The organism is Pantoea sp. BL1, from assembly GCF_000963985.1.
Taxonomy (GTDB): Bacteria; Pseudomonadota; Gammaproteobacteria; order Enterobacterales; family Enterobacteriaceae; genus Pantoea; species Pantoea rwandensis_B.
The window spans coordinates 57,672-115,342 of sequence record NZ_JZRH01000003.1 but is presented as its reverse complement, the minus strand read 5'-3'; the positions used below and the strand labels follow the sequence as shown (position 1 = coordinate 115,342).

Annotated in this window: 53 protein-coding genes and 1 other RNA gene (2 of these 54 cut by a window edge); 44 read left to right on the top strand and 10 right to left on the bottom strand. The window is 54.7% G+C overall.

Going from position 1 to position 57,671, the window contains the following annotated elements; all coding sequences use genetic code 11:
* From VH86_RS02075 to VH86_RS02025, 11 genes are all read left to right on the top strand, one after another.
* Positions 1-490, top strand: the 3' portion of a protein-coding gene (locus VH86_RS02075; protein WP_045831724.1) for a glycosyltransferase family 2 protein. The gene continues 422 nt to the left of window position 1, outside the view; 490 of the gene's 912 nt are visible here — the last part of the coding sequence; its start codon lies off the left edge, out of view; it ends in the stop codon at positions 488-490.
* 77 nt (positions 491-567) lie between these two features.
* Complete coding sequence (locus tag VH86_RS02070) at positions 568-2,580, top strand: glycosyltransferase (protein WP_045831723.1); 2,013 nt, start codon at positions 568-570, stop codon at positions 2,578-2,580.
* Entirely contained in the window at positions 2,568-3,575 is a 1,008-nt protein-coding gene (locus VH86_RS02065; RefSeq protein WP_045831722.1) for a glycosyl transferase group 1 family protein, read from the top strand. The genes VH86_RS02070 and VH86_RS02065 overlap by 13 nt, the downstream gene beginning before the upstream one ends.
* 144 nt (positions 3,576-3,719) lie before the next feature.
* Positions 3,720-4,805 (top strand): dTDP-glucose 4,6-dehydratase, encoded by a 1,086-nt coding sequence (gene rfbB / locus VH86_RS02060; protein ID WP_045831721.1) that lies wholly within the window; start codon positions 3,720-3,722, stop codon positions 4,803-4,805.
* Complete coding sequence (gene rfbD, locus VH86_RS02055) at positions 4,805-5,692, top strand: dTDP-4-dehydrorhamnose reductase (RefSeq protein WP_045831720.1); 888 nt, start codon at positions 4,805-4,807, stop codon at positions 5,690-5,692. Before rfbB ends, rfbD begins: the two co-directional genes overlap by 1 nt.
* Positions 5,693-5,799: 107 nt before the next feature.
* The gene (gene rfbA, locus VH86_RS02050) at positions 5,800-6,672 is read left to right on the top strand and encodes a glucose-1-phosphate thymidylyltransferase RfbA (protein WP_045831719.1); all 873 of its coding nucleotides are present in this window, start codon (positions 5,800-5,802) and stop codon (positions 6,670-6,672) included.
* A gap of 49 nt (positions 6,673-6,721) precedes the next feature.
* Positions 6,722-7,273: a dTDP-4-dehydrorhamnose 3,5-epimerase gene (rfbC, locus tag VH86_RS02045; protein ID WP_038644959.1), complete on the top strand. Its 552-nt coding sequence runs from the start codon at positions 6,722-6,724 to the stop codon at positions 7,271-7,273.
* Between the two features lie 50 nt (positions 7,274-7,323).
* Positions 7,324-9,327 (top strand): capsular polysaccharide biosynthesis protein, encoded by a 2,004-nt coding sequence (locus tag VH86_RS02040; RefSeq protein WP_045831718.1) that lies wholly within the window; start codon positions 7,324-7,326, stop codon positions 9,325-9,327.
* Positions 9,328-9,416: 89 nt separating this feature from the next.
* Positions 9,417-10,658, top strand: a complete 1,242-nt coding sequence (locus tag VH86_RS02035) for a capsule biosynthesis protein (protein WP_045831717.1) — start codon at positions 9,417-9,419, stop codon at positions 10,656-10,658.
* A 221-nt stretch (positions 10,659-10,879) separates the two neighbouring features.
* Positions 10,880-11,800: an agmatinase gene (gene speB / locus VH86_RS02030; RefSeq protein ID WP_034823229.1), complete on the top strand. Its 921-nt coding sequence runs from the start codon at positions 10,880-10,882 to the stop codon at positions 11,798-11,800.
* Between the two features lie 447 nt (positions 11,801-12,247).
* Positions 12,248-12,658, top strand: coding sequence for a YidB family protein (locus VH86_RS02025; protein ID WP_045831716.1), 411 nt, complete (start codon positions 12,248-12,250; stop codon positions 12,656-12,658).
* 49 nt (positions 12,659-12,707) lie between these two features.
* Here VH86_RS02025 and VH86_RS02020 read toward each other — a convergent pair whose 3' ends face one another.
* The gene (locus tag VH86_RS02020; RefSeq protein WP_038644966.1) at positions 12,708-13,463 is read right to left on the bottom strand and encodes a M48 family metallopeptidase; all 756 of its coding nucleotides are present in this window, start codon (positions 13,461-13,463) and stop codon (positions 12,708-12,710) included.
* Between the two features lie 273 nt (positions 13,464-13,736).
* Between VH86_RS02020 and tkt the strand changes: the two genes are divergently transcribed.
* The 6 genes from tkt to argO all read left to right on the top strand — a co-directional run bounded on the left by tkt (position 13,737) and on the right by argO (position 21,404).
* Positions 13,737-15,728, top strand: a complete 1,992-nt coding sequence (gene tkt / locus VH86_RS02015) for a transketolase (protein ID WP_045831715.1) — start codon at positions 13,737-13,739, stop codon at positions 15,726-15,728.
* Between the two features lie 352 nt (positions 15,729-16,080).
* The gene (gene epd, locus VH86_RS02010; RefSeq protein WP_034823224.1) at positions 16,081-17,100 is read left to right on the top strand and encodes an erythrose-4-phosphate dehydrogenase; all 1,020 of its coding nucleotides are present in this window, start codon (positions 16,081-16,083) and stop codon (positions 17,098-17,100) included.
* Between the two features lie 51 nt (positions 17,101-17,151).
* A complete protein-coding gene (gene pgk / locus VH86_RS02005) occupies positions 17,152-18,315 on the top strand; it encodes a phosphoglycerate kinase (protein ID WP_038644972.1) in 1,164 nt (387 codons plus the stop codon).
* Between the two features lie 102 nt (positions 18,316-18,417).
* Positions 18,418-19,497: a class II fructose-bisphosphate aldolase gene (gene fbaA / locus VH86_RS02000; protein ID WP_034823221.1), complete on the top strand. Its 1,080-nt coding sequence runs from the start codon at positions 18,418-18,420 to the stop codon at positions 19,495-19,497.
* Positions 19,498-19,685: 188 nt separating this feature from the next.
* Positions 19,686-20,558 carry a small-conductance mechanosensitive channel MscS gene (gene mscS / locus VH86_RS01995; RefSeq protein ID WP_038644974.1) on the top strand — a complete coding sequence of 291 codons (873 nt, stop codon included), beginning with the start codon at positions 19,686-19,688 and terminating at the stop codon, positions 20,556-20,558.
* Positions 20,559-20,780: 222 nt separating this feature from the next.
* The gene (gene argO, locus VH86_RS01990; RefSeq protein ID WP_045831714.1) at positions 20,781-21,404 is read left to right on the top strand and encodes an arginine exporter ArgO; all 624 of its coding nucleotides are present in this window, start codon (positions 20,781-20,783) and stop codon (positions 21,402-21,404) included.
* Here the strand turns inward: argO and VH86_RS01985 are convergent.
* Complete coding sequence (locus tag VH86_RS01985; protein ID WP_045831854.1) at positions 21,383-23,659, bottom strand: FAD-dependent oxidoreductase; 2,277 nt, start codon at positions 23,657-23,659, stop codon at positions 21,383-21,385. The genes argO and VH86_RS01985 overlap by 22 nt on opposite strands.
* Before the next feature lie 59 nt (positions 23,660-23,718).
* Between VH86_RS01985 and VH86_RS01980 the strand changes: the two genes are divergently transcribed.
* The gene (locus VH86_RS01980; protein WP_045814673.1) at positions 23,719-24,417 is read left to right on the top strand and encodes a global regulatory protein; all 699 of its coding nucleotides are present in this window, start codon (positions 23,719-23,721) and stop codon (positions 24,415-24,417) included.
* Here VH86_RS01980 and VH86_RS01975 read toward each other — a convergent pair.
* A complete protein-coding gene (locus VH86_RS01975) occupies positions 24,404-25,711 on the bottom strand; it encodes an MFS transporter (RefSeq protein WP_045831713.1) in 1,308 nt (435 codons plus the stop codon). The two genes, VH86_RS01980 and VH86_RS01975, sit on opposite strands and share 14 nt — an antisense overlap.
* A gap of 218 nt (positions 25,712-25,929) precedes the next feature.
* Between VH86_RS01975 and VH86_RS01970 the strand changes: the two genes are divergently transcribed.
* On the top strand, positions 25,930-26,661 hold the full coding sequence (locus VH86_RS01970; protein ID WP_045831712.1) for an oxidative stress defense protein: 732 nt from the start codon (positions 25,930-25,932) through the stop codon (positions 26,659-26,661).
* A gap of 106 nt (positions 26,662-26,767) precedes the next feature.
* On the opposite strand, the gene VH86_RS01965 is transcribed toward VH86_RS01970, so the two are convergent.
* Entirely contained in the window at positions 26,768-27,673 is a 906-nt protein-coding gene (locus VH86_RS01965; RefSeq protein ID WP_038644982.1) for a LysR family transcriptional regulator ArgP, read from the bottom strand.
* A 181-nt stretch (positions 27,674-27,854) separates the two neighbouring features.
* On the opposite strand from VH86_RS01965, the gene rpiA reads away from it, so the two are divergent.
* A complete protein-coding gene (gene rpiA / locus VH86_RS01960; protein WP_038644984.1) occupies positions 27,855-28,514 on the top strand; it encodes a ribose-5-phosphate isomerase RpiA in 660 nt (219 codons plus the stop codon).
* Positions 28,515-28,804: 290 nt separating this feature from the next.
* Positions 28,805-30,043 carry a phosphoglycerate dehydrogenase gene (gene serA / locus VH86_RS01955; RefSeq protein ID WP_038644986.1) on the top strand — a complete coding sequence of 413 codons (1,239 nt, stop codon included), beginning with the start codon at positions 28,805-28,807 and terminating at the stop codon, positions 30,041-30,043.
* Positions 30,044-30,117: 74 nt separating this feature from the next.
* On the opposite strand, the gene VH86_RS01950 is transcribed toward serA, so the two are convergent.
* The 3 genes from VH86_RS01950 to zapA all read right to left on the bottom strand — a co-directional run bounded on the left by VH86_RS01950 (position 30,118) and on the right by zapA (position 31,463).
* Complete coding sequence (locus VH86_RS01950) at positions 30,118-30,723, bottom strand: 5-formyltetrahydrofolate cyclo-ligase (protein ID WP_045831711.1); 606 nt, start codon at positions 30,721-30,723, stop codon at positions 30,118-30,120.
* Between the two features lie 187 nt (positions 30,724-30,910).
* A non-coding RNA gene (gene ssrS, locus VH86_RS24795) (6S RNA) lies at positions 30,911-31,094 on the bottom strand.
* A gap of 39 nt (positions 31,095-31,133) precedes the next feature.
* Positions 31,134-31,463, bottom strand: a complete 330-nt coding sequence (gene zapA / locus VH86_RS01940) for a cell division protein ZapA (protein WP_034823204.1) — start codon at positions 31,461-31,463, stop codon at positions 31,134-31,136.
* A 170-nt stretch (positions 31,464-31,633) separates the two neighbouring features.
* On the opposite strand from zapA, the gene VH86_RS01935 reads away from it, so the two are divergent.
* The 9 genes from VH86_RS01935 (at position 31,634) to VH86_RS01895 (ending at position 42,757) form a co-directional block, all read left to right on the top strand.
* Complete coding sequence (locus tag VH86_RS01935) at positions 31,634-32,215, top strand: YecA family protein (RefSeq protein WP_045831710.1); 582 nt, start codon at positions 31,634-31,636, stop codon at positions 32,213-32,215.
* 48 nt (positions 32,216-32,263) lie between these two features.
* Positions 32,264-33,586, top strand: coding sequence for a Xaa-Pro aminopeptidase (pepP, locus tag VH86_RS01930; protein ID WP_045831709.1), 1,323 nt, complete (start codon positions 32,264-32,266; stop codon positions 33,584-33,586).
* A complete protein-coding gene (gene ubiH / locus VH86_RS01925; RefSeq protein WP_045831708.1) occupies positions 33,583-34,761 on the top strand; it encodes a 2-octaprenyl-6-methoxyphenyl hydroxylase in 1,179 nt (392 codons plus the stop codon). The genes pepP and ubiH overlap by 4 nt, the downstream gene beginning before the upstream one ends.
* A 20-nt stretch (positions 34,762-34,781) precedes the next feature.
* Complete coding sequence (gene ubiI / locus VH86_RS01920; protein WP_045831707.1) at positions 34,782-35,984, top strand: FAD-dependent 2-octaprenylphenol hydroxylase; 1,203 nt, start codon at positions 34,782-34,784, stop codon at positions 35,982-35,984.
* Between the two features lie 533 nt (positions 35,985-36,517).
* Positions 36,518-37,615 (top strand): glycine cleavage system aminomethyltransferase GcvT, encoded by a 1,098-nt coding sequence (gcvT, locus tag VH86_RS01915; RefSeq protein ID WP_045831706.1) that lies wholly within the window; start codon positions 36,518-36,520, stop codon positions 37,613-37,615.
* Positions 37,616-37,634: 19 nt separating this feature from the next.
* A complete protein-coding gene (gcvH, locus tag VH86_RS01910) occupies positions 37,635-38,021 on the top strand; it encodes a glycine cleavage system protein GcvH (RefSeq protein WP_038645001.1) in 387 nt (128 codons plus the stop codon).
* 99 nt (positions 38,022-38,120) lie between these two features.
* A complete protein-coding gene (gcvP, locus tag VH86_RS01905; RefSeq protein ID WP_045831705.1) occupies positions 38,121-40,994 on the top strand; it encodes an aminomethyl-transferring glycine dehydrogenase in 2,874 nt (957 codons plus the stop codon).
* Positions 40,995-41,182: 188 nt separating this feature from the next.
* Positions 41,183-41,926, top strand: a complete 744-nt coding sequence (locus VH86_RS01900) for an SDR family oxidoreductase (RefSeq protein ID WP_045831704.1) — start codon at positions 41,183-41,185, stop codon at positions 41,924-41,926.
* A 177-nt stretch (positions 41,927-42,103) separates the two neighbouring features.
* A complete protein-coding gene (locus tag VH86_RS01895) occupies positions 42,104-42,757 on the top strand; it encodes a hemolysin III family protein (protein WP_045831703.1) in 654 nt (217 codons plus the stop codon).
* A 291-nt stretch (positions 42,758-43,048) separates the two neighbouring features.
* Here VH86_RS01895 and ygfZ read toward each other — a convergent pair whose 3' ends face one another.
* Positions 43,049-44,032 carry a tRNA-modifying protein YgfZ gene (gene ygfZ / locus VH86_RS01890; RefSeq protein ID WP_038645009.1) on the bottom strand — a complete coding sequence of 328 codons (984 nt, stop codon included), beginning with the start codon at positions 44,030-44,032 and terminating at the stop codon, positions 43,049-43,051.
* A gap of 218 nt (positions 44,033-44,250) precedes the next feature.
* On the opposite strand from ygfZ, the gene sdhE reads away from it, so the two are divergent.
* Positions 44,251-44,517, top strand: coding sequence for an FAD assembly factor SdhE (sdhE, locus tag VH86_RS01885; RefSeq protein ID WP_038645011.1), 267 nt, complete (start codon positions 44,251-44,253; stop codon positions 44,515-44,517).
* Positions 44,492-44,893 (top strand): protein YgfX, encoded by a 402-nt coding sequence (locus VH86_RS01880; protein ID WP_045831702.1) that lies wholly within the window; start codon positions 44,492-44,494, stop codon positions 44,891-44,893. The genes sdhE and VH86_RS01880 overlap by 26 nt, the downstream gene beginning before the upstream one ends.
* Before the next feature lie 15 nt (positions 44,894-44,908).
* Here VH86_RS01880 and fldB read toward each other — a convergent pair whose 3' ends face one another.
* The gene (gene fldB, locus VH86_RS01875; protein ID WP_038645015.1) at positions 44,909-45,427 is read right to left on the bottom strand and encodes a flavodoxin FldB; all 519 of its coding nucleotides are present in this window, start codon (positions 45,425-45,427) and stop codon (positions 44,909-44,911) included.
* Between the two features lie 102 nt (positions 45,428-45,529).
* On the opposite strand from fldB, the gene xerD reads away from it, so the two are divergent.
* The 12 genes from xerD (at position 45,530) to VH86_RS01815 (ending at position 57,114) form a co-directional block, all read left to right on the top strand.
* Entirely contained in the window at positions 45,530-46,423 is an 894-nt protein-coding gene (xerD, locus tag VH86_RS01870) for a site-specific tyrosine recombinase XerD (RefSeq protein WP_045831701.1), read from the top strand.
* 22 nt (positions 46,424-46,445) lie between these two features.
* Positions 46,446-47,159 carry a bifunctional protein-disulfide isomerase/oxidoreductase DsbC gene (gene dsbC / locus VH86_RS01865; RefSeq protein WP_045814659.1) on the top strand — a complete coding sequence of 238 codons (714 nt, stop codon included), beginning with the start codon at positions 46,446-46,448 and terminating at the stop codon, positions 47,157-47,159.
* A 9-nt stretch (positions 47,160-47,168) separates the two neighbouring features.
* The gene (recJ, locus tag VH86_RS01860; RefSeq protein ID WP_045831700.1) at positions 47,169-48,893 is read left to right on the top strand and encodes a single-stranded-DNA-specific exonuclease RecJ; all 1,725 of its coding nucleotides are present in this window, start codon (positions 47,169-47,171) and stop codon (positions 48,891-48,893) included.
* Positions 48,894-49,116: 223 nt separating this feature from the next.
* Positions 49,117-50,215 (top strand): peptide chain release factor 2 gene (prfB, locus tag VH86_RS01855; protein ID WP_097118019.1). Its coding sequence is split into 2 segments (ribosomal slippage): positions 49,117-49,191 and positions 49,193-50,215, totalling 1,098 coding nucleotides; the frame shifts between segments, so codons are not numbered across the junction.
* Positions 50,216-50,224: 9 nt separating this feature from the next.
* Complete coding sequence (gene lysS, locus VH86_RS01850) at positions 50,225-51,745, top strand: lysine--tRNA ligase (protein ID WP_045831699.1); 1,521 nt, start codon at positions 50,225-50,227, stop codon at positions 51,743-51,745.
* Between the two features lie 158 nt (positions 51,746-51,903).
* Positions 51,904-52,755, top strand: a complete 852-nt coding sequence (locus tag VH86_RS01845) for a MurR/RpiR family transcriptional regulator (RefSeq protein WP_038645024.1) — start codon at positions 51,904-51,906, stop codon at positions 52,753-52,755.
* A 252-nt stretch (positions 52,756-53,007) separates the two neighbouring features.
* Positions 53,008-53,844: a transporter substrate-binding domain-containing protein gene (locus VH86_RS01840; RefSeq protein ID WP_038645026.1), complete on the top strand. Its 837-nt coding sequence runs from the start codon at positions 53,008-53,010 to the stop codon at positions 53,842-53,844.
* A 2-nt stretch (positions 53,845-53,846) separates the two neighbouring features.
* Positions 53,847-54,479: a DUF1989 domain-containing protein gene (locus VH86_RS01835; RefSeq protein WP_038645028.1), complete on the top strand. Its 633-nt coding sequence runs from the start codon at positions 53,847-53,849 to the stop codon at positions 54,477-54,479.
* Entirely contained in the window at positions 54,463-55,110 is a 648-nt protein-coding gene (locus VH86_RS01830) for an urea carboxylase-associated family protein (protein ID WP_045831698.1), read from the top strand. Before VH86_RS01835 ends, VH86_RS01830 begins: the two co-directional genes overlap by 17 nt.
* Before the next feature lie 3 nt (positions 55,111-55,113).
* A complete protein-coding gene (locus VH86_RS01825; RefSeq protein WP_038645032.1) occupies positions 55,114-55,764 on the top strand; it encodes an amino acid ABC transporter permease in 651 nt (216 codons plus the stop codon).
* Entirely contained in the window at positions 55,764-56,429 is a 666-nt protein-coding gene (locus VH86_RS01820; protein ID WP_038645034.1) for an amino acid ABC transporter permease, read from the top strand. Before VH86_RS01825 ends, VH86_RS01820 begins: the two co-directional genes overlap by 1 nt.
* A gap of 13 nt (positions 56,430-56,442) precedes the next feature.
* Positions 56,443-57,114: a DUF1989 domain-containing protein gene (locus tag VH86_RS01815; RefSeq protein ID WP_038645037.1), complete on the top strand. Its 672-nt coding sequence runs from the start codon at positions 56,443-56,445 to the stop codon at positions 57,112-57,114.
* Positions 57,115-57,232: 118 nt separating this feature from the next.
* On the opposite strand, the gene VH86_RS01810 is transcribed toward VH86_RS01815, so the two are convergent.
* Positions 57,233-57,671 carry the 3' portion of a hypothetical protein gene (locus tag VH86_RS01810; RefSeq protein WP_045831697.1) on the bottom strand. 188 nt of this gene lie beyond the right edge of the window, so the window shows 439 of its 627 coding nt (coding positions 189-627); its start codon lies off the right edge, out of view; its stop codon occupies positions 57,233-57,235.

Here is a 57,671-nt window from a genome sequence, read left to right as displayed (position 1 = left end):
GATCGAGCGTTTTACCCGAAGAGCCCCAAAAAGGTTTAACGTACATCGTAATTTTAAAAGCATTATTCGTCCAACCCAAGTTTCATACTTCCACAATCCTCACTTCGCAGAACTCAGATCTGGACGCTATGTTGATGCCTTGGGACGTGATCTTGTTTTGCATCCTAAACATGGCAACGGCGTGAGTGCTGAAGTTTTATGGGAAGGAGCCCGTGTCAATCATTACGCTGTAAAATCCGTTGAAGAATTCTTACTTGGTAAGCATATCAGAGGAAGTGCAGCTACCTTCAATCGAGTCAAACACAAAGACTATTTTATAGCTCATGATCGTAATGACGAGGAATGTAATTCAGCTGCAGAGAACGTACTACTCGTTAAGGCTGAAATGGAAAGACTGTCTTCTTTGATAAATTTAAATTATTCAGTTGCCCCCACCCACTCGAGCTTACGTACACGTATTTATCATTGGCTGCAGGCTCTGAGGCGCTAGACCCTCATTGTTTTTTGCTTCTTTTTCTTAACTTGAACTTGAGGCGGGCTTTCCCACTTCATGGCTGTAAACCCTCTATGCATAGCGATCACCAATGGCACCCTCTGGCGCTGCCAGACACAACTTTATTACGCGCTGGCTGGTTCCTGCTTCGGGGAATCCTGCGTACCAACCAGTCACGCGGTGAAACCCGGTTACGTTGGCAGTGCAATCAAGAGATTTGGCATGAACAAATTCTGCCGATTACGCGTCGTGGCACTTTGCTGGAGCTAGTCTGGCTGCCTGCGGGTGCCTGTGAAGTGGGTCTATTAGCCAGCAGTGAAGGGGCAGAATGTCAGCTGAATATTACCTGCTTTGCGCCGGTGTCTGCGGGCACCAGCCTTTGGCGCCGTTTACGCCGGGTGTGGCATTTCTATCAGCGCCTGGACGCGCAAAAGCGCAAGCGCCTGGGGTTGTCTTGGCATCTGTGGTTTACCGACTTACAGCAGGCTTACCAGCTGGTCGGCAAGATCCGTGACGACAGGCCGCTGCACGCCTACGAACACTGGCTGGCTAATTTCGATACCGTGCAACCTGGTGAGCGCCGCCTGATTGACCGTCTGCTGGCCCGCTGGGGCAATCTGCCCCATGTATGTCTGCATCTGGTGAAGGGGGGCGATGAGGCGTCACGGCAACGCACCCTCACCAGCATCGCGGCGCTATGTTACCCGACAACACATATCACTGTGCTGGAACAACCTCCAGCCGCGCACAGGCCAGTGGGAGAGTGGCAATGGGCGATTCCTGTGGGCGCTGAACTGGCTCCGGCTGCACTGGTGTGGCTGGCGCATCAGCTACGCCAAACACCCAATGCGCAATGGATTTACGGCGATCACGATTTGTTGGATGGTAAAGGTAAACGCCACTCGCCAGACTTCAAGCCTGACTGGAATGAAACTTTGCTGCAAAGCCAAAACTATATTGGCTGGTGTGGGTTATGGCGGGAGCAGGGAGATAAATCCATCCCTCAGGATGGAGCTGAAAGTTATCGTGGGTGGTTCCAGTTGGCTCGCCAGCTTGCGCCACAAGAGATTGCACACATTCCGGCCTTGTTGATGCACGTGCCGGACACATTGCCGATGCAAGATAGCTATGAATCACTGGCAGCTATGCTGCAAGATTTGCCCGTCGGCGTAACGCTGGAGTCAGCGCCACACGGGATTTGCCGCTGGCGCTGGCCGTTGCCAGCTGAACTGCCGCGGGTGTCGGTGATTATTCCCACTCGCAACGGGCTGGCACATCTCAGACCTTGTATTGGAAGCCTGGTGCAACACACCTGCTACCCAAATGTTGAAATAATGGTAATGGATAACCAGAGTGATGACCCTGAAACACTGGCCTATTTTGCTCATATCAGCAAAGAGTATGGTGTGCAGGTCATCTCCTGGGACCATCCGTTTAACTACTCGGCGATCAACAACGCCGGGGTGCGTGAGGCCACGGGTGAGTTTATCTGCCTGTTGAATGACGATACAGAAGTGATCAACCCACTGTGGCTGGATGAGATGGTTTCTCACCTGCTGCGACCGGGCGTAGGGATTGTAGGGGCTCGACTCTATTACGGTGATGGTCGGGTTCAGCATGCGGGGGATGCGGTTGGGCCGGGGGGCTGTGCCGATCATTTCCACAGTGGCCTGGCCGCCGACGAGCCCGGTTACCAGCGCAGGGCGGTGAGCGCGCAGGAATTGTCCGCTGTGACCGCGGCCTGTTTGCTTACCCCTCGGGAACTCTATTTGTCTCTCAACGGCTTAGATGAAGTGAACCTGCCAGTGGCCTTTAACGACGTGGATTACTGTCTGCGGGTGGGGGAGGCTGGGTGGCGCATCGTCTGGACGCCTTTTGCTGAGCTATACCACCATGAGTCGGTATCTCGAGGCAAAGATGTGACGCCGGAACAACTGGCACGCTCGCGGGGTGAACTGCGCTATATGAAAAAACGCTGGGCCAGGCGGCTCAAACACGATCCTGCATACAATCCTAACCTGAGCTACGATCGACCCGATTTCTCCCTAAGCCATACTCCTAATGTGGTACTGCCATGGACGAGTTAATCAGAAAGGCGCTGTTTAAACCCTATTTGAAGTTGAATAAGCAAAGCAGCGGGACAGAGTGCCGCACATTACTGATTTTGCATGAGGGCAATTCACCGACGCTGGCCTATTTTGAAGCCGCCATCAGAAGCCGTTTTTCCGGCGCACAATGTCAGCTAGTGGATACCTTAACCACACCCACTATCGAAGTGGATAAAGGCACCGCTATCGTAGTCATCCGCTTTATTTCTGCCCCGTGGCAGCGCGAAATCGCCCGCAATATGGATGACCTCTCACAGGTGGTCTATTTCATGGATGACGATTTGCTGGATCCATCGGCTTTGACGGCGTTACCTAAAGGTTATCGGACTAAAATTATTCGTCGTTCTGCAGCCCAGCACCGCTGGATCACCTCGCATTGCGACAGTATCTGGGTATCGACGTCGTATCTGGCGAGGAAATATGCGCACCTCAATCCCGATGTAGTGCCTGCTAAGCCCACGCCACAGTTGCTTGCTGTAAAGCAGCCCGTAAAAATCGCTTATCACGGTTCAAGCTCGCATCAGGCCGAGAAGTATTGGTTGCGCGAGGTAGTGGCAGGCGTATTGGCGCAGTGTCCACAAGCCAGCTTCGAAATATTTGGTGAGCACGAGGTTTATAAACTCTATCGCGATTTACCACGCGTAACGGTATTGCATCCGATGAGTTGGCAAAACTATCTGGATTATACGCAGCACCACCGAATCGATATTGGTCTGGCACCTTTACTGGAGTCGGCATTCAATAGGGCGCGCGGTCCAGTCAAATTTTATGATTTCATTCGTATGGGAGCTGTAGGGGTTTATAGCAATTGCGCGCCCTATAGTGATTTTATTGAACAGAATATTAATGGTGTATTGCTGAGTAACGATCCACAAAAATGGATTGAGGCAATATCGCTGTTGGTCAATTCCGATCAAAAACGCCTAACGCTGGCGAATAATGCGAAAGAATATACGGACTCGTTATTGTATTAACACCCAACGCGTCGGCAAATAAAACACTCTAATTTAAAGCCGGCCATGTATTCACATGCGCCTGCCGCTAACACACGGTCAAAACGCAGAGCAAAGACCGTTTTCTGGTGACCATTTCATCCACATAGAAAGTAAAAATTGCTTATGAAAATCCTTGTAACTGGGGGAGCCGGTTTTATCGGTTCTGCTGTTGTTCGCCACATCATCCGTGAAACTCAGGATGCAGTGATCAATCTTGATCAACTCACCTATGCAGGCAATCTGGAATCGCTGGCCGATGTCGCGGCAAGTGACCGTTATACCTTTGAACAGGTCGATATTTGTCAGCGTGTGGAGCTGGATCGGGTCTTTGCCACTCATCAACCCGATGCGGTGATGCATCTGGCTGCTGAGAGTCATGTGGATCGCTCCATTACGGGGCCAGCCGCTTTTATCGAAACCAATATCGTCGGCACCTATACGCTGCTCGAAGCGGCTCGCGCTTACTGGAGCGAGCTGGATGAAGACCGCAAGCTGGCGTTCCGTTTCCACCACATCTCAACTGATGAAGTGTACGGCGATCTGCCACATCCGAATGAAGTGAGCGCAGGTACTGAGTTGCCTCTCTTTAACGAAACCACAGCATACGCGCCAAGCAGCCCTTACTCTGCGTCTAAGGCCTCTAGCGATCATCTGGTGCGCGCATGGCATCGCACCTATGGCTTGCCGACAGTCGTCACCAACTGCTCCAACAACTACGGTCCGTATCACTTCCCGGAGAAGTTGATCCCGCTGGTGATCCTCAATGCGCTGGATGGCAAAGCACTGCCCATTTACGGTAAAGGCGATCAAATCCGCGACTGGCTGTATGTCGAAGATCATGCCCGCGCGCTTTATACCGTCGTCACCCAAGGTGTGGTAGGTGAAACCTACAACATCGGCGGCCACAACGAGAAACAGAACCTGGATGTGGTGCACACTATTTGCGATCTGCTCGACGAGATGGTGCCAAAAGCCAGTTCTTACCGCGAGCAGATCACCTACGTAGCCGACCGCCCAGGTCATGACCGTCGCTATGCCATTGATGCCTGCAAAATGAGCCATGAGCTGAACTGGCAGCCGCAGGAGACGTTCGAGTCCGGCATCCGTAAAACCTTGCAATGGTATCTGGATAACCAGCAGTGGGTGAATAACGTTCAAAGCGGCAGTTATCAGGACTGGATCGCGAAAAACTACCAGGAACGTCACTGATGCATATTCTTCTGTTTGGCAAAAATGGTCAGGTTGGCTGGGAGTTACAGCGTGCGCTGTTGCCGCTTGGTCGGATTACCGCGGTGGATTTTGATTCCACCGACTACTGCGGGGATTTCAGTAACCCGGCGGGTGTGGCCGAGACCGTTCGTCTGCTGAAGCCAGACGTGATTGTGAACGCTGCCGCCCATACGGCGGTGGACAAAGCCGAGAGCGAACGCGATTTTGCCGAGCTGCTCAACGCTACAAGCGTTGCCGCCATCGCGAAAGAAGCCGAGGTGCTGGGCGCCTGGCTGGTTCACTACTCCACCGACTACGTCTTCAACGGCAGCGGCGAAAAACCCTGGCTGGAAACAGACCAGACCGCACCGCTGAACGTTTACGGTGAAACCAAACTGGCGGGCGAACAGGCTGCTGCACTTTGCTCTCGTCATCTGGTGTTCCGTACCAGCTGGGTATATGCCGCTCGTGGTGCCAACTTTGCCAAAACTATGCTGCGTTTTGGTAATGAGCGCAGTGAGATGTCGGTCATCAACGATCAGTTTGGAGCACCGACCGGGGCAGAACTGCTGGCCGATTGCACAGCTCATGCGATCCGTATCGCACAGGAGAAACCAGAAGTTACCGGGCTTTATCACCTGATCGCCTCTGGCACCACCACCTGGTTTGATTATGCTCAGCGCGTATTCGCCACCGCACGTGCAGCCGGCATTGAGCTGGCAGTCACTCAGGTGAACCCCGTCCCGACCCGTGCATTCCCGACGCCGGCTAAACGTCCACATAACTCACGCCTTGATACCTGCAAGTTTCAGCGCACCTTCGGGTTGACGCTGCCGGACTGGACTGTCGGCGTGGATCGCATGTTGGCCGAAATCCTCGGCAAGTAAACAGATCAAGTGAGGCTATTGATGCCTTTTTAATCGACGTGGACTTTGTCTGGGGTGGCACAGTGGCCTCCCTTTTACAGTAATCAAGAAAGAAGCATTGAAGAGTTATGAGCAAGCTTAAAGGTATTATTCTGGCTGGTGGGTCTGGTACTCGCCTTTATCCGGTGACCATGGCGGTGAGTAAGCAGCTGCTGCCAATCTATGACAAACCGATGATCTACTACCCGTTGAGCACCCTGATGCTGGCCGGTATTCGCGATATTTTGATCATCAGCACCCCGCAAGATACGCCGCGCTTCGAGCAATTGCTAGGCGATGGCAGCCAATGGGGCCTGAATCTGCAATACAAAGTACAGCCAAGTCCAGACGGTTTGGCTCAAGCCTTCATCCTCGGCGAAGACTTTATCGGAAACGATGACTGCGCGCTGGTGCTGGGTGACAACATCTTCTACGGTCACGACCTGCAAAAAGAGCTGGAAGCGGCTGCGAGCAAATCGGCGGGAGGCACGGTCTTTGCCTATCATGTGCATGATCCTGAGCGCTATGGCGTAGTGGAGTTTGATGCAGAAGGTAAAGCGATCTCCCTGGAGGAGAAACCGCTGGCGCCAAAGAGCAACTATGCAGTCACCGGGCTCTATTTCTACGATAATCGCGTGGTAGAGATTGCCAAAAGCCTAAAACCCTCCCCGCGTGGCGAGCTGGAAATCACCGATCTCAACCGCATTTACCTTGAACAGGGTGAGATGTCAGTTGCCATGATGGGCCGTGGTTTTGCCTGGTTGGATACCGGCACCCATGAGAGCCTGATTGAGGCCAGCAACTTCATTCAGACGATCGAAACCCGTCAGGGGTTGAAAGTGGCCTGCCCTGAAGAGATTGCTTACCGTAAAAAATTCATCGATGCCGACCAGGTGCGCACATTAGCCGCGCCACTGGCTAAGAATGCCTACGGGCAGTATCTGCTGAAAATGATTAAGTAATTTTCTTTTTTTCTGGGGCATGCGTCCCTTTTGGAATCAGGTTTCAACCATGGATGTTATTCAAACTGCAATTCCCGATGTATTTATTCTTCAACCAACAGTGTTTGGCGATGATCGTGGTTTCTTCTTCGAAAGTTTCAGTCATCAGCAATTCGAAACTGCCATTGGCCGCAGCGTAAACTTTGTCCAGGACAACCACTCAAAATCCTCTAAGGGTGTATTACGTGGCCTGCATTACCAGCTCGCGCCGCATGCGCAGGGCAAACTGGTGCGTTGTATCGCAGGTGAAGTGTTCGACGTGGCGGTGGATATCCGTAAAAGTTCCCCGACCTTTGGTCAGTGGGTGGGAGTGCATTTGTCGGGTGAGAACAAGCGCCAGCTGTGGATCCCAGAAGGTTTTGCTCACGGTTTTATGACGCTAAGCGACACCGCAGAATTCCTGTATAAAACCACCCATTACTATGCGCCGGAAAGTGACCGTGGCATTCGCTGGAATGACGAGACCTTAGCCATCACGTGGCCGAAAATCGACAGCGAGATTCTCACCTCGACCAAAGACAGCATTGCTAAGTCCCTCCCAGACGCAGAGCACTTTATCTGAGTCACACTCCTCCGCGATGGCGTGGGGAGTTTCTACCGCGCAGAGTTCGAATGAAATTTTACACAGGTTCAGCCGGAATCCTTGCCAAAAAAGCACGGTTTGAGCCGCTGCTTGGCCACACATTACATGCCTTCAAAGCCAGTATGACGCTCGCTGAAGACGATGTGCTGGTTGGCTGGGGCCAAAAGACCAATACTCGCCAGATAAAGCAAAGGGCCGAGAAACTCGGGCTGCCGTACTGGCAACTGGAAGATGGCTTTATCGGCTATATTGGCCACCCCGCCAGGGGAGGCGTGCCAGTCTCCCTGATCGTTGATCCGGTAGGCGTTTACTATGATGCCCGCCAGCCTAGTTACCTTGAGCAATTAATCGCCACACCGTGCAATGCTGCTATGCTGGCGAGAGCTGAGAAGCTGACGAGCGAACTGCTTCGTCTGGGGATCACCAAATACAACTGCTACGGCGCAGCGCGCGATTTACCAGCAGCTCTAGCCATACGTCTGCAAAACGATCCTCGCTCTAAAGTGTTGCTGATTGATCAGGTGGCCGGTGATCTCTCCATCCCTGGCGCGCTGGCTAGCGAAGCAGATTTTATTGATATGGTCGCAGCAGCAAGGCGCAACCATCCTGATGCCCGGCTCCTGCTACGCACTCACCCGGATACCCGTCTGGGCAGAAAGAGTGGCGTACTGGCGCGTTTGCAGATGGAGGATGTGGAAGTGGTAGCCGATCACTGCCATCCCCATGCACTGCTCAATCAGGTAGACGCGGTCTACACCGTATCATCCCAGATGGGGTTCGAAGCCCTATTGCTGGGCAAGACAGTCTATTGCTTCGGCATGCCGTTTTACGCGGGATGGGGGCTGACCCATGACAGTCAACATCTTAAGCGGCGGCAGACGAAGGCCTGCCTGCCACAATTGGTGGCAGCGGCGTTGATTCAGTATCCGCGCTACCTCGATCCGGTGCTGGGCGAGCGCTGTGAAGTGGAGCAGGTGTTGCCCATTATCGCGCGTCAGCAGAATCCGCCCCCGCATTATCGACGCCTGTATCTGGTGGGTTTCTCGTTGTGGAAACGCGCATTTATGCGTGCTTTCTGTTCGCCGCTAGCTGAGGAGATCTGCTTTGTGCGTAAGCTACCAAAACAGGTGGCTTCTGATGAGCAGGTTTTGGTCTGGGGCAGTCGTCATCCTGAACTCGCCAACCCTATACGAGTGGAAGACGGCTTTATCCGCTCACGAGGTCTGGGGTCTAATCTGTGTCGCCCTTCATCGCTCTCTATTGATCCTGTGGGGATCTATTTCGACAGCCGTCGGCCAAGCCGGATCGAGCAACTGCTGAATCAACAGCAACTGACAGAAAAACAGCTGGCGCGCGGCGCGGCGCTAATTGATCTGCTTCAGCAGAATGGGGTCAGCAAATACAACGTCGGTAATGTGCAACCTTTCACGCCGCCTGTTGATGGTCGTCCGCTGCTGCTGGTGGTGGGTCAGGTCGATGGTGATGCATCGATCCTGACGGGTAGCCCGGTCATTCATAGCAATGAACAACTGCTATGGGCCGTACGTGCCGCCAGACCGGAAGCTCATATTTTGTTTAAACCCCATCCAGACGTGGTAGCAGGCAACCGTGAAGGGGCGATATCTGAGGCGTGTTTGACGTCTTGTGTCGATAGCCAGGTGCTGGATATCGGCCTGACCAGTCTCTACCCGCATGTAGACGAGCTGCATACCATGACTTCGCTGAGCGGTTTTGAAGCTTTAGTGCAGGGTGTGAAAGTCACCACCTGGGGCCAGCCGTTTTATAGCGGCTGGGGGCTGACGAACGATATCCATCCCGCTGAACGTCGCCAGCGTCATTTATCTTTGGCTGCGCTGGTTTATACCACGCTGGTCGCCTATCCACGATATATCGACTGGCAGAGTGGTTTGTGGATGAGCCCGGAGCAGTTAATCCACCAGTTAGCGCAGCAGGGCAACTCCCCGGCACAGAAATCCAGCCGCTGGCAACGCTGGCAAATGAAATTGAGCTACCTCGTGCAGACATTTCGTTAGCGAACGATTTATCCCCACCAATGAAAGAAAAACGGTCATCAAGCCACTCATATATGCGATCCCGCAACGGAACCGCTCTGGGAAAAATAATGGAAGAGCCAGCTATCCGCCATTTGCTTAATGGCCGACGATATCTTTTTTTACAGGGGCCAATGGGCCCTTGCTTTGCACGTCTGGCGATCTGGTTGCAGAACAGCCATCGTGAAGTGAAGCAGGTTTGCTTCAATGCCGGGGATTCATGGTATGCCGCGAAAGAAACCGCGCTGCATTACACCGGATCGGCGAAGAAATTTGCTTATTGGCTGCGTGAGTTGCACAAAAAGTACCCCTTCGACACCATTGTCTGTTTCGGTGACTGCCGCCCAATGCATGTCGAAGCTAAGAAATGGTCGAGTACCCAGTCGATCGATTTCCTTGCATTCGAAGAAGGATACTTTCGTCCGTTTTATATCACCCTTGAAAAAGGGGGCGTAAATGCATTTTCTTCAATGCCCATTGATGCGAAATATTATCGCGAGCAGCCGCTGCCCGAATTGAAAACGCCGACGCCGTGGAAGCCGAGTGCCTATAATCGCGCGGCCCATGCCATGTTTTATTATGCAGCGGGCTGGTTTGGCCGCCACCGTTATAAAGGCTACAGGCATCATAAGTCGTTCTCACCCTGGTATGAGATGCGCTGCTGGATACGTGCAGGTCGCCGCAAACTCGTCTACCGCTGGCAGCAACGCAACATGTTGAGCCATATCACCGGTGAACTGGACAATCAGTACTATCTGGCGATTTTACAAGTTTATAACGACAGTCAGATCATCCATCACAGCCCTTATAAAGACGTACGAGACTATATTGAAACGGTGATCCGATCATTTGCCCGTCATGCGCCAAAAGAGCGACACCTGGTGTTTAAACACCACCCAATGGATCGTGGCCATCGATTTTATGGCACCTTCATTAACGTGCTGACTGAAAAATATGGCATCAGCGGTCGGGTTATCTATGTGCACGATCTCTCTTTGCCCGCTTTACTGACCCACACCCGGGCGGTGATCACGGTGAACAGTACCGCCGGTCTGTCGGCATTAATCCACAATAAGCCGCTTAAAGTGATGGGTAAGGCGCTTTACAACATCGAAGGCTTGGCCTGGCAGGGGCCGCTCAACCAGTTTTGGCAGTCGGATTTTGTACCCGATAAAAAACTTTTCCAGCGCTTTCGCACTCATTTGCTTTATAACACGCAAATTAATGCCGTCTTTTACGGTAAGTCCGACTGGCTCGATATTCCTTCAGAGACCCTCCAGCCTACTGCTCTCACTAATCTCGAACGGAAGTGAGCTGGAAATTTGGGGAAATGTCTCGTGCGTACCTATGCTGCCAAAGTGATATCAGCGATTCATTTCAAATGTCATTAAAGCGTCGATTGCAGAGCATGAAAATCTCCGCAATAATTACGTTCAATAAATCCCTTCCTCGTCGGGCCTAACGACGCGGAGGGGATTTTTTTTACCTATATTTTAGTGGCTAACCGACTCACGGATCTTAAAGAGGACAAGTTATGTATAACACCCTGGGCAATCAGTACGATAACTCCCTGGTTTCTAACGCCTTCGGTTTCATGCGCTTCCCGGTGAACTTCCAGCCTTACGACAGCGATGCTGAGTGGGTGATCACCGGTGTACCTTTCGATGCCGCAACGTCGGGTCGTCCGGGCAGCCGTTTAGGGCCGGGTGCGATTCGCCAGATCTCCACTAACCTCGCATGGGAAGGTTGCCGCTGGCCGTGGGATTTCGACCTGCGTCAGCGCCTGAACGTGGTGGATTGCGGTGACCTCGTTTACGCATTCGGTGATTCACAGGATCTCTCTGACAAATTGCAGGCGCACGCTGAGAAATTGCTGGCAAACGGTAAGCGTATGCTGACCTTTGGGGGCGATCACTACGTCACGCTGCCGCTGCTGCGCGCGCACGCTAAGCACTTCGGTAAAATGGCACTGGTGCACTTTGATGCGCACACTGACACTTACTCTAACGGTCCAACCTTCGACCACGGCACCATGTTCTTCACCGCGCCGAAAGAAGGGCTGATCGATCCAAATCACTCAGTGCAGATTGGTATCCGTACCGAGTTTGATAAGAGCCTTGGCTTTAACGTGCTGGATGCAGCACAGGTTAACGATCGCAGCGTCGATGATATTCTGGCGGAAGTGAAACGCACCGTGGGCGATCTGCCGGTGTATCTGACCTTTGATATCGACTGTCTGGATCCGGCACACGCACCGGGCACCGGCACGCCAGTGATCGGCGGCCTGACCAGCGATAAAGCCACCAAGCTGATTCGTGGCTTGCAGGGCATGAATATCGTCGGGATGGATCTGGTGGAAGTGGCACCGGGTTACGACCACGCCGATCTGACATCACTGGCGGCGGCTACCTTGGCGCTGGATATGCTGCACGTGCAGGCAGCGAACAAAGGCTAATACTGGGAAGGGCAGGGCGAGAGCCTTGTCCTCAAATCAACTGTTGATAGTGATACAAAGATTAAAAACTGAGGGCGATCATTTGCTCTCGACTTCCCCGATTCCTAATAGTCGCCATTGATGTCCTGAGCGGCAGACCTTACCACCAGATACGCGCCAATCAGCACAATCGCGATAACGACGGCGAGAATAATCAGAATGGTCATCATAGTATGTGGTGCTCCGGTGACTCTCTCTGGTATCGCCTGCAAACAAACGGTCAGTGTAGACCATCTTCACCATGAAATGGCCCCGTCTGGTGAATACAGACCATTGTCACGCTTCTCGCATTGATGCCTCAACAACTTAAAGGTGACAATTCGTTATCGGCACCCTGTAGCTATACTTTTGGGCGTAGCGTTATTTATCGCTTCGTTAATCACGGTTACTCAATCTTTGGAGGTCACCATGGGCTTTCTGGATGAATTAGTGGGTTCGCTGCGGAACGGCAACGGGCAAGGCAATCAGTTGGGTCAGTTGCAGGCGATCTGGAATTGGGTGCAGGAGCAGGGCGGAATCGAAGTGCTGCTGCAGAAGTTTCAACAGGGCGGGCTCGGTGAGGTGCTGGGTTCGTGGATCGGCACCGGCGGTAATCAACAGGTCGGCGGCGGTGAGATTCAGAGTGCCTTTGGGCAGGAGGCGTTGCAGTCGCTGGCTGATAAGCTGGGCACCGATGTAAATGGTGCATCTGGCACGCTGGCCTCGTTGTTGCCGCAATTGATCGATAAGATGTCGCCGCAAGGCCAACTGGATGAGCAGAGTCTGCACAACAACCAGCTGGATTTGGGGTCGATGGTGGATGATCTGTTTAAGCGATAATTGCCGAAGTGGAAGAGAGGAGCGCATCGGCGCTCCTTTTTATTGTCGATTATTTGCCATCTGCCGCAATACGATCGCGGATGTGCTGTGCACGTGCTGCGGAGTCCGGGTGCGAATCAAACATCGAACTCGTTTGGCCTTGCTGCATTTTCGCCAGTTTCTCGAAACTGGTGGCTAAGCCGAGCGGATTAACACCGCGCTTTTTCAGCAGGTCATAAGAGTAGTCATCCGCCTGCGATTCCTGGGTCTGCGAGAACTGCGCATTGACCAGCTTTTCGCTCAAATCACCCAGCTGTGACTGCGAAAGCTGCCCAATCACACCGCCCACAGATGCCGCAGCCGTGCGCGCCGCCGTGGTGGCATAGGCGACCTGCATCGCTTTGCGCGTATGGCCGAGCGCCACGTGGCCCATCTCATGGCCCAGCACACCTTCTACTTCATTGTCGGTCATCATATCCATCAAACCGCTGTAAACGCGGATACAGCCGTTGGCCATCGCCCACGCATTCACATCTTTGGTCAGATAGACTTTGTAGTTGGCTGGCACGCCGTTGATATTATCGCCCAGCGCTGCGGCGATTTTGTTCAGACGCTGTTGATATTCACTGTTGGCAGGTGCGAGCTGGTTGTCTTTGTCCATCTGGGCACAGGACTGATCGCTGAGCTGCTTCACTTGTGAATCATTTAACGTATAAGCCTGATAGGCCTGCGCGCCGGATTGCAGTAGCGCGTTATTGTCCATCCCTTCACAGCCGCTCAGCAGCGAAGCGATTCCCACAGCAAGAATGGTGGCGCGGATTTTCATTGAGAGGTCCTTTGCGTAACAAGGTAGAGAAAACAAACACCTGAAATTGTGATCGGTGTTCAAACGCTTTGGTTATAGCGTGCATCCTGTTCACTGGCTAGCAGACAAGCCCCGAATTGCAACCGTTTACCCGCTATTTAGCACGTCGACGCATGTACTTTTGCCCCGATTTTCATGTACATTGATGTGCGACTTTTTTCTCGCTTCGCCTGATAACTGATTAATTACAATACGTTAAGCGCGGCGGAGCATTAATCCGACCTGGAGTAGAAGATGCCCTCTCGTAAAGAGCTTGCCAACGCCATTCGCGCGTTAAGTATGGATGCAGTACAGAAAGCCAAATCGGGACATCCTGGTGCCCCTATGGGCATGGCGGACATCGCCGAAGTGCTGTGGCGTGACTTCCTGAACCACAATCCGACTAACCCGCTGTGGGCAGACCGTGACCGCTTCGTGCTGTCTAACGGTCATGGCTCCATGCTGATTTACAGCCTGCTGCACCTCACCGGTTATGACCTGCCGATGAGCGAGCTGCAGAACTTCCGTCAGCTGCACTCTAAAACTCCAGGCCACCCAGAATACGGCTACACCGCTGGCGTTGAAACCACCACCGGTCCACTGGGCCAGGGTATCGCTAACGCAGTAGGCTTCGCCATCGCTGAGCGCACTTTAGCGGCGCAGTTCAACCGTCCAGGCCATGACATCGTAGACCACAACACTTACGTGTTCATGGGCGACGGCTGCATGATGGAAGGTATCTCACACGAAGTGTGCTCCATCGCCGGTACCCTGAAACTGGGTAAACTGGTTGCCTTCTATGATGACAACGGCATCTCTATCGACGGTCACGTTGATGGCTGGTTCACCGACGACACCGCAGCACGCTTCGAAGCTTACGGCTGGCACGTGGTGCGTGGCGTAGACGGCCACGATGCAGACGCGATCAAAAAAGCGGTTGAAGAAGCTAAAGCGGTTTCAGACAAACCTTCACTGCTGATGTGCAAAACCATCATCGGTTTCGGTTCACCAAACAAAGCCGGTACGCACGATTCGCACGGCGCACCGCTGGGCGACGACGAAATCGCACTCACCCGCAAACAGCTGGGCTGGAACCACGCGCCGTTTGAAATTCCTTCAGACATCTACGCGCAGTGGGATGCGAAAGAAGCCGGACAGGCGAAAGAATCCGCATGGGATAAGAAGTTTGCTGCTTATGCTGCTGCTCATCCTGAACTGGCTGCTGAGTTCACGCGTCGTACCAACAACGAGCTGCCAGCCAACTGGGAAACTGAGTCGCAGAAGTTCATCGAACAGCTGCAGGCTAACCCGGCGAAAATCGCCAGCCGTAAAGCGTCTCAGAATGCGATTGAAGCCTTCGGTAAGATCCTGCCGGAATACCTGGGCGGCTCCGCTGACCTGGCACCAAGCAACCTGACTATGTGGTCGGGTTCTAAGCCAATCAACGAAGATGCTGCGGGTAACTACATCCATTACGGCGTGCGCGAATTCGGTATGACCGCGATCGCGAACGGCCTGGCACTGCACGGTGGCTTCCTGCCGTACACTGCGACCTTCCTGATGTTTGTAGAATACGCACGTAACGCGGCGCGTATGGCTGCACTGATGAAGATTCGTCAGATCATGGTCTACACCCATGACTCCATCGGTCTGGGCGAAGATGGTCCAACGCACCAGCCGGTTGAGCAGATGGCTAGCCTGCGCGTGACACCAAACATGAGCCTGTGGCGTCCATGTGACCAGGTTGAGTCTGCGGTTGCCTGGAAATACGCTATCGAGCGCATTGACGGCCCATCAGCCCTGATCTTCTCTCGTCAGAATCTGGCGCAGCAGGATCGTACCGCTGAGCAGCTGGCTAACGTGGCGCGCGGTGGTTATGTGCTGAAAGACAGCGCAGGTACGCCAGAGCTGATCCTGATCGCTACCGGTTCAGAAGTGGAACTGGCGGTTGCCGCTTACGACCAGCTGACCAGCGAAGGCCGTAAAGTGCGCGTGGTGTCTATGCCTTCTACCGATGCCTTCGACAAGCAGGACGCGGCTTACCGTGAATCTGTACTGCCGAAAGCGGTTGCTGCGCGTGTGGCAATCGAAGCCGGCATCGCAGACTACTGGTTCAAATACACCGGTCTGAATGGCGCTATCGTCGGCATGACCACCTTCGGTGAGTCTGCTCCAGCAGAACTGCTGTTCAAAGAGTTCGGCTTCACCGTTGAGAACGTGGTGAACACCGCGAAATCTATTCTGTAATCAGCGCTCGCCATCAAGGGCGGCCCGACAGGTGATTATCGCTATTGAAGGTGCGCATTTATGCGCACCTTTTTCATTTCAACTCCCGCCTCAAACCTGAAACGGTTCAATTATTCCTGAAGTAATAATTTTTACATGCGAATTATGTGACGCAGATCCAATAATCAGCAGCGCAATTGATCGCAATCATTCCTGTTATTCCTTGCATGCTTTATTCTAGCTGAACCGTTTCAGTTGCAATTCAGTGGCATCATTTTGCAACGTTAAGCGGGCAATAATTTCCTGTACAAAACGCAGCGAAACGCTCAAGGTATTTGGCACGTTTTTTTGGGCTGTTGTTGCAGGAAGTGAGATGACCGTTCGCATAGCAATTAATGGTTTTGGTCGTATCGGACGCAATGTACTGCGTGCCTTGTACGAAACCGGCCGCCGCGCTGAGATCACCGTGGTGGCGATCAACGAGCTGGCTGAAGCCACTGGCATGGCGCATTTGCTGAAATATGACACCAGCCATGGCCGCTTTGCCTGGGATGTGCGCCAGGAGCGCGATCAACTGTTCGTAGGCGACGACACCATCCGCATTCTGCATCTGGCCGATATCGATGCACTGCCGTGGCAGGAACTGAATGTCGATATCGTACTGGATTGTACCGGGGTATACGGCAGCCGCGCCGATGGCGAAGCGCATCTGCAGGCGGGCGCGAAGAAGGTATTGTTCTCGCATCCGGGCGGTAATGATTTGGATGCCACCGTAGTGTTCGGCGTTAACGAACAAGCTCTTAAACAAACTGACCGCATTGTCTCCAACGCATCCTGTACCACCAACTGCATTATTCCGGTGATCAAGTTGCTGGATGACGCCTTCGGAATTGAGTCCGGCACCGTGACCACGATTCACTCGGCGATGCACGACCAACAGGTGATTGACGCCTATCACAGCGATCTGCGTCGTACCCGTGCCGCCAGCCAATCGATCATTCCGGTGGATACGCGTCTTGCTGCGGGCATTACCCGTATTTTTCCGAAATTTAACGACCGCTTCGAAGCCATCGCTGTCCGTGTTCCCACGATCAACGTGACAGCCATTGATTTGAGCGTTTCAGTACGCGAAGCCGTGAAGGCTTGTGAGGTCAATGCCTTGCTGCAAAACGCGTCAGAAGGGGCGTTTCGTGGTATAGTTGACTATACGGAATTACCGTTAGTCTCAGTAGATTTCAACCATGATCCGCACAGTGCCATAGTGGACGGCACACAGACGCGGGTCAGTGGTCACCACCTGATCAAAACCTTGGTTTGGTGTGACAACGAATGGGGCTTTGCTAACCGCATGATCGACACCACGTTAGCAATGGCCGCAAGCGGTTTCAGGTAAGACGCGGACTGCGTCTGGCAAAACTTATGAGAATCAACGAGAGGGTTCACCATGTCTGTAATTAAAATGACCGATCTGGATCTTGCTGGTAAGCGTGTTCTGATCCGTGCCGATCTCAACGTGCCAGTGAAAGAAGGGAAAGTGACGTCAGATGCACGTATCCGTGCTTCTCTGCCTACCATCGAAGCGGCGTTGAAACAGGGCGCGAAAGTGATGGTTACCTCTCACCTGGGTCGCCCGACCGAAGGTGAATACAACGAAGAATTCTCCCTCCTGCCTGTAGTTAACTACCTGAAAGACAAACTGAACGGCACCACCGTTACCCTGGCGAAAGACTACCTCGACGGCGTTGAAGTCGGCGCAGGTGAGCTGGTGGTTCTGGAAAACGTTCGCTTCAACAAAGGCGAGAAGAAAGACGAAGAGACCCTGTCGAAGAAATATGCCGCACTGTGCGACGTCTTCGTGATGGATGCTTTCGGTACTGCGCACCGCGCGCAGGCTTCTACCCACGGTGTGGGCAAGTTCGCACCGATCGCTTGTGCTGGCCCGCTGCTGTCTGCTGAGCTGGAAGCGCTGGGTAAAGTGATGAGCAACCCAGAGCGTCCGCTGGTCGCCGTTGTGGGGGGTTCTAAAGTCTCTACCAAATTCGACGTGCTGCAGTCTCTGGTGAAAATCGCGGATACCGTGATTGTCGGCGGCGGCATCGCTAACACCTTCGTGGCTATCGACAACAAAGTCGGTAAATCACTGTACGAACCAGACTTCGTTGAAGCGGCGAAAAAGCTGCGTGACGAGCACGGCATCCCAGTTCCAACCGACTCTCGCGTAGGAACGGAATTCTCTGAAACTGCCCCTTCAACCGTGAAAAAGGTTTCCGAAGTGGCGGATAACGAAGAGATTATGGACTTCGGTGACGAAACCGCACAGGCGATGGCGAAACTGCTGAAAGAAGCAAAAACCATTCTGTGGAACGGTCCAGTTGGCGTGTTCGAATTCCCGAACTTCCGCAAAGGCACCGAAATCGTGGCGAACGCGATTGCAGACAGCGACGCGTTCTCTGTTGCGGGCGGCGGCGATACCCTGGCAGCGATTGACCTGTTCGGTCTCGAAGACAAGATCTCCTACATCTCTACCGGCGGTGGCGCATTCCTCGAGTTCGTGGAAGGCAAAAAACTGCCAGCGGTAGCGATGCTGGAAGAGCGCGCTAAGCAGTAATTTTTGGGGGCGGCGCTTCGGCGCCGTCTGAAGGCTTGCCCATCCTGGGCAAAAAATCGACGTCCCCTCGTGGGATGAACGGTAACGAAACAGGACACAACCATGTCTAAAATTTTTGATTTCGTAAAACCCGGCGTTGTCACTGGTGATGACGTTCAGAAAGTTTTCCAAGTAGCGAAAGAAAACAAATTCGCTCTGCCTGCAGTTAACTGCGTCGGCACGGACTCCATCAACGCGGTACTGGAAGCTGCGGCCAAAGTTAAAGCGCCGGTCATCGTTCAGTTCTCCAATGGTGGTGCTGCCTTCATCGCCGGTAAAGGTTTCAAAACCGACAAGCCACAGGGCGCGGCAATCTTCGGCGCTATCGCGGGTGCACACCATGTGCATCTGATGGCTGAACAGTACGGCGTGCCAGTGATTCTGCACACCGACCACTGCGCCAAGAAACTGCTGCCGTGGATCGACGGTCTGCTGGATGCCGGTGAAGAGCACTTCAAGAAAACCGGTAAGCCACTGTTCTCTTCTCACATGATCGACCTGTCAGAAGAGTCACTGGAAGAGAACATCGAGATCTCTTCTAAATACCTGGCGCGCATGGCGAAAATCGACATGACGCTGGAAATCGAACTGGGTTGCACCGGTGGCGAAGAAGATGGCGTGGACAACAGCCATATGGACGCATCTGCGCTGTACACCCAGCCAGAAGACGTTGATTACGCGTACACCGAGCTGAGCAAAATCAGCCCACGTTTCACCATCGCGGCTTCCTTCGGTAACGTGCACGGCGTGTATAAGCCAGGCAACGTGAAACTGACCCCGACCATCCTGCGTGATTCTCAGGAATACGTCACCAAGAAACACAATCTGCCGCACAACGCGCTGGACTTCGTGTTCCACGGTGGTTCAGGTTCTTCTGCTGCAGAAATCGAAGAGTCAATTGGTTACGGCGTAATCAAGATGAACATCGATACCGATACCCAATGGGCGACCTGGGACGGCATCCTGCAGTACTACAAAAAGAACGAAGACTATCTGCAAGGCCAGCTGGGTAACCCAAATGGCGTGGATAGCCCGAACAAGAAATACTACGACCCACGCGTATGGCTGCGCTCTGCACAAGCTTCAATGGTTGTGCGTTTAGAGCAGGCTTTCAAAGAGCTTAACGCTGTCGACGTGCTGTAATTTTTCCTTACAGTACAAAAAAGGCCCGAAAGGGCCTTTTTTTATGCATTCGATTCGGAATAGTGAGGAAATTCAGGCCATTTTTGGCGCTTCATGCCATTTTTGTTTACCCTTGTACACGGGAGTGCCGGAGATAATCTGGCCGTTTTTGCATTTTCCTGCGGGAAACTCAACAACAGGGCTAACAAATGGAAGACTTAAATGTCGTTGACGGCATTAACAACGCTGGCGGCTGGCTGGTAAGAAATCAGGCACTGATCCTGAGCTATTTCGTCAATATCGCTGCGGCGATTGTCATCATAGTGATCGGTATGATGGCAGCGCGTATTATTTCGAAAGGCATCAACCGCGTGCTGGTGGCGCGTCATATCGATGCCACAGTCGCAGATTTCCTTTCGGCGCTGGTGCGCTATGGCGTGATTGCCTTTACCTTGATTGCTGCGCTGGGCCGCGTCGGGGTGCAAACCGCATCGGTGATTGCGGTACTGGGTGCAGCGGGTTTGGCCTTAGCGTTATCCCTGCAGGGTTCGCTGTCCAACCTTGCCGCGGGTGTACTACTGGTGACCTTCCGTCCATTTAAAACTGGCGAGTTCGTGGATCTCGGTGGCGTGATGGGAACGGTGCAGAACGTGCAGATCTTCTCCACCACCATGAAGAGCGCGGACGGTAAAATTGTCGTGGTGCCTAACGGCAAGGTGATCGCGGGTAATATCGTTAACTACTCACGCGAACCCATTCGCCGTAATGAGTTTATTATCGGTGTGGCCTACGACGCGGATGTCGACCAGGTGATCGCGCTGTTCAGGGAAGTGGTTGAGGCCGATGAACGCGTGCTGAAAGACATGGGTATCCAGATCGGCCTGAACGAACTGGCCGCGTCTTCACTCAACTTTGTCGTGCGCTGCTGGAGTAAGAGCAGTGACCTGCAGAACGTTTACTGGGATCTGTTGAAGAACTTCAAGCGTACGCTGGACGCGAACGGTATTGGCATCCCTTATCCGCAGATGGATGTGCATCTGCATCAGGTGAAGAACGAACAGCAACCTGAGCGCGCTGAGTAATCAATGAGTGGCGGTGCGCATCTGATGTGCACCCCACAAAACCCGATCATATCCCTAAAGGGCCATCATCTATGGCGACCGAAAGCGCACTCGTCGCCATCACTTCGTTACTGATATCAATCTTATTACTTTCTCTAATACCCGATTAAATCTTTCAATTTCCACTAATATCCTCGCGTCACTATACTGCATCGCATTATCTCGTTACTCAGGACCGACATCGTGTTATCTGTTTATTTACAAGGACTTGCCCTTGGGGCAGCACTCATTCTGCCATTAGGCCCACAAAACGCATTCGTGATGAATCAGGGCATTAAACGCCACTACCATTTAATGACCGCAGGTTTATGCACGCTGAGCGATATCGTGCTGATTTGCGGCGGTATTTTTGGTGGTAGTGCGCTGCTGAATCAATCCCCGATTCTGCTCATGCTGATCACCTTGGCGGGCGTAGCGTTTCTGCTGTGGTACGGCTGGGGCGCACTGCGCAGCGCATGGCAGGGCGATGTGACGTTAGCGACAGAAGCCGCGCTGAAGCAAGGTCGCTGGCGCATCGTTGCCACCATCGTCGCGGTGACCTGGCTCAATCCGCACGTCTACCTTGATACCTTTGTGGTGCTGGGTAGCCTCGGCAGTCAGCTTCCTTCTACCGAAGCGCGTCAGTGGTTCGCGTTGGGCACGGTGAGTGCTTCAATTATCTGGTTCTTTGGCCTGGCGCTGTTAGCCGCGTGGCTTTCACCACGCCTGCGCACCGTGCGTGCGCAGCGCATCATCAATCTGCTGGTGGGCGGCGTGATGTGGTTTATCGCTATCCAGCTGGCGCGTCAGGGTATTGCCGCGTTCTGATGCAGATGTAAGCCGTACAGTGCGGGCAGCGCGCCCGCACTGGCCAGCAGCTCTAAACGAATCTGGCGGAAGCTCACCCCCTGCGGTACGGCGTGATGGCAGAGCGAGTGATGGTTATCTTCGACTTCAATCAGTAACTCTTCATCCAGCCAGAGACGATAATGCGTAGTGCAGTGCGGCGTGACAGCTTGTGCGTGCCCCATCTGCACCGTCTCCATCGCATGGTCAAAGTCGTTATCAAACAACAGCGTGATTTGGCGAGCGTGTTGCTGCTGTTCCCAGCGCCAAATAACCGTTGGCTGAGCGTCATCCCGTGCCGGCACCCAGCAGTTGGTGTGCTGTTCCGGACGCAATTTGCCGTTAAGCAGATAGTCCCGATGCCAGAGTTTTAACGGCGTCTCCAGCGTGAAGGCGAACAGTATTTGATGCGGCACGCGGCGCGGTAGCCAGAAATCGAACTCATCGACGCCGTAATCGCCATCGTTAATCTGTCGCGTGCGTTTGGCGACGCGTGGATTGAGGCTGTTAAACACCATCATGACCCCGGGCAGACGCTGCTGAGTGAGGGCCACTTCAATCGCCGGATTTTCTTCAAAGGCGATAAACAGATAACGATCGCAATCTGCACGGTAATCAAAACTCAGGCGGTAGTTGCCCTGATCGTTAACCGTGAGTGTTTGGCTGGCGATGTGACGATCGCCGCAAGTGTTGGCCGGATTGTCACTGCTGAGCAGCGAAACCTGCATCTTCTGCGTTTGTTTGGCACGCAGTTGCACGGTTAACGCAGACAAACGTTCACCGGCTTTTAATGGCAGCAGCAGAGCACAGCGCGATTGCAGCGGCTGCCAACCGGCATCGGCGGGGAGATGGCTATGCTGCAGAGTGCTGCTGACTTCGATCTGCGCATCGCGGGCCGGACTCAGCAATGGATGGCGTGGGATAAACGCCCCCTGACGCAGTAGTTGCTGCTGCAACTGTGTGACGCGATCTGGCTGCGCCAGCTGCGACGGTGTGAGTTGCTGCTGATGACAGATGGCCGCCGCACGTCCCACCACTTCACCCAACACGCCGCAGGTGCACATCACCCGTGCGCTGCCAAAGGCAACGTGGGTGGCTGAGATTAAACGACCGGTGAGCAGCAGATTATCCAGCGACTGGCTGTATAGCGCACGAAATGGAATGGTATAGGTGCCTTTGCTGTGGAACTGGCGGCAGCCATCGTGTTCGCTGTACACGCCATCGGCGGGATGCAGGTCAATCGACCAGCCGCCGTAGGCAACGGCGTCGTAGTGATCGCGCTGTTCAATGATGTCCTGCTGACACAGTAACGTGTCACCTAGGAAGCGACGGCTTTCGCGCTTGCCGGGGATCAGGCCTACCCATTCGATGGTCAGGGTATCGGCATCCGGAAACTCGCCGGAGTTTTTAATGTAATCCCACACGCCCCAAACAATTTTCCACAGCTCCCATTTGATGGTTTCGCTTTCGTGCACCGTATCGAGCCGTCCGCCCCATTCCAGCCACCACAAATCGCAACCGTTAAGATCGGATGTCAGGCGTTTGTAACGCGGAATGGCGGTAATCTCTTTAAGCGCAAAAGAGGGCGGGACAAAGCGAACCGGCTGCGAAGTGCGTTTGGTGTAGAAGTAGATTGAGTGGCCGAGTTTGTGTCCAAAATGTTCGCCTGGCGCCATCTTTTCGCCAAATTCTTCAACAGTTTCCGCCCCCACACGATGCGCGGCACCCGCCAGATATCCCAGCACGCCATCGCCGCTGGCATCGATAAACTGGCTGGCGTTGACGTGGTAGCGTGTCTGATTAATGGCGTTAAAAGCTTGCACGCCTTGTAAGCGGCGGCCTTCTTTCGTGATATCGCTGACCACCGTGTTGAGCAGCAGCGTCACACCGGGTTGTGACTGCACCAAATCCAGCAGCACCATATCGAACAGCACCGGATTACCCTCTTTGTTGCGCCACAGGTTTTCCTCCATGATCTCGCCCATGATGCCGCCTTCGCGCGCCCAGCGGTTGTTGTTACCCATATGCGATGTTGCACCGTTGGCCCATAACCGCACTTCACTCGAGGCGTTGCCACCCAGCACCGGGCGATCCTGAACCAACACCACCTGCAATCCGTCACGCGCGGCGGCCAGTGCGGCACACACGCCCGCGAGCCCACCGCCCGCCACCAGCAGATCGGCCTGTAACTTTTGCTCTGGGAAGAGGCGCGCATTTTGCGAAGAGAAAGTCTGCATCATTTGCTTCCTGTCATGCTGAAGCTAAGATTGGAGTTTTGAGCGCCACAGGGTGAACTATGTCTTCTCAACCCAACCAAAGCCTGATTGATGGGATTCGCTGCTTGCAGTATTTGGTTTCCAGCGATAAAGCCGTGGGCTGCCGTGAACTGGCGCGACAGATGGACATGAACAGCACGCGCGTTAACCGCCTGTTGATGACCATGGCCTCGATTGGCCTGACGATTCAGGACGAACACCGCCGCTATTTGCCCGGCCCGGGGATTCATGCACTGGCGGCGCAGGCGATTCGCGGCTCCTCGCTGTTTGCCCAGGCGCTGCCGCAACTGGAAGCACACGCGCCGCGCGACATCGTGGTGGCGCTGGGCGTGCTGTGGGAGGACCAGGTGATTTACATCTGGCACTCCGAACCGGGTGAGCGCACCAGTGCCAGCCAGGCGCTGGCCGGTTTCCGCATGCTGCCGGCGTGGCAGTCGGTGATTGGTGTGTCGCTGCTGGCGACAGAGAGTGATGAGCAGTTGCGTCCACGATTTACCGACGAACAGTGGGCGCAAATGGCGCCGTTGCTGGCGCGTAAGCGTGACGCAAACCATTTGATCTGGCACCGTGATGACGGCGAAATCAGCATGGCGCAGCCAATCAACAACAACCGCGCTGCGCTGGCGTTCGCCAAAATCTGGCAGGCCGACGATGCACATCTGCAGCAGCGGGTGATGCAGTTGCAGTCGCTGGCGCAAGTGCTGATCAGTGCGCGCTGACATGCTCGATTTTCCCAACCACGAACAGATAGCTGCAAATGCCTATCGCCGCCAGCACGGCAATAAAGCCGAGTGCTGGCGCGAAATTGTCGCCATCGATCAGCGCGCCTATGGCAATCGGCACCACAATAGCGGAAAGCGCGCCGGTGAAATTGAATACGCCGCCCGCTAAGCCAATCAGATGGCGAGGTGCCAGTGCGGTGACAAACACCCAGGTGATGGTCGCGAGGCCGTTGCCAAAAAACGCCAGCGACATAAACAGCACGATGAGCGTCGAGTCGTCGGTGTAATTGGCACCAAGAATAAACAGCGTCAGGAACAGGCCAAGGATGACCGGCAGTTTACGCGCCACGCTGGGTGACACGCCTCGCCGTATCATGCGATCCGAAGCGAAACCTGCCAGCAGTACGCCACAGAAAGCGGCGAAGTAGGGCACGGAAGCCACATAGCCGCTTTTAATGAAGCCCATATGGCGATACTCCACCAGATAGGTCGGGAACCAGGTGAGGAAGAACCAAAAGGTGGCTGAGATAGTAAACTGGCCGATATAGATACCCACCAGTTTGCGGCTGCGGAACATTTGTGCCAGATCGGCCCAGCGGGCCTTCGGCTGCTGCGTGTGCTGACGGCTCTCGAGTAAGGCACCGTTGCTGCGCAGATAGTTTAATTCGGCTTCTGACACGCCTTTATGCTCATGTGGCTCACGGTAAACCAGATACCACACCAACGCCCAAATCATCCCGGCCACACCGGTAATCAGAAACAGACCGCGCCAGCCAAACGCATCCTGTACGTGGAACAGCAGCGGCGTCATGCAGGCGAGTCCAACAAACTGGGCCGAGGAGTAAATGCCGATGGCGCTGGCACGCTCCTGTTCCGGGAACCAGCTGGAAATCACGCGGTTATTCGAAGGCATTACCGGCGCTTCAAAGGCACCGACGCCCAGGCGCAAGCCAAACAGCGCACCGAAGCTGTTGGCGAGCGCATGCAGGGCTGTGATTAATGACCAGGCAAACAGGCCCACGCCATACACCAGACGCGCGCCGAGACGATCGATCAGAAAGCCGCCGGGGATCTGCAGCGCAGCGTAGATCCAGCCAAATGCTGAGAAGATCAACCCCATCTCCATTGGCGTAAAGCGCAATTCGCCGGCCATTTGCGTGGCGGCCACAGAGAGATTGGTACGATCCATGTAGTTGATGATGATGTTGATAAACACCAGACCCAGCATCAGGAATCGCGTCCGTCCGGCGCGAACGGCAATGGCGCTTTGGCTAATTGGCTGCTCTGTCATACCACAACTCCCCATAAGGCTAGAATTGTTTCTTTAATAGAAACACCAAGGCAAAATTTCCGCGAATCCGTTAACCTGGTTTTGCGATCGCGGATACGTTAATACCGTCGTTATCCGAACTTTTTGGTGATTTCAAACTCAGACCATCACGCATAGTAATGTGTTTTAGGTTTAGCCATAGTGGCGACCTGTAAATTGAACCTTCAAGGAGGACTTTCGTGAAACTGAAAGCACTGGCGCTGGCCGCCGTAATGAGCACGGGCGTAATGTCAGCGATGGTACAAGCGGGTGAAATCCCGAATGGCCCGCATGTCGTCACCTCTGGTCAGGCAAGCGTAGATGCCCGTCCTGATATCGCGACACTCTCCATCGTGGTGAATGTTTCCTCGAAAGATGCGGCTGATGCGAAAAAACAAGCTGATGACCGCGTGGCGCAATATTTCGATTTCCTGCAAAAGAACGGTATCGAGAAGAAAGATATTGATGCGGCAAACCTGAGCACGCAACCGGAGTATGACTACACCAAAGAAGGCAAGTCGGTACTAAAGGGCTATCGTGCGGTGCGCCAGGTGCAGGTGACGTTACGTCAGCTGGATAAACTGAATGAGTTACTGGACGGTGCGCTGAAATCTGGCCTGAACGAAATCCGCTCGGTGGAGCTGGGCGTAGCGAATGCCGATGCCTATAAAGATCAGGCGCGCAAAGCCGCGATTGCTAACGCTACTCAGCAGGCCGGTGCACTGGCAGAAGGCTTCAACGCGAAATTGGGCCCGGTGTACAGCATCCGCTATCACGTGGCGAACTATCAGCCAATGCCAATGGCGCGCATGTATAAAGCGGCTGCGGCCCCTGCGGATACCACCGCGCAGCAGACTTATGAGCAGCAGAGCATTCACTTTGACGATCAGGTTGATGTGGTGTTCGAGATCAAGCCGAATACAGCTCAGTAATCTGATGTGTTGAATCGTAGCGGCGTGATTGAGTGTGCTGAATGGCGGTGAAACTGCCGTTCATTTGCGCAATCAATTAAGCCGCTACGTTAATCTGCATTTGGGCTTATGCCGCCGCCGTATCCTGACGCAACACGCGATGACCGTGTGCGATCAACGCATCCGTCACGCTACGCATCAAACGGCTCTCTGGCGCAAAGCGGTGCCAGTAAAGCATGCGGCGCTGGTACAGGCCTGGCGTCAAATCCACCAAATCACCTTGCGCCAGTTCACGCTCAATCTGTAAGTGCGGGATCATACAGCACACTGAACCCTGACGCGCCAACTGCACAAAGGCTTCCGACGAGTTAACGATGTGGCACGGTACGCTGCCCGGTGACAGATCGAAGTTCTGCTGTAAAAACGCCTGATGCATATCATCCAGATGGTCAAACGCCACCGCTGGGGCTTTCAACAAAGCAGAGCGCGTGACGCCATTCGGGAAGTAGCGTGCAGCGAAATCTGGCGACGCGCAGAACAGATAATCCAGAGCACCCAACTGATCCACCAGACAACTCGGCAGCGGCTGCGGCTGGATACTGACGGCGCCGACCACTTCACCGCGACGCAGGCGTTCCTGAGTACGGGTTTCATCTTCTACCTGCAAATTCAGGCGCACCGGCGAATCGGCCAGCACATCTTTCAATGCAGGCAGCAGCCAGGTCGCCAGACTATCGGCGTTGACCGCCAGTGACAGTAGCAGTGGCGTAGTACCGCCGTTGTCATCACCCAGCCACTCTTCTTCCAGCAACTCCACCTGATGTAGCAGCGCCAGCAGTTTTTGTCCTTGCTCGGTCGGACGCGGCGGCACGGTGCGCACCAGCAGCGGCTGACCAAATAAATTTTCCAGCTGTTTAATGCGTTGTGACACCGCAGACTGCGTGATGCAGAGTTTTTGGGCCGCACGCTCAAAACCGCGCTCGCGAATCACAGCATCCAGCGCCTGAAGCGTTCGATAATCCGGGCGTTTCATTGTTGTTCTCTCTCGTTCAGGATGGAAAGTACTATGCCACAAAACTGTCATATTGTGCTGCGGCGGATTTTTGCGGGCTGGCTTCCAAAGGCTTAAATCGATGCGTTAACAGCCGCGCATTTTCACGACGCCTTGTTTTATACTACGCGCACTTCGATGTCGCACAGGTTTTAAACATACCATGACCCAGGATGAACTGAAAAAAGCGGTTGGTTGGGCTGCACTGCAATACGTGCAACCCGGCACCATTGTTGGCGTTGGCACCGGTTCAACAGCGGCGCATTTTATTGATGCGCTTGGCACCATGAAAGATCAAATTGAAGGCGCGGTCTCCAGTTCGGAAGCCTCGACGGAAAAACTCAAAGCCCTGGGAATTCCGGTTTTTGATCTGAATAACGTCGATGAGCTGTCGGTGTACGTTGATGGCGCGGACGAGATTAATCCACAGATGCAGATGATCAAAGGCGGCGGCGCAGCGCTGACGCGTGAGAAAATTGTCGCAGCCGTGGCGAAAAAGTTTATCTGCATTGCGGATGCCTCCAAAGAGGTGGACGTGTTGGGCAATTTCCCGCTGCCGGTGGAAGTGATTCCGATGGCGCGCGCGTTTGTCGCGCGTGAACTGGTGAAGCTGGGCGGCCAACCTGAGTATCGTCAGAATGTGGTGACCGACAACGGCAACATTATTCTCGACGTGCATAATCTGCGTATTCTCGACCCGATTGCATTGGAAAAAACCATCAATGCACTGCCGGGCGTGGTCACCGTTGGCTTGTTTGCCGCGCGTGGCGCTGATGTTGCCTTAATCGGCACAGCAGATGGCGTGAAAACCATCACTTATTGATCTGATAGCGTACTCACCGGCGCGTGTGCTGCGCCGGTTATTTCCATCTGCAAAACATCTTTTCTTGCTGGGGTGAAATTTGGTGACTTATGTCACAAAAGATTCATCAACAGCAGGTTCGTACTTCGGCGCACTCGCATCCCACGATTTTGTACGGCTTTGTGCTGCCTCAACGTGGGCGCGTGCTGGCGGTCAGGCAATCGTTTGTATTGCCGCGCTCGAAATTTTTGATATTTTGGCAGAAGGCTACCTTATGGTAGTCCTCGTTGAATTCTGAATAGGGTCGGGAAATGGCAAAGGTATCACTGGAAAAAGACAAGATTAAGTTCCTGCTGGTGGAAGGCGTTCACCAGAGTGCACTGGATAATCTGCGTGCTGCGGGTTACACCAACATCGAATTCCATAAAGGGGCACTGGATGCGGAGTCGCTGAAGTCCTCCATCCGCGATGCGCACTTCATTGGTATCCGTTCCCGCACCCAACTGACCGAAGAGATCTTTGCGGCGGCCGAAAAGCTGGTCGCGGTAGGCTGCTTCTGCATCGGTACTAACCAGGTTGATCTGAATGCTGCTGCAAAACGCGGTGTGCCGGTCTTCAATGCACCATTCTCTAACACCCGTTCGGTAGCCGAACTGGTGATCGGCGAAATGCTGCTGATGCTGCGCGGGATCCCTGAAGCAAACGCTAAAGCACACCGTGGTATCTGGAACAAAGTGGCGAACGGCTCGTTCGAAGCGCGTGGTAAGAAGCTGGGCATCATTGGTTACGGCCATATCGGGATGCAGCTTGGCGTGCTGGCAGAAGGCCTGGGCATGCACGTGTTCTTCTACGACATTGAGACCAAATTACCGCTGGGTAATGCGACTCAGGTTCGTCACCTGTCTGATCTGCTTAACATGAGCGACGTGGTCAGCCTGCACGTACCAGAAAATGCCTCAACGCAGAATATGATTGGCGCAGACGAGTTGGCGCTGATGAAGCCGGGCGCACTGCTGATTAACGCCGCACGCGGAACCGTGATTGATATTCCAGCCCTGTGCAACGCCCTGGCGAACAAGCATCTGTCCGGTGCGGCCATCGACGTCTTCCCGGTTGAGCCAGCGACCAACAGCGATCCGTTCAACTCACCGCTGTGCGAGTTTGATAACGTGATCCTGACGCCACATATCGGGGGCTCCACTCAGGAAGCTCAGGAAAACATCGGCCTGGAAGTCTCGGGCAAGCTGGCGAAATACTCTGACAACGGTTCTACGCTGTCTGCCGTTAACTTCCCGGAAGTGTCCCTGCCGATGCATGCCGCCAGCGCCAGCCGCTTGCTGCACATCCATGAGAACCGCCCTGGCGTGTTGACCGCGATTAACCAGATCTTTGCCGAGCAGGGCATCAACATTGCCGCTCAGTATCTGCAGACCTCGCCGGTGATGGGTTATGTGGTTATCGATATCGATGCAGAAGAAGATGTGGCGGAAAAAGCGCTGCAGCTGATGAAAGCGATTCCGGGCACCATTCGCGCCCGTCTGCTGTACTGATGATTCAGGGCACTTTGCGTGCCCGTTCATCTTGCTGATTGATCAGGGCGCCACCTCAATTGGCGCCCTTTGTTTTATCGCTCGGCGCTATCCCACTGCCACAGCTTTGACGGCGTTAAAATAGCAGGCAAAGGGACATCCCATGCCGCGACTGGCAATGTCTCAACACGCTGGCAATCGTGCGCAATGCCCATCGGTAAAAAGCCATGCTGTTGCCAGTGCTGCAGGGTGCGATCGTAAAAACCTCCCCCCATACCCAATCGCTGACCCTGGTGGTCAAATGCCACTAACGGCACCAGCATCACATCCAACTGATCGAGTGTGGCCATCTGCGTGATATCCAGCGGCGGTTCAGGGATGCGCAATTTGTTTGGGGCCAGTGACGTCTCAGGCGTGTAACGCAGGAACAGCAGATGCCCGGGAGCGAAAGGATGCAGTACCGGCAAAAAAACCTGCTTTTTCTGCTGCCACAGCTTGGCAATCAGCGGGCGGGTGTTGATTTCGCCATCGACAGATAAAAACAGCGCGATGCGTTGGGCATTAGCGATAGGCGCAAAGTTGATAGCGTGCTCGGCGAGCAGATCGGCAGCTTGCTCCTGCTGTTCAGGCGTAAGGTTGCGGCGCAGATGGCGCACATGCTGGCGGATGTCCTGGCGATCAAGTAGGGAAGGTGCGGTCATGATGTCCCCGGCAGAGTCGGCAATTTGACCAACTATATCATGCGAAGCGGGAGATTCTCGTCATACTTCAGGTACAGGGGACTAACTGCGCTCATGCACCCCAATCACTCAATTCGTTAAGCTGATTGGGATCCATTTGCTTGCCGCCTTGCTGAAACATAAGTCTCTGGCGAAGGGGACTAAAGAGGAGATCTCCGAGATGCCGCCGCAGGCTGTAACCCTTGAACCCATGGTTCAAGGTGAACATGCCGTCACAATTATTAGGCTTCTCGGACGGACCGAGCATGCGCACAAATTGTGGATCGTCACATTCTGTTGGTATTAAATATCGGCTCAGGGGACGGGCCCGCTTGCAAACATCTCAGAGAAAATTGACTTCACCGTCACTCTAACACGAGTACCATGAAGTGTTATTCGAATTTAGGGCCCTGGCGATCAGTTATGCGACCTTGCTCAACTAATGCTTGTTCAATGGTCTGCTGCAGCATGCGGATACGTTGTTCCATGTTTGCTGCATAGTCGCGCGTCTTGCCTTTTTCCTGTGCCAGCTCGTGGCAGATGTTTAAGGCGGCGATGAACACCAGTTGCTCTGTATTGGTGACTCTAGTGCGAACTTTTAAATCTTGCAACCGTTGATTGAGATCCTCTGCAGCCAGATTCAGCGCATCTTGCTGTTCGGGCGGACAATTTACTCTCAATGAACGACCAAAAATCTGAATATCTACCGGTTGTGCAGACATGCCACCATCCTGACTGATTACTCTGTTCGCATCTCCCTTACCTGTCAATGGGTTGGGAGGTGCGCAACTATATAGAGCCGCGATATAAGTTACAACCCCTTTTCTGGAAACCCTGAGGCACCTGGTGGTAGCATAACACGAACTTATTCTGCCAACGACGACCAAAGCCTATGTCTTTACAGAACGAAACTCCTGGTTACAACGCGCTAGCCGCAGCCCTTTCTCAGCAGGGCGTGGGCATGACGCCAGCCGAAATGCACGGATTGCTGTCCGGTATTTTGTGTGGTGGCAGCAAAGATGCCAGCTGGAAAACCAAGATCCACGACCTCACCAACGACGGCATGGCGTTTTCACAAAGCTTGTCACAGCCGCTGCAGGCGCTGCATGAAAATCTGAGCAATACGCTGGAAGATGAGGGTTTCATGTTCCAGCTGATGCTGCCGGAAGATGATGACATCACCGTCTTCGATCGCGCGGATGCGCTCGCGGGCTGGGTCAACCATTTCCTGCTCGGCTTAGGCGTTACGCAGACGAAGCTGGATAAAGTGACCGGCGAAACCGGTGAAGCAATTGATGATTTGCGCACCATCGCGCAGCTCGGTTACGACGAAGATGAAGATCAGGAAGAGCTGGAGCAGTCGCTGGAAGAAGTGATTGAGTATGTGCGCGTGGCGGCCTTGCTTTGCCATGACACATTCACTCGTCAGCACACGCCAACTGCGCCGGAAGTGCAAAAGCCAACGTTACACTAAGTGCGTTATTGCGGGCGCGTGGTGCCCGTTTCAACAGGGAGTGCAAACATGATTACACTGGATACTTTCCAGCAACGTCGTCAGGCGCTGATTGCCCGTATGGCACCTGGCAGCGCCGCTTTGATTTTAGCTGCACCTGAAGTGACCCGCAGCAACGACACGGAATACAACTTCCGCCAAAACAGCGACTTCTGGTATTTCACCGGGTTCAATGAACCGCAGGCGCTGTTAGTGCTGATCAAAAGTGATGACAAGCATAACCACAGCGTGCTGTTCAATCGTGTTCGCGACCTTACCGCAGAGATCTGGTTTGGCCGCCGCCTCGGGCAAGATGCCGCACCCGCTAAGCTTGGCGTTGACCGTGCTTTACCGTGGGATGACATCGGTGAGCAATTGCATCAGCTGCTCAACGGGCTTGATGTGGTGTATCACGCTCAGGGTGAGTACGCAGAAGCTGACCAACTGGTGTTCAGCGCGTTGGAAAAACTGCGCCGTGGCTTCCGTCAGAATCTCAGCGCGCCTGCTACCGTTACCGACTGGCGGCCGTGGGTGCACGATATGCGCCTGTTTAAAAGCGAAGCCGAAATTGAGATTTTGCGCCGTGCGGGAAAAATCAGTGCGCTGGCGCATACTCGTGCGATGCAAGCTTGCCGTCCGGGGATGTTTGAGTATCAGCTCGAAGGCGAAATTCACCATGAATTCAATCGCCACGGCGCACGCTTCCCTTCTTACAACACTATCGTGGGATCGGGTGAGAACGGCTGCATCCTGCATTACACCGAAAACGAAAGTGAAATGCGCGATGGCGATTTGGTGCTGATTGATGCGGGTTGTGAATTCCACGGGTATGCCGGTGACATCACCCGCACCTTCCCGGTTAATGGCAAATTCACGCAACCCCAGCGCGAGATTTACGACATCGTGCTGGCCTCGCTGTACAAAGCGCTGTCGATGTTCCGCCCTGGCGTCAGCATCCACGACGTCAATGACGAAGTGGTGCACATCATGATCACCGGTCTGGTCGATCTCGGCATTCTGGAAGGCAATATCGATACGCTGTTCGAAGAGCAGGCGCACCGCCCGTTCTTCATGCACGGCTTGAGTCACTGGCTGGGGCTGGATGTGCATGACGTCGGCCATTACGGTACACCAAGCCGTGATCGCATTCTCGAACCGGGTATGGTGCTGACCATTGAACCGGGTCTGTACATCGCGCCGGATGCGAAAGTCCCACCGCAGTATCGCGGTATCGGTATCCGTATCGAAGATGACATCGTGATCACCGCTGACGGCAACGAAAACCTGACCGACAGCGTCGTGAAAGATGCCGATGCGATTGAAGCCTTGATGGCAGCGGCACGCCACGCATGAGCATTTTGATTGCAGGCGGCGGTATGACCGGTGCAACCCTGGCGCTGGCGATTTCGCGTCTGACGCAAGGCCAGCTGCCCGTCACGCTCATTGAGCGCAGCCTGCCGGATAGCCGCAAACATCCTGGTTTCGACGGCCGAGCGATTGCGTTAGCGGCGGGCACCTGTCAGCAGCTGGCGGATATCGATGTATGGCGCTCGCTCGCAGATTGCGGCACGCCAATCACGGATATTCACGTCTCTGACCGTGGCCACACCGGTTTTGTGCAGCTCAAGGCAGATGATTATCAGGTCCCAGCGCTGGGGCAGGTGGTTGAGCTGTTTGATGTGGGACAGCGCCTGTTCCAGCGACTGAAAAGTGCGCCTGGCGTGACGCTGCGCTGCCCGGATTACGTCACGACGGTGGATCGCACAGCAGAGTCTGTCACCGTGACACTCAACAGCGGCGAGCGGTTACAGGGCGCGTTGCTGGTGGCGGCCGATGGCTCACGTTCGCCACTTGCGGCGTCATGCGGCATGACCTGGCAGCGGGACGATTACCAGCAGCTAGCGGTGATTGCCAACGTCACCACGCAACAACCGCATCAGGGGCGTGCTTTTGAACGCTTCACCGAGCACGGCCCGCTGGCACTATTACCGATGTCTGGCAATCGCATGTCGCTGGTGTGGTGTCATCCCGTCGAGGCAGAAGCGACAGTTAAACAGTGGGATGATGCGACCTTCCTGCACGAGCTTCAGCAAGCGTTTGGCTGGCGCTTAGGGCGTTTCACCCATGCCGGCCAGCGCGAAGTGTATCCGCTGGCGCTGCAAACCGCTGAACGTCAGGTAGCGCATCGCCTGGCGCTGGTGGGCAATGCGGCGCAAACGCTGCATCCGATTGCGGGCCAGGGTTTTAATCTGGGCCTGCGAGATGTGATGTCGCTGGCGGAAACGCTGGCAGGTGCACATCGTCAGCAGCAGGATGTGGGCAGCTATGGCGTGTTGCAGCACTTCGCTGCGCGTCGTCAACCGGATCGCGCCGCGACAATCGGCGTGACCGATGGCCTGGTGCGGCTATTTGCCAATCGTTATGCGCCCTTAGTGGCGGGAAGAAATCTTGGGCTGGTGGCAATGGACCATCTGCCATGGCTGCGAAACCCACTTGCCGCGCGCACGCTCGGCTGGGTAAAGCGTTAAGCATGAATTAAGGGGCAGCAATGCAAACATTTGATGTGGCTATCGCCGGTGGCGGTATGGTAGGTCTGGCCGTTGCCTGCGGATTACAGGGCAGCGGCCTGCGCGTTGCCGTGCTGGAGAAAGCACCTGAGCCACAATTTGATCCAGCGAGCGCCGCATCGATTCGCGTCTCGGCGATCAACGCTGCCAGCGAACGTCTGCTGCAAAAACTGGATGTCTGGTCCAGCATCCTGGCGTTGCGCGCCAGTGCCTATCACGGCATGGAAGTGTGGGATCAAGACAGCTTTGGTTCCATCAGCTTTGATGATGAGCAGCAAGGCTTATCCCATCTCGGTCATATTATTGAAAACGAAGTGATTCACAGCGCATTGTGGCAGCGCGCCAGTCAGTGCAGCGATATCACCTTATTTGCCCCTGCGCAGTTGCAGCAGGTAGCCTTTGGCGACAACGAAGCGTTCGTCACTTTACAGGACGGCAGCATGATGAGTGCGCGCCTGCTGATTGCCGCGGATGGCGCAAACTCCTGGCTGCGCGATAAAGCCGATATCCCGATTACCTTCTGGGATTACGATCATCATGCGCTGGTTGCCAATATTCGCACCGATATGCCGCACGATGCGATTGCGCGTCAGGTGTTCCATGGCGATGGCATTCTGGCGTTCCTGCCGATGCAGGACCCGCATCTCTGTTCTATTGTCTGGTCATTGTCGCCGCAGGAAGCGGCGCGGGTGCAATCGATGCCAGAAGCGCTGTTCAACCAGCATTTGTCGGTCGCCTTCGATATGCGCCTCGGCTTGTGCCATGCTGAAAGCGAGCGCAAAACCTTCCCGCTGATGGCGCGCTATGCCCGTAACTTTGCCGCACACCGCCTGGCACTGGTGGGCGATGCCGCACACACCATTCATCCGCTGGCCGGGCAGGGCGTCAATCTTGGCTTTATGGATGCCGCAGAACTGATCGGTGAAATTCGTCGCCTGCATCAGGAAGGCAAAGATATCGGACAGCACCTTTATCTGCGCCGTTATGAGCGCAGCCGCAAGCACAGTGCGGCAATGATGCTGGCCGGCATGCAAGGATTCCGTGAGCTGTTTGCGGGCACCCATCCGGCGAAAAAACTGCTGCGTGATGTGGGATTGAAACTGGCGGATACACTGCCAGGCGTAAAACCGATGATGCTGAAGCAGGCCATGGGGCTCAATGATATGCCCAGCTGGATTCGTTAAATTCTTTTCAAATGGCGCCGATTCAGGCGCCATTTTTTTGCATGATTCGCTGTCTCGTTATACCCAAAGCCGATCCTAAAAGTGACCGCTACGCTGCGTTGGGACGTTGCAGGCTGCGTTCGGAAAAGCGCACATCAAATGGCTTTTTCACCCTATGCACTGCTCTGGTGCGTCTCTGCACTCAAATTGCGCCTCGTTTGATTTATTCTAATTTTACTCGTCAATTCGCATTACTTTAACTAATGATGATATCGCGGGTTCGCCGGACCTTTTTGTCGTACTGAGGCGTGTGTTCCATTATCAGGCTGTATTTATCGTTCTTAATTGTATTTTATGCGTAGTTAATCACAAAATTGCAGTGAATTATGCTGGGTTGGGTTTGGTGCGTGCTAAGGGAGTGATACTGTTTCGCCCTCGTTTTCCTTATGGTTAATCGCCGCGTTCGGTGGTAACTTCAGCACAAAGAGAACGTTTGCGTCAGCCGGTACAGGCGGCGCAGGCGCGTCACACTCACTTGTTTTCACAGGATGGTTATGACTCAGCAAACGCCTCTATTCGAACAGCATCAGGCATGCGGTGCGCGCATGGTGGATTTCCATGGCTGGATGATGCCACTGCATTATGGCTCGCAAATGGATGAGCATTATGTCGTGCGCAACGATGCCGGTATGTTTGATGTTTCTCACATGACCATCGTCGATCTGCGCGGTGTCCGCACCCGTGAATTCCTGCGTTATCTGCTGGCCAACGATGTCGCCAAACTGACGCAACCCGGCAAAGCTCTCTACACCGGCATGCTGAATGCTTCGGCTGGCGTCATTGATGATTTGATTGTTTACTTTATGACCGAAGACTTTTTCCGCTTAGTGGTGAACTCCGCGACGCGTGAGAAGGATTTGGCGTGGATCAAACAGCACGCTCAGCCGTTTGGTGTCGAACTCACCGAACGTGACGATCTGGCGCTGATTGCCGTTCAAGGTCCGCAAGCGCAGCAGAAAGCACAGACGCTGTTTACTGCGGCGCAGCGTGAAGCGGTGGCAGGCATGAAACCGTTCTTTGGTGTGCAAAGCGAAAATCTGTTCATTGCCACCACCGGTTATACCGGTGAAGCCGGTTATGAAATTGCGATGCCGAACAGTGAAGCGGCCGATTTCTGGCAGAAATTGCTGGCGGCAGGCGTCAAACCGGCTGGCCTGGGCGCGCGTGACACGCTCCGCCTGGAAGCGGGGATGAATCTGTACGGTCAGGAAATGGATGAAGGCGTTTCACCGCTGGCGGCCAACATGGGTTGGACGGTGAGCTGGGAACCTGCCGATCGCGATTTCATCGGCCGCGAGGCGCTTGAAGCGCAACGTGAACATGGCACTGAAAAGCTGGTGGGTTTGATCATGACCGAAAAAGGGGTGTTACGAAACGGCTTGCCGGTGCGTTTCACCGATGAACAAGGTCAGCCACAGCAGGGTATTATTACCAGTGGTTCCTTCTCCCCGACGCTGGGTTACAGCATCGCGCTGGCACGTGTGCCAGCGGGCATTGGTGAGCAAGCGATTGTAGAGATCCGCAATCGTGAAATGCCGGTGAAAGTCACTAAACCGATTTTTGTTCGCGCCGGTAAACCGGTCGCTCAGTAATTTTTCAGGAGAAATGGCGATGAGCAATGTGCCTAATGAATTGAAATACCGCGATAGTCACGAGTGGGTGCGTAAAGAAGCCGATGGCACCTTCACTGTGGGTATCACTGAACACGCGCAGGAACTGCTGGGCGATATGGTGTTTGTGGATCTGCCTGATGTAGGCGCCACTTTCGCTGCCGGTGATGACTGCGCCGTCGCGGAGTCGGTGAAAGCCGCCTCAGACATCTATGCCCCCCTAAGCGGTGAAATCGTTGCTGTGAACGAAGAACTGGCCGACGCACCGGAGCTGGTCAACAGCGAACCGTACGCCGCGGGCTGGTTATTCCGTATCAAAGCCAGCGACATTTCAGAACTTGATTCTATGCTCGACGCCGATGCCTACAAAGGCGCTATCGACGAGTAACCGGTAGTCATCGAAGGTGCTGCACTGCAGCGCCTTCTTTTTTATCTGCCTGATTTAATGCCGTTTTTGTAACCCAGCCCGATTCAGGATTTACTGCAAATGACCCAAACTCTCAGCCAGCTTGAACATAACGGTGCTTTCATTGAGCGCCATATCGGTCCTACACCCGCGCAGCAGGCCACCATGCTGGAAGCGATTGGTGCCAGCTCTCTGGAATCACTGATCAGCGCCATCGTGCCTGCCGATATCCAACTGCCAGGCCCGCCTGCGGTCGGTGATGCCGCGACCGAACAGCAAGCACTGGCAGAGCTGAAAGCCATTGCCAGTCAGAACCAACGTTACAAATCCTGGATCGGCATGGGCTACAGTGCCGTGATCACTCCGCCGGTTATCCTGCGTAATATGCTGGAAAACCCAGGTTGGTACACCGCATACACCCCGTACCAACCAGAGGTCTCACAGGGCCGCCTTGAGGCGCTGCTGAACTTCCAGACCCTGACGCTGGACTTAACCGGGCTGGATATCGCCTCTGCTTCACTGCTTGATGAAGCCACCGCGGCTGCCGAAGCGATGGCGATGGCGAAGCGCGTCAGCAAACTGAAAAATGCCGGTAAATTCTTTATCGCCGAAGACATCCATCCGCAAACCCTGGATGTGGTGCGCACGCGTGCAGAAACCTTTGGTTTTGAACTGATCATCGACAGCGCCAGCAAAGCGCTGGATCACGACGACCTGTTTGGCGTGCTGCTGCAGCAAGTGGGCACCAGTGGTGAAGTGCATGATTACCGTTCACTGATTGCCGAGCTGAAAAGCCGTAAAGTTGTGGTGAGCGTGGCTGCCGATTTCATGGCGCTGGTGCAGTTAGAAGCGCCAGGTAAGCAGGGCGCTGATATCGTCTTCGGATCCGCTCAGCGCTTTGGTGTGCCGATGGGTTACGGCGGTCCGCACGCCGCCTTCTTCGCTAGCCGCGATGAGCACAAACGCTCCATGCCGGGCCGTATCATTGGCGTTTCGCGCGATGCCGCAGGCAACACCGCGCTGCGCATGGCGATGCAAACGCGTGAACAGCATATTCGTCGTGAGAAAGCCAACTCCAACATCTGTACTTCTCAGGTGCTGCTGGCGAACATCGCCGGTCTGTATGCGGTTTATCATGGTCCAGTGGGCCTGAAGCGTATCGCCTCGCGCATCCACCGTTTGACCAGCATTCTGGCCGCGGGTCTGAAAAAGGGTGGCCTGAAGCTACGCCACAACAGCTGGTTCGACACCTTAACCGTTGAAGTAGCCGATAAAGCGGAAGTGCTGAATCGTGCGCTGAGCTTTGGCGTTAACTTGCGCAGTGACGTGCTTAACGGCGTGGGTATCACCCTGGATGAAACCACCTCACGTGAAGACGTGCAGGCGTTGTTTGCGATTCTGCTGGGTGATGCACATGGTCAGGAAATTGATGCCCTGGATGCCAGCGTAGCCGCAGAAAACAGTGCTATTCCGGCAGGCATGTCACGTGAAAGCGAGTTCCTGACCCATCCCGTGTTTAACCGTCATCACAGCGAAACCGAGATGATGCGTTACATGCACAGCCTGGAGAAAAAGGATCTGGCACTGAACCAGGCAATGATCCCGCTCGGTTCCTGCACCATGAAACTCAACGCTGCTGCCGAAATGATCCCGATTACATGGCCAGAATTTGCTGAACTGCATCCATTCTGCCCGGCAGAACAGGCTTCAGGCTATCTGCAGATGATTGGCCAGCTGTCACAGTGGCTGGTGCAGCTCACCGGTTACGATGCACTCTGCATGCAGCCCAACTCTGGCGCACAGGGTGAGTATGCCGGTCTGCTGGCGATTCGTCGTTATCACGAAAGCCGCAATGAAGGGGGACGTAATGTCTGCCTGATCCCAAGTTCTGCACACGGCACTAACCCGGCATCTGCACAGATGGCGGGCATGGCAGTGGTGGTGGTGGCCTGTGATAAACAAGGCAACATCGATCTCGGCGATCTGCGTGAGAAAGCCGCTCAGGTTGGCGATGAGCTGTCCTGCATCATGGTGACCTATCCTTCAACCCACGGCGTTTACGAAGAAACCATTCGTGAAGTGTGCCAGATCGTGCATCAGTATGGCGGTCAGGTTTACCTGGACGGTGCCAACATGAACGCACAGGTGGGTATCACCACGCCAGGTTACATCGGCGCCGATGTCTCGCACCTTAACCTGCATAAAACCTTCTGCATTCCACACGGCGGTGGTGGTCCAGGTATGGGACCGATTGGCGTGAAAGCGCATCTGGCACCGTTTGTTCCGGGCCACAGCGTGGTGCAAATCGATGGCGTGCTGACACAGCAGGGCGCGGTATCCGCCGCGCCATTTGGCAGCGCCTCGATTCTGCCGATCAGCTGGATGTACATTCGCATGATGGGTGCGGAAGGTCTGAAGCAGGCGAGTTCGGTAGCGATTCTGAATGCCAACTATATTGCCAGCCGTCTGCAATCCGCTTATCCAATTCTGTATGCAGGTCGCGATGGTCGCGTGGCGCACGAATGTATTCTCGATATTCGTCCGCTGAAAGAGCAGACCGGCATCAGCGAGTTGGATATTGCCAAACGTCTGATCGACTACGGCTTCCATGCGCCAACCATGTCCTTCCCGGTGGCCGGAACGCTGATGGTTGAGCCAACGGAATCCGAAAGCAAAATCGAGTTGGATCGCTTTATCGATGCGATGCTCTCCATCCGCATGGAGATTGACCGCGTAGCCGACGGCGAATGGCCCGCTGAGGATAATCCGCTGGTGAATGCACCTCATACCCAGATGGAGATCGTTGGTGAGTGGGCGCATCCGTACACCCGCGAACTGGCGGTGTTCCCGGCAGGCAGCGCCAACAAATACTGGCCAACCGTGAAGCGTCTGGATGATGTGTTTGGCGACCGCAATGTGTTCTGCTCCTGTGTTCCAATGAGCGAATACCAATAATTTAGCGGTTGTGCTGGGGGCTGCCATGGCGTTGGTCGCTCCCATTCATCCCCTTCACGGACTACTGTGGACTGCCGGGAAGAGTGGGACCCGCAGCCTTGTGCAACTTAAATTATTTTGGCTAAACACTTTTTGAACACCTATTCTGAGGGCCGAGAAATCGGCCCTTTTTCTATTTTGGAGGCAACATGGATCTGGCATTAGTCACTGGCGGTAGCCGTGGCATAGGACGCGCAACAGCACTGATGTTGGCGCAGGCGGGCTATCGTGTTGCGGTCAATTATCGCCAGCGCATTACTGAGGCAGAGCAGGTGGTGGCAGAGATTGCAGCGCTGGGCGGCAGTGCATTCGCCATACAGGCCGATATTGCCATTGAAGCGGAAGTGGTACGCATGTTTCAGCAGCTTGATCAGCAGGCAGGCAACCTGCGCGTGCTGGTCAACAATTCCGGGATTTTGTTTACGCAGTGTCGCGTGGAAGATCTCGATGCTGAGCGTATTCAGCGCGTGTTCGCCACCAACGTTACCGGCACCTTTATCTGCTGTCGGGAAGCGGTGAAGCGCATGAGTACCGCACACGGCGGGAAGGGCGGTTCGATAATCAATGTTTCCTCAGCGGCTGCACGTCTCGGTGCGCCGGGCGAGTATGTTGATTACGCGGCGTCAAAAGGGGCGATGGACACGCTGACTAAAGGCTTATCGCTGGAAGTGGCGGCGCAGGGCATTCGCGTCAATAGCGTGCGGCCGGGCTTAATCTATACCGAGATGCACGCCGATGGGGGTGAACCTGGCAGAGTCGATCGTGTAGCCCGTTCGCTGCCGATGCAGCGCGGTGGTCAGGCTGAAGAGATCGCCGCTGCGATTATCTGGCTGGCAAGTGATTCCGCTTCTTACGTCACCGGCACCTTTATTGATGCGGCAGGTGGTCGCTAATCTTCTGATTGACTATTCGACACTGAGGCGGCGTGATCGACAGCGCTGCCATCGGCCATTTGTCACACGCCTGTCATAGAATTATTTTAGCGTACATGTGTACTCTGAAATTTTTCCCGGTTACCCTGATGTTGATAAAAAACACAGTTCTTAACCCGTTTTCCAGGACGTTAGCGTATGGCACAGAATCGAATACTTGCTCAGGGCTACTCGCTAGCCGAAGAGATCGCCAACAGTATTAGCCACGGGATCGGCTGCATTTTCGGCGTTGTTGGTTTGGTGTTGTTGTTAACACAAGCCGTTGACATGCGCGCTGATGTCACCGCCATCACCAGTTATAGCCTGTATGGTGGCAGCATGATTTTGCTGTTTCTCGCCTCAACGCTCTATCACGCCATTCCGCACCAGAAAGCGAAATATTGGCTGAAGAAATTGGACCACTGCGCAATCTATTTACTGATCGCGGGCACCTATACACCTTTCCTGTTAGTTGGGTTGAAATCTCCGCTGGCGCAAGGATTGATGGTGGTGATCTGGAGCCTGGCGCTGGCAGGTATCATCTTCAAACTGACGATTGCCCACCGCTTTAAAGCGCTGTCGCTGGTCACCTATCTCAGCATGGGCTGGCTGTCGCTGGTGGTGATTTATCAGTTGGCGACCAAGCTGTCAGCCGGAGGTGTGTGGTTGCTGGCTGCGGGCGGGATTGTCTATTCGCTGGGAGTAATCTTCTACGTCTCGCGCCGAATCCCTTATAACCACGCTATCTGGCATGGATTTGTGCTGGGCGGCAGCGTTTTACACTTCTGTGCGATCTACTTTTATGTAGCCTAAGCATGTTGCCATGTTGCCATGTTGCCATGTTGCCATGTTGCCATAAACAGCGTCATCAATTGGGTGGAATATTAGGCCATGTCGCCATAAATGACGTCATCAACCGGGTGTGATAATCGGCCTGGTCGCCATAAATAGCGCCATCAACTGGGTGGAATAAGAGGCCAGGTCGCCGTAAATGGCGTCATCAACCGGGTGTGATTTTCGGCAAAGTCGCCATAAATAGCGACTTTACGGGGGAAACATGCGGGTTTTCCAGAGGTGCGCATGAATGCGCACCAGAAAGGCAAATCAATCGACCAGTGAATACGGTAGCGGCTGAATGGTCAGCTTCCCGCCTTCATCACCTTCCACGCGCAGCACGCTGTCTGGCTCCAGATCGTTGTTCATCACCACCTGTACCCAAACGCTGCCGTCGTCCAGCTGCACACCGCTCAATACGGTGCCGGTGCGACGCCATTTGTCGCCCATCTGCAGCTCCATGGAACCGTCAGCCTGCGGTACTTTGCTGGCGCTACCCGCCAGCCAGTAGAGCGCACGCTTATTGGCCCCGCGGAATTTAGCTCGCGCCACCATCTCCTGACCGGTGTAACAGCCTTTCTTAAAGCTAATCGCATCCAGCGCCTGCAGGTTGGTTGCCTGCGGAATCAACTGCGCGCTGGTGGCGGTTTCAATCACCGGAATGCCCGCTTCAATATCCAGCGCCAGCCACTGCGTGCTGTCATTGAACTGTGCAGCACCGGCTAACTTCTCTTTCAACGTTTCTGCCTGAGCCAGCGTGGTCACCAGCAGGAAACGTTCGGCGGGGTGTTCAAACCACAACAGCGTGCTCTCACCTTGTTGTACCACCGGTGTTTCTGCATCCGGCAGGGTGGCAAACACATCAGCCAGTGCCGTGCGTGCCTGAAAACCGGCCACACCCAGCAGTACTGCATCATCATCGGCAGCGATGGTGACTTTGGCGAACACCGCATATTTCTTCAGTTCGTTAAGCTGCTGTTCACGCAGATTACGGCGAACGATGTAGGCGTAACCTTCGCCGCGGTGGAACAGACGCAGGTTGCTCCACATTTTACCTTTTGCGTCGCAATGGGCTGCCGGACGATGCTGGGTGGCGTCCATTGCTGCAACATCTAAAGTGACCTGACCTTGCAGATATGAGGTACTGTCTTTGCCCTGCACTGACACCAGCGCCCACTCGTCGAGGGAGATCAGGGTTAATGGCAGGCGTGATGCCGCAGCTGGCTGGCGTGGCGGAAGGGTGAAAATCGGCATGGGTGCGTCCTGATTAATAATAATATTGCTTCCAATGTTAAAAGAGCAGTGCTGCTTTGCAACCTGTTTACCTAATCTGGCGCACAAATCGCGTGATAACCCTGCAATGGGTAGAACTGTTGTGCGCAATATCACGCAGCATTCAGCGCTGCGCCTGCAGGCAGAGAAAAAAGCAGGTACACTGAGCGCCACTGTTTTCAGCCATGGAAAAAAGACACATGGAAATTCATGATAAAGCTCGCGTTCAGTGGGCGTGCCGTCGCGGCATGCTGGAGCTGGATGTCTCGATCATGCCGTTCTTCAAATACGAATATGACTCGCTCACTGACACCGATAAGCAGGTGTTTATCGCCCTGCTCAAGAGTGACGATCCTGACCTGTTTAACTGGTTGATGAACCACGGCGAACCCGCTGACCCAGAGTTCAAGCGCATGGTGCAACTGATTCAGCAGCGCAACCGTGAACGCGGACCGGTTCCAATGTGATGTGCAGCCGTCACGCAGCGCTCGGGCGCTTAACGTGACGCTGTATGTGCTGGTCACCGTTTGGCTGTTGAGTCTTGAGTGGCCCGAGGGCGTGGTGTGGGGCAAAGCCCCACTGCTGATTCTGATGCTGCTGGAGTGCGGGCGCAATGAACGTCGGCTCAGGCAGCGCACCGGTCGCTTAGGGCTGGATGAACAGGGTGACTGGCATTGGCGTGGAGCGCGCTGGCAATTAGCGCGGCAGGCAGATTGGTTGCCTTTCGGCGTATTGTTGACGTTGCAAAATCAGCAGGGCAAGCGCTGGCGGCTGTGGTTGATGATGGACAACCTGCCGCCCTATGCATGGCGCTCACTGCGCGCCTGCTTGTTTTCTGCGTGACAGAGATGCGCCGCGTTAAAGCAGTGCGGCCGTTTCCGTCAGAATCTGTTCGCACCACTGTTCGACACGATCTTCACTCAGCTCGAACTGATTCACGTCGTCGAGTGCCAGGCCGACAAACTGGGTGCCGTCAGCTGTGAGTGGCTTTTTGCTGGCAAACTCATAGCCTTCCAGCGGCCAGTAACCGACAAACTGCACGCCCATTGGCTGCAGCAACTCATGCAACATGCCGAGTGCATCTAAGAACCATTCTGAATATTCGGCCTGATCGCCCATACCGTACAGCGCGACAATTTTTCCCTGCAAATTCAGCGCGGACAGTTGCTGCCACACCGCTTCCCAGTCCTCCTGCAACTCACCGAAATCCCAGGTGGGAATGCCGAGGATCAGCAAATCGTACTGCTCCATCAGCGAGGGATCTTCATCTTTGAGGTTGTGCAGCGTGACTAACTCTTCACCGATAAAATCGCGAATCTTCTCCGCCGTCATCTCGGTGTAACAGGTACTTGAACCGTAAAACAGACCGATATTCATGCAATTAATGCTCTGACTGAAACTCACTTTGGCGCAATTGTACCAGAAGCAGGTGACTTTCAGGCATAATGAGCACGATTTCACACGTGTTTGGGGGGAACCGTGCAGGATAGCGATCTGATTGAACAATTTCTGGATGCGCTCTGGATTGAGCGTAACCTGGCGCAAAATACCCTTGCGTCCTACCGCCAGGATTTGCAAACGCTCACCGGCTGGTTACACCACCACGAACTCACGCTGCTGACGCTGGAAGCGCTTGACCTGCAGCAGTTTCTCGCCGAACGCGTCGAAGGCGGCTACAAGGCCACCAGTTCTGCGCGTACGCTCAGCGCGATGCGCCGTCTGTTTCAATACCTCTATCGCGAAAAGCTGCGTGGTGATGACCCCAGCGCACTGCTCTCCGCGCCCAAACTGCCGCAGCGATTGCCAAAAGACCTCAGTGAAAACCAGGTAGAACGTCTGCTGCAGGCACCGAGTATTGATGTGCCGCTTGAGCTACGTGACAAAGCGATGCTGGAACTGCTGTATGCCACCGGTTTACGTGTTTCGGAGCTGGTAGGCTTAACCCTCAGCGACATCAGTTTGCGTCAGGGGGTGGTGCGTGTGATTGGTAAAGGTAATAAAGAGCGACTTGTGCCATTAGGTGAAGAAGCGATTTACTGGCTGGAGCACTATATGGCGCACGGTCGGCCGTGGTTGTTGAATGGGCAAACACTGGATGTGATGTTCCCCAGTAACCGCGCGCAACAAATGACGCGTCAGACTTTCTGGCATCGCATCAAACACTATGCCACCCTTGCCGGTATCGACAGCGAAAAGCTATCACCACACGTGCTTCGCCACGCATTTGCCACACATTTACTGAACCACGGTGCGGATTTGCGCGTCGTACAGATGTTGCTGGGACACAGCGACCTCTCCACCACCCAAATTTATACGCATGTGGCCACTGAGCGCCTGCGTCAGTTACATCAACAGCATCATCCGCGTGCTTGAACCGCGGCAACAAGGAATTGAGATGAAAAAACAGTTAACGATGCTGGCATTGCTGGTCAGCGCCTTTGCCGGTCTGGCTCATGCCGATGACAGCGCCATTCAGCAGGCCCTGAAAAAACTCGGTTTGCAGCAGACCGAAATTCAGCCTTCACCTCTGCCAGGCATGAAAACCGTGCTGACCGAGAGCGGAGTGCTGTACGTCTCTGAAGATGGTAAACACATGATTCAGGGCCCGCTGTACGATGTCAGCGGTGCACAGCCGGTGAACGTGACTAACCAACTGCTGGACAAAAAAATGAACGCGCTGGCGCCGGAAATGATCGTCTATAAAGCGCCAAAAGAGCAGCATGTGATTACCGTGTTTACCGATATCACCTGTGGCTACTGCCACAAGCTGCATGAGCAGATAGCCGACTACAATGCGCTGGGCATCACCGTTCGTTACCTGGCATTCCCGCGTGAAGGTTTGCACGGTCAGGTGGAAAAAGCCATGCGCGCCGTTTGGTGCAGTGCCGATCGCAACAAGGCCTTTGATGCCGCGATGAAGGGCGATGTACCTCAAATGGATGCGCCAGCGACCTGTAAGATCGATCTGGATAAGCATTACCAACTCGGCATCCTGTATGGCATTCAGGGCACCCCAGCGATTCTCACCGATACCGGCGCGATGATCCCGGGCTATCAAGGTCCGCAGGAGCTCAAACAAGTTCTTGATGGTCAGAAGCGGGGCGGTTAATTCACAGTGATGCATTCTGTCGAACTGCGTCGGCGTGAAATTCAGGCTGACGCCAGCTTACCTGATACCTTACCCCCGTTACTGCGCCGTTTATACCTGCAACGCGGTGTCAAAGAGGCCGCTGAGCTAGAGCGTGGTGCAAAACATCTGCTGCCGTGGCAAACCCTGGGTGGCATCGATCAAGCGGTAGCCTTACTGCATCAGATGCTGGAAACAGGCCGTCGTATTGTGGTGGTCGGTGATTTTGATGCCGATGGCGCAACCAGCACCGCATTAACCGTTTTAGCGCTGCGCAGCATGGGCGGAAACGTCGATTATCTGGTGCCAAACCGCTTTGAGGATGGCTACGGCCTGAGTCCTGAAGTGGTCGAACAGGCACGTGCGCGCGGTGCGGAGATGATTCTCACCGTGGATAACGGCATCTCTTCCCATGCAGGCGTAGAAACCGCCCATCAGCACGGTATTCCCGTGCTGATCACCGATCACCACTTGCCTGGCGAAACGTTGCCAGCAGCGGAAGCGATCGTTAACCCGAATCTCAATGACAGCGCATTCCCTTCGCGTTCGTTAGCGGGTGTGGGCGTGGCGTTTTATCTGATGCTGGCGCTGCGTGCGCACCTGCGTCTGCAGAACTGGTTTAGTGATGGCCGAAACGAACCTAATCTGGCGGAGTGGCTGGATCTGGTCGCGCTAGGTACGGTGGCTGACGTGGTGCCGCTGGATGCCAATAACCGCATTTTGGTGTGGCAGGGCTTGAGCCGCATCCGCGCCGGAAAATGCCGGGCGGGTATCCGCGCGCTGCTGGAGATCGCCAACCGCGATGCGCGTCAACTGGCGGCCAGCGACCTCGGTTTTGCCGTCGGGCCTCGCCTCAATGCAGCCGGTCGACTGGATGATATGTCGGTCGGCGTGGCTCTGCTGCTCACCGAAGACATTGCGCAGGCGCGCATGCTTGCCAACGAGCTTGATGCGCTGAACCAGACGCGCAAAGAGATTGAGCAGGGCATGAAGAGCGAAGCGCTGGCGCTGTGCGATGAGCTGGAACGCCAGCACACCGATCTGCCGCTGGGGCTGGCCTTCTATCATCCCGAATGGCATCAGGGCGTGGTCGGCATTCTGGCATCACGGTTGAAAGAGCGTTTCCATCGTCCGGTCATCGCCTTCGCACCAGCCGGCGATGGCACGCTAAAAGGCTCGGGTCGTTCGATTGCTGGCTTGCATTTACGTGATGCGCTAGAGCGTCTCGATACGCTCTATCCCGGCATGATGATGAAGTTTGGGGGCCACGCGATGGCGGCGGGCCTGTCGCTGGAAACCGAAAAATACGAACTGTTCCGCGAGCGCTTTGCTGCGCTGATCGACGAATGGCTGGATGGCGAAGCGCTGCAGGGCGTGATCTGGTCTGATGGCGAACTGCACGCACAGGAGTTCACGCTACACACCGCCGAAATGCTGCGTGAAGCCGGTCCGTGGGGCCAGACGTTCCCGGAACCGGTGTTTGATGGCCAGTTCAAACTGCTGCAACAAAAGCTGGTGGGCGAGCGTCACCTGAAGGTCATGATTGAGCCACTGGGCGGCGGACCGCTACTGGATGGTATCGCGTTTAACGTTGATACTACCTTGTGGCCGGATACCAGCGTGCGCCAGGTGAAGCTGGCCTACAAACTCGATATCAACGAATACCGTGGCAACCGCTCGGTTCAACTGATTATCGACCATATCTGGCCGGTATAACCGCGTCATTCATTCGGGTGCGTGTAAAAGCGCACCCGGTAACCTGCTGCGAGTGACCCTGGCTCGCCATTGTTGGTCACCGAATCCCTTTCGGCGCATAAAAACCTATTCTGTTGCGCTATCTCGCATACCTGCAATGCTACAAAGTACGCGCAGTTTCGGGTAAACTAGCGCGTTACTTTTTATCTCCTTTCACCGAATCGTCAAAAAAGACTGAAAAGCCATGTTTGAAATTAATCCGGTCAAAAATCGTATTCAAGACCTCACTGAGCGCAGCGACGTTCTTAGGGGGTATCTTTGACTATGATGCCAAGAAAGAACGCCTCGAAGAAGTAAACGCCGAGCTGGAACAGCCTGACGTCTGGAACGAACCTGAACGCGCGCAGGCGCTGGGTAAAGAACGCGCTTCGCTGGAAGCGGTAGTAGAAACCTTAGATCACATGCGTCAGGGCCTGGAAGATGTGCAGGGCTTGCTGGATCTGGCGGTGGAAGCCGATGACGAAGAGACCTTCAACGAAGCCGTTATCGAACTGGATGGTTTAGAAGCCAAGCTGGGCGAACTCGAATTCCGCCGCATGTTCTCAGGCGAGTATGACAGCGCCGACTGCTACATGGATATTCAGGCCGGTTCTGGCGGCACCGAAGCGCAAGACTGGGCCAGCATGCTGCTGCGCATGTATCTGCGCTGGGCGGAAGCCAAAGGGTATAAAACCGAAATTATCGAAGAGTCAGACGGTGAAGTGGCCGGGACCAAATCCGCCACCATTAAAATCATCGGTGACTACGCGTTTGGCTGGCTGCGTACCGAAACCGGCGTCCATCGCCTGGTGCGTAAGAGTCCATTTGACTCCGGCGGCCGTCGTCATACCTCCTTCAGTTCGGTGTTTATCTACCCGGAAGTGGATGACAACATCGATATCGACATCAATCCGGCCGATCTGCGTATCGACGTTTACCGTGCCTCGGGTGCGGGTGGTCAGCACGTTAACAAAACCGAGTCTGCGGTGCGTATTACCCACTTGCCGACCAACATTGTGGTGCAGTGCCAGAATGACCGTTCACAGCACAAGAACAAAGATCAGGCTTTCAAGCAGTTGCGTGCGAAGCTGTACGAATATGAGATGCAGAAGAAAAACGCTGACAAGCAGGCTGCGGAAGACAACAAATCCGATATCGGCTGGGGCAGTCAGATTCGCTCATACGTACTCGACGATTCGCGTATCAAAGATCTGCGCACCGGCGTAGAGACGCGCAACACCCAGGCGGTGCTGGATGGCGACATCGACCGCTTCATTGAAGCAAGTTTAAAAGCAGGGTTATAAGGAACCGACATGTCTGAACAACAACCGCAGAGCGCTGATGCCGCCCTTGAGTTAAACAACGAACTGAAAGCGCGTCGCGAAAAACTCAGCGCGCTGCGTGAAAAGGGCATCGCGTTTCCTAACGATTTCCGCCGCGATACCACGTCAGATCTGCTGCACGCCAGCTATGACGCGAAAGAGAACGAAGAGCTGGAAGCGCTCGGCGTTGAAGTGAGCGTGGCCGGCCGTATGATGACCCGCCGCATCATGGGTAAAGCCTCTTTTGCTACGCTGCAGGACGTTGGCGGCCAGATTCAGATCTACGTTTCACGTGACGATCTGCCAGAAGGCGTCTACAACGAGCAGTTCAAAAAGTGGGATCTGGGCGATATCCTTGGCGCGCGTGGTAAGTTGTTCAAGACCAAAACCGGTGAGCTGTCGATCCACATCACTGAACTGCGTCTGTTGACCAAAGCGCTGCGTCCGCTGCCGGATAAATTCCACGGCCTGGCCGACCAGGAAACCCGTTATCGTCAGCGTTATCTCGATCTGATCTCTAACGACGAATCACGTAACACCTTTAAAGTACGCTCAAAAATCATGGCCGGCATCCGTCAGTTCATGGTGAATCGCGACTTTATGGAAGTGGAAACGCCGATGATGCAGGTGATCCCTGGCGGCGCGTCAGCCCGTCCGTTCATCACCCATCACAATGCGCTCGACATCGATATGTACCTGCGTATTGCACCGGAGCTGTATCTGAAGCGTCTGGTCGTCGGCGGCTTCGATCGCGTGTTCGAGATCAACCGTAACTTCCGTAACGAAGGTATTTCGCCACGTCATAACCCAGAGTTCACCATGATGGAACTCTATATGGCGTATGCGGATTACAAAGATCTCATCGAACTGACTGAAAGCCTGTTCCGCACCCTGGCGCAGGACGTGCTGGGCACCACTGAAGTGCCTTACGGTGACCACAGCTTCGATTTCGGCAAGCCATTTGAGAAGCTCACCATGCGTGAAGCGATCAAGAAATACCGTCCGGAAACCGACCTGAACGATCTGGAAGACTTTGATAAAGCTGTCGCGATTGCCAAATCGCTGCACATCAAAGTGGAAAAGAGCTGGGGTCTGGGCCGCGTGGTGACCGAGATCTTCGAGGAAACTGCAGAAGCACATCTGATTCAGCCAACCTTCATCACCGAATACCCGGCTGAAGTGTCACCACTGGCACGTCGTAACGACGAGAACCCGGAAATCACTGACCGCTTTGAGTTCTTCATCGGCGGCCGTGAAATCGGTAACGGCTTCTCCGAGTTGAACGATGCAGAAGATCAGGCTGAGCGTTTCCTGCAGCAGGTGAATGCAAAAGACGCGGGCGATGACGAAGCGATGTTCTACGACGAAGACTACGTCACCGCACTGGAGCACGGCCTGCCGCCAACTGCAGGTCTGGGCATCGGTATCGACCGTATGGTAATGCTGTTCACCAACAGCCACACCATCCGTGATGTGATCCTGTTCCCTGCGCTGCGTCCAAGCAGTAAATAAGGCAAAACCTGCGCACTTTGCAGTGAGTTTGTAAAGGCCGCCATTTATGGCGGCCTTTTTTATTCGGCGATTTTTTCATTTCCCTTTCCAAATAAAATTCCTGATGACAACCCGGCACGCTCTGTGCAGGATAGTTTTTTTATTTTCAGGGAATCACCATGAGTGCAAAAGCGGCAACGTTAGAGGGCCGGATACAACAGCACTGGGATCAACTCTCCAGCCATGAGCAGCGGCTGGCCGACGTGCTGCTGGCGGCACCTGGCCAGCTGGCGATGAACACCGCGACCGAACTGGCACAGAGTGCCGGCGTTTCCAAAGCCACCACCACGCGTTTTTTCCGTCATCTCGGTTACGAAAGCTATGAAGCCGCCCGCCGTCAGGCGCGTGATATGCAGAGCAGCGGCTCACCGCTCTATCTGCAAGCCGTGCCGACCGCATCACCGCTCGCCAGCATCATGCAGCAGCACCTGGAAAAAGAGATCGCCAACCTGGTCAACAGCTATCGCACGCTGGACAGTGAACAGCTGCAACAGGCGGTGAGCGCCATTGCGCAGTCACGCCGCGTGGTGGTGATGGGCTGGCGTCACAGTCAGACCATTGCACAGCTGATTTACCGCGATCTGGTGCATATCCATCCCGATGTGCGCCTGTTGCCGCGTCCCGGCGATTCGCTGGCGGAGCATCTCGCCGCCCTGAATCAGCAGGATGTGGTGATCTGTGTTGGCCTGCGTCGGCGTATGCCTGCGCTGGAAGCGGCAATGAACGCGCTGGCAGAACGCGCCGTGCCGATGCTGTATATCGCCGACGTGCTATCCGGTAAACCGGCGCGCCATGCGCAATGGGTAGTGCGCTGCCACACCGACAGTAGCCTGATGTTCGACAGCACCGCCGCGCTCTCGGGTGTCTGCAATCTGCTCTGTTCACTGGTGGCCCGACAAATGGGCAAAACCAGTAACGATTACCTCGCGCAGGTTGAAGCGTTGCACCAGTCCCTCGACGAACTCGAATAATGCCCCGTTCTGGCGCGCCATGCGCCAGTATTTGCACTAAAAAGGTGCAATCATCCCCCCGTATTATCAGTCCACTTTTACCTTCATGAAACCTAAGAAATTTAATTTTTAATTAAAGAAACATATGTTTCTCACTGATTTTATTCAGTAATACCCCTTGTACCTCAAAGGTGTTACCTGGAGGGTGAAAAAGCTGGCACAAAATATGCTCAGTAGAAAAAGACATTTCACCAACACCAGGGAAACACCACAATGAAAAAAACAGCACTGCTGATCGCCGCACTTCTCTCCGTTGGCACCATGGCGCAGGCGCAAGCCGACACCCTGAGTGACATCAAAAGCAGCGGCAAAATCACCGTTGGCATCGATCCAACCTTTCCTCCATACGAATACACCAATGATTCAGGTGAGATCACCGGCTACAGCGTGGCGATCATGCAATCCTTCGCCAAAGATCTCGGTGTGAAACTGGAGTTTCAGAAAACCGCCTTCAGCGGCATTTTGCCGGGCCTGATTTCTGGCTCGTTCAATGCCGAAGGCTCTTCCCTTAACATCACCGCTGAGCGTGCGAAAAAAGTGCTGTTCACCGTGCCTTACAGCAAAACCGTCAACGGCGTGCTGGTGCGCGAAAGTGAAGCCAGCACCTTCAGCGGCAAAACCCTCAGCCCGGAAAGCCTGTCCGGACTGCGTGGTGCAGTGAAAACCGCCAGCGTGCCCGAGCAGTTGCTGAAAGGCTTTAACGAGCAGCTGAAAAAAGAGGGTAAAAAACCCATCACCATCATCAACGTGGATTCGCTGGATCAGACCGTCAGCACCCTGATGACCAAACGCGCGGACTTCGTCTACGACGACATCTCAGTGCTGGCGCCAGTGGCGAAAAAATACGCCGGTAAAGTGGCGCAGGTCGGCGAAGTCGGTCCTTCACAGTGGATGGGTTGGGCAACACGTAAAGAAGACGGCAGCCTGAACAAAGCCATCAGCGACCATATTCTGGCGATGCAGAAGGATGGCGAGCTGACCAAACTGCAGCAGCAGTATCTCGGCACCACCTTTACCGTGCCCGCCAGCGATTTCATTCCTCAGGAGTAATTATGTGCCAGTGCAATCTGACTGTGCCTGCGGGCCATGGCAAAACCTTCCGCGTGCGTAAGGGCCAGTTTATTACCGTGATTGACAGTGAAGGGCAGCAGGCGGCGGATTTCGTCGCCGTCAACGCCGATGATTTAAATGAAAAGCTGTCGCCGGTGCATACCCGCCAGCACTTGCGTTCGTTGTTCTTCAAACCCGGCGACGCGCTGTGGTCGAGTGAAAACCGCCCGATGCTGCGTATCCTGGCGGACAGCATCGGCATCCACGATGCCAACGTGCCAGCGTGCGATCGCACACGTTTCAGCGTCGATTTCGGTGTCGAAGGCCACCGCAACTGCGTCGATAACCTGCTGGAAGGGATGAAGGCCTTTGGCGTGACGTATTTCTCGTTACCTGAGCCGTTCAACCTGTTCCAGAACGGCCCGGTGACCGCCGATGGCCGGATGGAAGTCACCGATCCCAACAGCAAGGCAGGCGACAGCATTACTTTTGAAGCGCTGTGCGATCTGATTTGTTCGGTGTCGTCCTGCCCGCAGGACATCATTCCCGGCAACGGTTTGCAGGTCACGCCGATTGATATCGTGGTGAGTGACGAATTTCACGCAGAGGAGATGAATCATGCTGTTAATGCGTGAAAGTTATGAAGAGACCGCTGAGCGCACGCTGGCACAAGCGGTCACGGTTGAACCGGGCAGCGTTGGCTCGATTAAAGTGCTGCGCGGCCAGTTGCTGCGCATCACGGCCCAGGGCGACGGCGCGGTGGCCTCTCTGTTTGGCTTCAGCCTTGCCGATCCGGCGGTGTGGTTGTCCGTGCATCACACTCGCGTGTTCAGCAACAGCTATCTGCTCGGCTCGGGCATGCGTCTGGTCAACAACCGCCGCCGCCCAATGATGGTATTAGGCAAAGACAGCGTGAAGCGCCATGACCTGCTGCTGCCAGCCTCCACCCGCACATTCCTGGCGGAAAAGGGTTATCAGGGCGAAGGTTGCCTGGAAGCGGTGAGCGGCGAGCTGGCGCGATTGGGCATGGTGGTGCCGAAGCTACCAGACCCGATTAACCTGTTTATGCACGTCAAATTGACACGTGCGGGCGACATCCTGCCAGAGCCGAACCTGACCAAAGCCGGCGACAGCATTACCTGCCGCGTGGTGATGGACACCCAGTTCATCGTCTCGGCCTGCAACACCGGCATTGAGGGCAACGATCAACCCGCACCGCTGCTGCTGTCTGTAGCGGAAAATCTGCACGACTTTAACGCGGAGTAACGCATGGGGCTGGATCAACAGGTAGTGGCCGCGCTGCCAGAACTCGGACATGGCCTGCTGATGACGCTGCTACTGACCGTGCTGGCGTCGTTGGTTAGCGTGGTGATGGGGCAGCTTGGTTGCTTCCTGCAACTGCGTCGCGCCTGGATCTGGCGCGCCATCGGTCGACTGTACGTCAGCCTGATGCGCGGTACACCGGCCATCGTGCAACTGTTCGTGGTGTTTTTCACCCTGCCGCGTTTGGGGCTCGGCGGTCAGCCGATGCTGGCCGCCGTGATCGCCATCGGTCTCAACAGCGGCGCCTACGTGGCGGAGATTTTGCGCGTGAACCGTTCGCTGGTCACGCGTGGGCAACTCGAAGCGGCGCGGACCTTAGGTCTGAGCCGTTTCCTGACCTGGTGGTATGTGATTAATCCGCAGGTCATGCGCGCCAGTCTGCCGATGCTGGTCAACGAGTTCACCATTCTGCTGAAAACCACGCCGCTGGCATCGGTGGTGGCACTGACCGAGTTGACCTATGCCGGACAAATTGTGATTGCGCGCACTTATGAAGCCACTCAGGTGCTGTTGTTAGTGGCGGCGGGATATCTGTTGATTGCCATGCCGTTGATTGCCGCCGCACGACGTCTGGAAGCCAAACGGAGGATCGCCTGATGGATTGGCAAGCTATTTTGACCTCCTTGCCTTCACTCGGTGACGGCATGATCGCCACGTTGAAGTTGTGCCTCATCGCCGCCTTTTGTTCTTTGGTATGGGGCGGGCTGATGGCGTTACTGCTGATGCGCGCTTCGCCGTTCTGGTTGCGCTTGCTCAACCTCTACAGCGGACTAACACTCGCACTGCCGCTGCTGGTGGTGATCTATCTGCTCTATTTTGTGCTGCCGGAGTACGACATCACGTTGTCATCGCCGGTAGTGGGCGTACTGGCGCTGACGCTCTATTACGCGCCCTACATCGCGCAGGTTATTCGCTCGGCCATCGAGGCGTTGCCGAAAGGGCAATGGGAAGCGTGTCGCGTGCTGGGCCTGAGCCGCAGCGAGCAGTTACGCGATGTGGTGCTGCCGCAAACCCTGCCGCAGATGTTGTCGCCGCTGGTTGGGCTGATGATTGGGTTGATTAAAGACTCTGCGCTGCTGTCGATTGTCTCGGTGCAGGAGTTTATGTACGCCGCTAAACAGGCGATTTCGGATACCTACGCGCCGCTGGAGATCTATCTCACCGTGGCGCTTTGTTACTGGCTGCTCAACAGTCTGATCGACTGGCTGGCACGCGGCCTTGAATCTCGCATGACGCGCTATCGTCGCGGCATGCAGCATTAACCAGGAGAACACTATGTCGGCTGAATATCAGCATCGTGAAGCGATAACCATTCCCGCGCGCTACGGCAAAGCGGTGCGTTTGAAGAAAGGGGAAGCGGTGCAGGTGATCAATCTGCACGGTACGCAAGTGGTGGATTGCTGGGCGTACAACGCCGAAGACGTCACTGAATATATGTGTATGGAAGCGACGCGTGTGTGGAACCAGCGTCTCAATCCCAAAGTCGGTGACAGCTTTATCACCAGCCAGCGCCACCCGATTTTAACGCTGGTGGCGGATACCTCACCGGGCGTGCATGACTCCTTCATGGCCGCCTGCGATGCGCGTCGTTATGAGTTGTTGGGCTGCACCGAGTATCACCGCAACTGCCACGATAATCTGTTTGAAGGCATGCGTGAGTTAGGTGTCGAGCTGCCGCACGGCAATCTGGCGTCATTGAACATTTTTATGAATATTCAGGTGCAGCCGGACGGTATTACCCTGAAAACATTGCCGGTGGTGACCAAGCCGGGTGATTACATTGTGCTGCGCGCTGAGATGGATTGCTTCGTGGCATTCTCGGCCTGCCCGCAGGATATCGTCAGCATTCAGGGGCAGGGTGATAACACCCCGCGCGATGCCGAACTGCGTATTCTGACCGCCGGTTTCCCGCAGGTGCAGTTAAAAGGGGCCTGGGTGCCGGCGTAAGCGCCTTTTTCTTTCCCCTCTTCCATTAGAAGAGGGAAGTGATCCCGTTGAGGGATTGGCATTTCAGTGAAAGATGGCGGATTCAGACGCATCAGTGGGGCCGAGACTCTCGGATGCTTTACGACTTAATCACCTGATTCAGCCACACCTGGAAACGTGCGTACGGCACATACAGCGCCACATCCTTATACAAGGTCTTGCCGCTTTTGTTGTCATCAATCGCACTGCTGTAACCGACAATCACTCCCGCCAGCGTATCGTCGCTGGCGTTGTACACCGCACCGCCTGACATGCCTTTCACTACACCGGCATTTGCGGCCACCACCACACAACTCGGTTTATTCCAGTCATTGGCCAGTGTGGTGTTGATTAAATTCTTGCCGCTTGAGGCCACCGGCATCGCCGAGATAAAGCTGTAACCGTATAGATTGATGTTGTCGCCAATATGGCTGTTGCGGAACGGTGGTGGGAGGTTAGGTTCGCTGTTCTTGTGATACACCACAGCGATATCGCACTCAGGATGCCAGGCTTTCACCCGATACATCGAGTATTTCGCC

Bases quoted from the DNA above. Each gene is read 5' to 3' on its own strand.
- zapA (WP_034823204.1), bottom strand. From the start codon at position 31,463: ATGTCTGCACAACCGGTAGATATTCAGATTTTTGGTCGTTCATTGAGA.
- VH86_RS02020 (WP_038644966.1), bottom strand. From the start codon at position 13,463: ATGAAAATCCGCGCCACCATTCTTGCTGTGGGAATCGCTTCGCTGCTG.
- VH86_RS01965 (WP_038644982.1), bottom strand. From the start codon at position 27,673: ATGAAACGCCCGGATTATCGAACGCTTCAGGCGCTGGATGCTGTGATT.
- lysS (WP_045831699.1), top strand. From the start codon at position 50,225: ATGTCTGAACAACAACCGCAGAGCGCTGATGCCGCCCTTGAGTTAAAC.
- epd (WP_034823224.1), top strand. From the start codon at position 16,081: ATGACCGTTCGCATAGCAATTAATGGTTTTGGTCGTATCGGACGCAAT.
- VH86_RS01980 (WP_045814673.1), top strand. From the start codon at position 23,719: ATGTCTTCTCAACCCAACCAAAGCCTGATTGATGGGATTCGCTGCTTG.
- VH86_RS01820 (WP_038645034.1), top strand. From the start codon at position 55,764: ATGGATTGGCAAGCTATTTTGACCTCCTTGCCTTCACTCGGTGACGGC.
- VH86_RS01845 (WP_038645024.1), top strand. From the start codon at position 51,904: ATGAGTGCAAAAGCGGCAACGTTAGAGGGCCGGATACAACAGCACTGG.
- gcvT (WP_045831706.1), top strand. From the start codon at position 36,518: ATGACTCAGCAAACGCCTCTATTCGAACAGCATCAGGCATGCGGTGCG.
- speB (WP_034823229.1), top strand. From the start codon at position 10,880: ATGTATAACACCCTGGGCAATCAGTACGATAACTCCCTGGTTTCTAAC.
- fbaA (WP_034823221.1), top strand. From the start codon at position 18,418: ATGTCTAAAATTTTTGATTTCGTAAAACCCGGCGTTGTCACTGGTGAT.
- VH86_RS02040 (WP_045831718.1), top strand. From the start codon at position 7,324: ATGAAATTTTACACAGGTTCAGCCGGAATCCTTGCCAAAAAAGCACGG.
- rfbD (WP_045831720.1), top strand. From the start codon at position 4,805: ATGCATATTCTTCTGTTTGGCAAAAATGGTCAGGTTGGCTGGGAGTTA.
- VH86_RS01825 (WP_038645032.1), top strand. From the start codon at position 55,114: ATGGGGCTGGATCAACAGGTAGTGGCCGCGCTGCCAGAACTCGGACAT.
- rfbB (WP_045831721.1), top strand. From the start codon at position 3,720: ATGAAAATCCTTGTAACTGGGGGAGCCGGTTTTATCGGTTCTGCTGTT.
- fldB (WP_038645015.1), bottom strand. From the start codon at position 45,427: ATGAATATCGGTCTGTTTTACGGTTCAAGTACCTGTTACACCGAGATG.
- VH86_RS01815 (WP_038645037.1), top strand. From the start codon at position 56,443: ATGTCGGCTGAATATCAGCATCGTGAAGCGATAACCATTCCCGCGCGC.
- VH86_RS01840 (WP_038645026.1), top strand. From the start codon at position 53,008: ATGAAAAAAACAGCACTGCTGATCGCCGCACTTCTCTCCGTTGGCACC.
- mscS (WP_038644974.1), top strand. From the start codon at position 19,686: ATGGAAGACTTAAATGTCGTTGACGGCATTAACAACGCTGGCGGCTGG.
- VH86_RS02070 (WP_045831723.1), top strand. From the start codon at position 568: ATGCATAGCGATCACCAATGGCACCCTCTGGCGCTGCCAGACACAACT.
- VH86_RS01950 (WP_045831711.1), bottom strand. From the start codon at position 30,723: ATGACCGCACCTTCCCTACTTGATCGCCAGGACATCCGCCAGCATGTG.
- dsbC (WP_045814659.1), top strand. From the start codon at position 46,446: ATGAAAAAACAGTTAACGATGCTGGCATTGCTGGTCAGCGCCTTTGCC.
- VH86_RS01895 (WP_045831703.1), top strand. From the start codon at position 42,104: ATGGCACAGAATCGAATACTTGCTCAGGGCTACTCGCTAGCCGAAGAG.
- gcvH (WP_038645001.1), top strand. From the start codon at position 37,635: ATGAGCAATGTGCCTAATGAATTGAAATACCGCGATAGTCACGAGTGG.
- ubiI (WP_045831707.1), top strand. From the start codon at position 34,782: ATGCAAACATTTGATGTGGCTATCGCCGGTGGCGGTATGGTAGGTCTG.
- VH86_RS01935 (WP_045831710.1), top strand. From the start codon at position 31,634: ATGTCTTTACAGAACGAAACTCCTGGTTACAACGCGCTAGCCGCAGCC.
- VH86_RS02065 (WP_045831722.1), top strand. From the start codon at position 2,568: ATGGACGAGTTAATCAGAAAGGCGCTGTTTAAACCCTATTTGAAGTTG.
- sdhE (WP_038645011.1), top strand. From the start codon at position 44,251: ATGGAAATTCATGATAAAGCTCGCGTTCAGTGGGCGTGCCGTCGCGGC.
- serA (WP_038644986.1), top strand. From the start codon at position 28,805: ATGGCAAAGGTATCACTGGAAAAAGACAAGATTAAGTTCCTGCTGGTG.
- VH86_RS01835 (WP_038645028.1), top strand. From the start codon at position 53,847: ATGTGCCAGTGCAATCTGACTGTGCCTGCGGGCCATGGCAAAACCTTC.
- rfbA (WP_045831719.1), top strand. From the start codon at position 5,800: ATGAGCAAGCTTAAAGGTATTATTCTGGCTGGTGGGTCTGGTACTCGC.
- VH86_RS01985 (WP_045831854.1), bottom strand. From the start codon at position 23,659: ATGCAGACTTTCTCTTCGCAAAATGCGCGCCTCTTCCCAGAGCAAAAG.
- VH86_RS01830 (WP_045831698.1), top strand. From the start codon at position 54,463: ATGCTGTTAATGCGTGAAAGTTATGAAGAGACCGCTGAGCGCACGCTG.
- VH86_RS02035 (WP_045831717.1), top strand. From the start codon at position 9,417: ATGGAAGAGCCAGCTATCCGCCATTTGCTTAATGGCCGACGATATCTT.
- VH86_RS01900 (WP_045831704.1), top strand. From the start codon at position 41,183: ATGGATCTGGCATTAGTCACTGGCGGTAGCCGTGGCATAGGACGCGCA.
- tkt (WP_045831715.1), top strand. From the start codon at position 13,737: ATGCCCTCTCGTAAAGAGCTTGCCAACGCCATTCGCGCGTTAAGTATG.
- rfbC (WP_038644959.1), top strand. From the start codon at position 6,722: ATGGATGTTATTCAAACTGCAATTCCCGATGTATTTATTCTTCAACCA.
- VH86_RS01975 (WP_045831713.1), bottom strand. From the start codon at position 25,711: ATGACAGAGCAGCCAATTAGCCAAAGCGCCATTGCCGTTCGCGCCGGA.
- pepP (WP_045831709.1), top strand. From the start codon at position 32,264: ATGATTACACTGGATACTTTCCAGCAACGTCGTCAGGCGCTGATTGCC.
- pgk (WP_038644972.1), top strand. From the start codon at position 17,152: ATGTCTGTAATTAAAATGACCGATCTGGATCTTGCTGGTAAGCGTGTT.
- ygfZ (WP_038645009.1), bottom strand. From the start codon at position 44,032: ATGCCGATTTTCACCCTTCCGCCACGCCAGCCAGCTGCGGCATCACGC.
- rpiA (WP_038644984.1), top strand. From the start codon at position 27,855: ATGACCCAGGATGAACTGAAAAAAGCGGTTGGTTGGGCTGCACTGCAA.
- VH86_RS02025 (WP_045831716.1), top strand. From the start codon at position 12,248: ATGGGCTTTCTGGATGAATTAGTGGGTTCGCTGCGGAACGGCAACGGG.
- ubiH (WP_045831708.1), top strand. From the start codon at position 33,583: ATGAGCATTTTGATTGCAGGCGGCGGTATGACCGGTGCAACCCTGGCG.
- recJ (WP_045831700.1), top strand. From the start codon at position 47,169: ATGCATTCTGTCGAACTGCGTCGGCGTGAAATTCAGGCTGACGCCAGC.
- gcvP (WP_045831705.1), top strand. From the start codon at position 38,121: ATGACCCAAACTCTCAGCCAGCTTGAACATAACGGTGCTTTCATTGAG.